Origin of the sequence: Myxococcus sp. AM010, assembly GCF_013372585.1 — a bacterium.
GTDB lineage: Bacteria > Myxococcota > Myxococcia > Myxococcales > Myxococcaceae > Myxococcus > Myxococcus vastator.
Window position 1 is genome coordinate 1 of sequence record NZ_JABXEO010000019.1, and the last position, 57,224, is coordinate 57,224.

A 57,224-nucleotide genomic window follows, 5' to 3' on the forward strand; every position below is an offset into this window, starting at 1 on the left:
GGACGAGGGGGCGGCGGTGCCGGGGGCGGAGGAGGTGCCGGCGCTGGAGGCGTCGGAATGGGCGGGGCAGGCGTCCATGCGGACACCGACGACACGGACGGCGGCCATCGCGTTTGAACCTGGGAGCATGCTTCCCCCCTATCGCTTCAGGTCGGAGCGCCAGCGGCAGGGTGTTCCTCGGAGCCTTGAATGCGTCGTCGAAGTCCGGTGGGTCCGCGCTCTGGGTGTGCTGCGGGAGGGTCTCAAGCTTGTCGAGCGCCTCCAAGGCCTGGGCTTCGGGTGACGCAGCCTGCTCGTACTCTTCCCAGAGGGGCAGGATGCGTTCGCGCAGGGGGGAGCCGAGCGTTTGCGTCGGGTGTACCAGGTCGGTCCGCTCCTGCTCGCTCTTGTTGGGGAACGTCCCCTGGCGGATGGCGGGGGTGGCCTCACCCAGGTCGTGAATCACGCACAACTGAAGAACCTTCAGCAGGGGTGTCGGTACTCATGTTGGATGCCCAGGTGGGCCGCAGTGAAGACTGCGCACCCCGCCGCTGTCCGGAGTCCACGCATGAAGTACGCGCTCCCGGAGCATGCGCGCTCAAGGCGTCTCCACCAACCGCGCCGCCGTACCCTCGGAGAGGGCCATCCGCGTCCAGCGGCGGACGCTGGGACGGATGGGGTTGATGGTGGAGTCGTTGGCGCCACTGTGGAACTTCAGCGCGGGCGGTTTGCTCGCACGGGCCTGGTGGATCTTGCCCGGGGGGACGCACTGTCCAACGTGGCTTGGAAGCACACACGACGCGGCGAAAGGGCCTTGGGTAGGCGCAGGTGTGCCGAGGACCCGTTGAACGAGGTCTTGCAAAAGAACGTGTCCACGGGCGCGTCAAGCCTGCTGCTGACGCGTCAAACACCCGGTGCGAGGCCTGGCATGCGTGCGTTCGCCTCGGGAAGTCGAGGCGCGCGGTGCTGGCACGTCTTCTGCTTTGGGTTTGTGACGGGGCTCGAAGCGGTAGCCGAATGCTCCGAGGCCGACAAGCGGCGGTGCGCTGCCGTACCACGACCAAGGAAAAGGATGAGTCATATGAAAGTCACAAATCCAATCTACGCCGGGGGGAGCTACGACATCATTCAAACGGTGTTCAAGCTCTCAAGGTTCTCGAGTCTGGGTGAAAGCCTGGAAGGCTCGGCCTCCGACATCCAGCAGCAACTTGGACCGGCCATAGACGACGCGCTGACGAAGCACAGCGACCAACTGGGCGTGTGGACGCGAGTGTGGGGGCCCTGCGTCTTCCAGGCTGACAAGGACTGTAGTGGTAAGTCCAGAGTGTCCAAGGTGGCCGACCAGGTCATGTACGTGGCCTACAATGCGTCGGCCAACTGCTATGTCGTGGCGGTCGCTGGCACCAACGGAAACAAGGATGTTGACCACAACTGGTATGGCACGGACTGCCTGGACAACAACGTCACGGTCACAGTCGGTTTTCCTCTGGGCATCAACCCAGCGAATGGTGAAAATCCAGATACGAGGACCGTGGGGTACATCTCGCAGGGGGCTGCGTGGGGAACCACGAATCTGCTGAACCTGCAGGACCCGAAGACGCAAAAAACGATTCAATCCTTCTTGAAGGACAATGAATCTTCCCAAGCGACGCTGATCTTCGCTGGGCACAGCCTGGGTGGCTCGCTCAGCCCGACCTTGGCCCTCTGGCTCTACCCGGACATCTTCGCGGCAAGTCGGTGGGGCGCGCTCTACGTGCTGCCGACGGCTGCTCCTTCGACCGGAGATCAAGGCTTCGTCAACGTCTTCAGCGCGATATTCCCGCCGACGGGAATCCGCGGCATTACAAAGTATGGGTTCTGGAATCAGGTCATTTGGAACCAGTACGATGTCGTGCCTCACGGCTGGACCAACCTGATGAACATCCAGCCCTTCAATGTGCCGAACGACGTCGTGTGGGATTATGTCAAGGACCAGTCCTGTCAGACGCTCTATGGTCCGCTCGGTGGTCTCTTCGGGCTCGACGCCAACCTCGTTTATGGTGCGATCAACGCGAAGTACGAATTGTTGCCGAACCCAAACCCCTACGTGAGATTGCCTTCGCAGATGTTCACGCCGTCGCCGCTGCCCGCGAAGCCGAGCACGTTCTTGGACTTCCTGAACACGGTGGGACAGCAGCACATCGACGCCTATGACTCCTTCTTCGGGGTGTCATCCACCGGGACGAAATTGAAGGTCAGCCTGATGACCCCCGCGCCCGGCGATGCCGCCACCACGCAGGCGCAGGCCGCGGCCTCGCGGAGCACGGTCTAACACTCCGGATTCGAGCGTGGCTGGAGACAGGCTCCAGGTGAGCCCCCGCTCGGCCGGAACGGGGAGCACCGCTCGGACCAACCTTGCTCACGAGTCATGGTTCTCGAACACGAACCATCCGGCTCCGAACGGGAGAAGACCGAGGAGCGAAGCTCACGCCTCCTCGGTCTGCTCTACGCCGACCGGGCTGGTGCGAGGAGGCGGCTGGTTGCGCGGCGTGAGGTCGGCGAGACGTGGACACCCATGCGGCAGCTCCGTGGGCGCGGTCAGAATCCAGAGCCGCGCCACCCCGTGGAGCAGGTCCTCGCCAGCGCGGATCCTGCGCGTGAGGGACTGGCGCATACCTCCTCATGCGGGCTTCAAATTTCCATCAGAGGCCAGGCCCCCATCCAGACAGGGACGAATGTTCCAGGCCATGGGTGAATGTCGCGTGTCGCGCGCCACTTCGCGTTGCTGCTTCCGCGCGCCGGACGCTAAAGCCCGCCGCGTTCGCCGAGCGCATCGACGTCAGGGCGAGGCCTGGCTCCGGCGACAGGGAGCGCACATGCGAGTCGCGGCAGTAGGGTGGACGAGTCTGTGGTGCATCGCGCTGTTCGCCTGTGGTGGTTCCTCCGGAAGGGCGGACAGCGCGGAGCGGAGCGAGGACACGGCGGGCCTCGCGGATGCTCGAACTTTGACGTGCGCAAGTCTCCAGGTCGCGAGCGGCGCCATCGGCTCGGGGCAGAGCGTCCAGGGGCTGCACACGCAGACATTGTCGGGCACGCAGGACCGCTGGACGGAGTACGTCGAGTTCTTCCCCGGCACCTCCGCCACGTGCACGTACGCGCTCCCCGCGGACGTGGGCGCCGCCGACGTCATCGCCGCCGAGGTGGGCATCAACTATCGCGGGCCCGCCAGGTCGCAGATGCGCTGGCTGTTCGAGGCGTGGGACTACGCGGCGGGCGCCTGGGTGCTGGTGGGCGACAACACCTTCGCGCAGTCCTGGAGGTGGACCGCCACGTCGCTCGCGCTGACATCTCCCCAGCGCTTCGTCAGCGGAGGCCCGGTGAAGCTGCGCTACCGCACGACGTCCACGGCGGATGCGTCGCTGCTGGACCTGCTCGTGGTGCGCATCCAGGTCGCCGCCTCGGACGCGGGCACGCCCGGCGATGCGGGGACTCCCACGGACGCGGGCACCCCTGGCGACGCGGGAACGGGGACCGACGCCGGTACGCCCGTGTCGTGGGAGGGCGTCCACAGCTTCACCTACCAACTCACGAACTATCCCCAGGGGAAGCTGGACACCATCGCCAACTCGAAGTTCGACCTGGCCATCGTCGACCTGTCGCGCGACGGCTATGACGACTGGTTCACCGCCGCCGAAATCACCGCGCTCAAGGCCAAGGGCAAGCAGGTGCTCGCGTACTTCGAGATTGGCGCCATCGAGGAGTACCGCCCCGAGTGGTCCCAGGTGCCCGAGGACCTGAAGCTCGGCCCCGTGGGCGGCTGGCCCGACGAGCAGTACGTGAAGTACTGGGACGAGCGCTGGTGGCCCATCGTCCAGGGCCGCCTCGACCAGGCGCTCGCCGCGGGCTTCACCGGGTGCTACCTGGACATGGTGGTGACGTATGAGGAGATTCCCGCGAACGCCGCGGGCACCAACCGCGCCGACCTCGCGCGGAAGATGGTGGCCCTCCTGGCGCGCATCAACCAGTACGCGAAGGCCCGCGACCCGGGCTTCAAGGTGATGCCCCAGAACTCCCCGGAGCTGGTGGATGACCCCGCCTACCTGCCCGCCATCGACGGGCTGGGCATGGAGGACCTGTACTGGTCCGACGACAACGCCTGCGACGAGGGTTGGTGCGAGGAGAACCGGGCCAACGCGGCCCGGGTCCGCGCGGCCGGCAAGCTGGTGCTCTCCACCGACTACGCCGTGCAGGCCGCGAACGTCGCGGACGCCTATACCCGCTCGCGCGCGGCGGGCTTCGTCCCCTACGTCTCCGTGCGCGCGTTGGACCGGATGACGGTGAACGCGGGGTGGGATCCGCAGTAGCGGCTCAGCCCGTCCGGCGCTCCTCCACGAGGGGAGGGGCGCCGGTGGCGGCCTCACCGCCTGCGTGAGGCGCCCGCCCGTGGTGTAGGCCACCCAGACCAGCACCGCGAAGTGGATGAGCATGTCCCCCCACTTCCGCGTGTGGACGGACCTCGACGAGGACGACGGAGCCTCTCTGGGGCTGCATGATTGTGCAGGGGCCCGAGCTTGACGTAGATATGCATGGGCGTGTATATACACGTCCATGCAACTGGACGTCTTTCAGGTGCTCTCTGATCCGACGCGCCGCCGCATCGTCGAGGCACTTCGGTATGGCGAGCAGCAGGTCAGCGACGTCGTCGAGAAGGCTGGAGTCCACCAGTCCGGTGTCTCGCGGCACCTGCGCATTCTTTCGGAATCGGGCTTCGTCTCGATGCGGCCGGATGGGCAACGTCGCCTCTACGCCTTGAAGCCGGAGCCGTTCAAGGACCTTGACGGGTGGCTCGCGCCGTATCGGCAACTGTGGGAGGCGCGAATCGATCGTTTCGGAGCCGCACTGGAGAAAAAGCAACAACAACAGACTCGGCGAGTCGAAGGAAAGAGGCAGCGAAAATGAGCAACGAGAAGGCGAAGGTCGTCATCGAGCGCACCTACCGGGCGGGAATCCAGGACATCTGGGCGCTCTGGACCACGAAAGAGGGCTTCGAGTCGTGGTGGGGGCCACACGGTTTCCGTGCCGAGGTTCAGGAACTCGATGCGCGCGTAGGCGGTGCCCTCCGGTACGACATGATTGCTGACGCACCGGAGATGATTGCCGCGATGAAGCAGATGGGCCAGCCGACCTCCCATGCGACCCGTTCCCACTTCACCGAGGTGGCGCCACATTCGCGACTTGTCCTCACGAACGTCATCGACTTTCTGCCCGGGGTCGCGACCTACGAGAGCAAGATCGCCGTGGACTTCCTCCCGAGCGGCGACCGCGTTCGCATGGTGGTCACGCTGGACGCGATGCACAGCGAGGAGTTCACGAAGATGCAGCAGGATGGTTTTACGAGCCAGTTGACGAAGCTGGACTCGCGCTTCGCGTGAACTGAAGTCCGAATTGAATCCATCACGGAGCGCGGTGTCTCGCGATTCAGGGGCTCGGCGGGAAGCCCCTCGGTGGGCCGAGGTTCCTGCTCGCAAGACGGGGTGAACCGATATTCCACCGGGCGTCGTTCACCTTCGTGACGCGCGGCCGGAGGTGGCTGGCGGCATGCCACGGCCGCGCGGAGTGGCCCCGTAGCAGTCGGAGTGCCATTGCGTGCCTCAAGGGGCCTGTTTGCGGGGGCGGGCTGGCGCACGGGCGCGACACGCCTCGCAGGGGAGGCCAGGGTTCGGGGTGTCCACCCGCGCAAATGCACGTCTCCCCGCGCGCCCGGAGCACCCCGAGGTCATGAACGGAGTCACCGCCCGCGGCAACAGCGCCAGCCCTGACGCGGACTGACGCTGTGCCTCCACGGATGTATCAGATTCCGCAGATATCCTGGGCCAGCGAGATGCACGCTTCGATGAACTGCGCGGTGGTGCAGTCTCCGTTCTGGGTGCAGACGATGTCGCCGGTACCCGGCTCGCTGCACCACTGCAGCGTCACCCAACACGCGGCCTCGGTGACGGTGCGTTCTCCTTCGATGGCTTGGGCGCTCACGTTGCTCTCGCCCGAGGCGTCCCGCACCGTCACGGCCGTCCCGTCGCTCAACGTGGCCTCGTAACGCGGCCCCTGCTCGCCAGCGACCGCCTCCGGCGAAGACGTCTCACCACAGCCCGTGAGCACACCCATGGCAAGACCCGCGACCATCACGAATGACAGTGCTTTCATACGCTTCTCCTGGTGATGGAACTCACCAACCTGAGCTCCGGAGAGCGATATGCAATATTTGTCTGCGCTGCTCTATCGTTGAATGCCACTATCTGAAATGTTTTCAGTCTGCCCCTGTGTCTTGGAACGCAGTTGCCTGCAGTCGCTGTGCATGGGTTGGGCGTGGCGACTGCTTTCGTGAAAGCTTCCGCTCTGCTTGGGCCGCGCAGGGTCCTGCGCTCGCGCGCGAACGTTGTCTGGGCGACTTGAGCGAACCATGAAGGCCCAGAAGTGCCGAGGGCCCACATGCGGTGCGGAGAGGCCGTGCGGCCTTCCCAGTGCACACACCGGCCCAGGCATCCTGCCCCGTCCCCCGGTGTCACATTCCGAGCCGCCGGACGAGCTCCGCCGTCACGGGGTAGACGGCCTCGGGGGGCAGCAGCCGTGAGGCCTGCTCCGCGCGTCCGGCGTCCAGGTGCTTGCGCGGCTTCTGCATGAGCGGCGTCAAGTCGGTGATGGAGACAATCCAGTCCTCCGCGAAGCGCTGGATGATGGCGCGGCGTCGAAGGCCTTGCGCCACGCCCCCGGCGAGCCGTGGGACTTCGGCGCGTCGGCGGTGAGGACTCCGAGTCCCAGGGCCACTTCAGGAGGGGGATGCACCGCGGCCCCCACCCACCTTGCGGCTGATGTTGCCGCGCTGGCCCCTGGGCTGGGGCCAGTGAAGCAGGGCGCCTGGGTGGGTAGGGATATCGCGGCGCGCGGAGGCTGCTGGGGCGACCTCGAGCGGACTACTGCTCGGTGATGAGCTCCACGTACTCGTCAGCGGAGATGGAGTTCTTCCACTTGGAAGCGAATCCCAGCGCGTGCTGCGGGTTCACCACGCGGGGCGCGGCCGTCTTCGCCACGTCCAAGCGGGTGATTTCGTTCTGGAACAGGTCCAGGACCAGGCCGAACTGCTTCGCGGTGAGGAAGGCGCGCTTCATCACCTTCTCCACCATGTCCTCCCGCGTCAGCTCGTTGTGGGTGCTCTTGAGGGACTGCATGAAGCCGCGGAAGGTCTCCGCGTCCATCGCGAAGTGGCCGTTGCGCTGCATGGTGCAGCCCGGGTCCTGGTTCGTTCCACAGTCGCGGAAGGCGGGCTCGGAGTCGTACCGCACATGCCGGACGGACTCCTCGCGCGGCGCGACTCGCTCACGACGCTCTCTGCGCTCATGTCGCTCCGGCGGCGGTGGAGTCCCGGTGCCCGACACGTTCACCTCCATGCGGGCGCCCCCACCGCGAATCTCCATGTTGACGCCCGCTGCCTCGCCATCCGGGGACATGCCCTCCACGGAGATGCGGGTCGACGGCATGTCAATGTCATCGGCATGGATGTTCATCTCGACGTCCTGCGCGAAGGCGGAGGACGCGGCGAACAGGGATGAGGCAAGCACTGCGCGAGCAATCGGGTTCATCGAGCTTTTTCTTTCTGTGGTGCGGTGAGTCAGTCTCCGACTGGCTCACCTTGACGCACTTCCGGGTAGAATATTCACGGCCCGGTTGTCGACGAAAGGCCTCGTTTGTTCGCGCGTTGGAAGGGACTCGGTACCGGTGGACCCAGCCCTTGCCCCAGGCGTCCTGGCGCTCCGCGGCTTGAGCATTATTACCAATAAGTAATAATGTGAGTCATTGGCGCGGATGAAGGGCTCGTGGCCCTTGGCTTCACGGAGATGGAGGCGCGGGTGTACTGCGAGTTGCTCAAGGGCGCGCCCGCCACCGGATATCGGCTCGCGCAGGCGCTGGGGAAGGCGCCTCCGGGCATCTACCAGGCGCTCGCCTCGCTCGAACACAAGGGGGCGGTGCTCGTCGAGGAGGGCGAGCCCCGCTCCTTCCGGCCCGTGCCTCCGGACGAAGTGCTCACGGCGCTCCAGCGAGGCTTCGAGGTGCGCAGGCGTGAGGCCGCGGACGCGCTGCGCAGGCTCCACGCCCCGGTGCAAGACGACCGCATCTACCACCTCAAGAGCACCGCACAGGTGATGGAGCGCGCGCGGGCGATGATTGCCGGCGCCACCGAGCGGTTGCTCTTCGACCTCTTCCCGCCGCCCTTCGGGGCACTCGCCCCGGCGCTCACGGAGGCGAGCGCCAGAGGCGTCTCCATCGCAGGGCTCGTCTACGACGCGTCCCCCAAGGTGTCCTTCGACTGCGTGCGGTCGTCCGACGCGGACTTTGTTCGGGAGCGTTGGCCGGGCGCGCAACTCACGCTCGTGGTGGACGCCCGCGAGTTCCTGGTGGCCCTGCTCACGCCGGATGGCACCGGCGTCAAGCAGGCCATCTGGAGCGACAGCGTCTATCTCTCCTGCCTGCAACACAGCGGGCTGTCGGCGGAGGTCCAGCAGAGCGCGCCGCGGTCCGCGCGCACGCGGCTGGCGCGGTCCTTCTCCCTCATCGCCTCGAGCCCACCCGGGCTGCGCCACCTCGTGGGGCAGCAGTCCCTCTCCTCTTTCAAGCGCGGAGACACTCCATGAGGTTCCTCATCGCGGTTCTGATGTCCCTGCCCCTCGTGCTCGGCTCCACCGAATCCAGGGCAGACGCGCTGCAGCCGCTCCTCGCGCGGCACCTGGCGTGGCGGGGCGGGGATGCCTTCACGCGCCTGGAGAGCATCCACGCGCGAGGGAAGTCCGTGGAGGGCGGACTCAATGGCCTGGTGGAGTCCTGGAGCCACCGGGACGGACGGGCCCGCGAGGATGCGGACTACGGAGTGCTGCGCCAGTCGATGAGCATCACTCCGGCAGGAGGCTGGAAGCTGAACGCCAGCGGACAGGTCGAAGACGCCTCGGCCACCGACGCGCGCGATGTACGGCACCAGGTGGCACTCGACTTCGGGACAGCGCTACAGGGGCGTGCCGGCGCCACGCTCGCACTGCGGCCCGACGCACGGCGCGACGGCCGCACCTGGAAGGTGGTGCGCGTCACCTTCGGCGATGAAGACCTCTACGACTTGTTCCTCAATGAGGCCGACGGAGCCCTCCATGGCCTGAGCATCCGCGAGAACAACGTCACCCGCTTCGTGCGGATGGGAGACTGGCGTCAGGTCCAGGGCGTGCGCATGCCCTTTCTGGAGGAGGTGCTCACCGACAACCCGGACTCCGACTCACGGCTGGTCGTGGAGGCGCTGGAGTTGAACGTGCCCATTCCTCCCGCCGTCTTCGAGCGCCCCCTGGACGTCCGCAAGGTGCGCTTCTCGAACGGCCACCACAGCACGGGCTTCATCCCCTTCGAGTTCTTCAACGAGAACCGCGTCTACATCCCGGCGCAGGTGAACGGCCAGGCAACGCAGGTGCTCCTCGACAGTGGCGCCGAGATGACGGTGGTCGACACGGCCTACGCGCGTGAGCTGGGGCTGGAGACCCAGGGGCAGCTCGCTGCGGTCGGCAGCGGCGGGCAGGCACAGGCCCAGCTCGCCGGCGGCGTGGACATCACCCTGGGCAACCTGACACTGACGGGGCTGACGGTCGCTGTCATCGACCTGTCCGAGGTCGCACGGTTGATAGGCCACCCGCTGCCCGTCGTCCTGGGCAAGGAGGCCTTCAACCAGCTCGTCGTGGACGTGGACTTCCCCAACCGGCGCGTCGCCTTCCATGAGGCGTCCCGCTTCAAGGCGCCGCCGCGAGCGGTGCGGCTCCCCCTGGTCGAGTCCGCGGGAGGGCAGCGCGCCGTCCAGCTCTCCATCGAGGGCCGTCCCCCCATTCCGGTGCTGTTCGACGTGGGCAACGGTGGAGCCCTCTCGCTCTTCCCCGCGTACTGGCAGCAGGCGGGGCTGCTCACGGGGAGGCGCAGCTCCAAGACGCTGTCCGGAGCCGTGGGCGGACTCCGGGAGCGCGATGTCGCGACGCTGAAGGACATCCAGCTGGCGGGCATCACCCTGAAGAACGTGCCCACGGTGTTCGACGACGCGGGCAAGAGTGTCTCCGGCTCGGACCGGCTCCTCGGCAACCTGGGGCTCGCCGTCCTCGGGCGCTTCCGGATGATAACGGACTATGCGGCGGACACGCTGATGCTGGTCCCCGATGCCCGCGCGCTGCGGCAGCCCTTCCTCAAGGACCGGTCCGGACTGATTGCCCTCCCTTCGGAGGGACGGCTCGTGGTGAAGCTGGTCGCCCCTGAGGGCCCCGCCGCCGCCGCGGGCTGGAAGGTGGGGGACGAAATCATTGCCATTGATGGACAGTCCATCGGCCCCGACTCCGCGGGCACGGAGCTCTCACGCTGGCGGTATCGCGCCACGGGCAAGACGGTGGTGCTCACGTTGAAGGACGGGAGCAAGCGCCGGCTCACCCTGCGCGACTATTACTAATCCAGCCGCGAAGCCCCGTGGCTCTTGGGTCAGATATCCAGCTGCCAGAGCTGGTTGTTCGCCGTCCCGTCGCGCTTCATGGGGAAGGTGATGAGCCGCCCCGAGCCGTCTGTCCTGGCGCCCTCGATGTCAAGCACGAGGCCGTTGAGCTGGCTCTGGATGTAGTAGGTGCCGCGGACGCGGCCGGGCACGAACTGCCACACCTGATTGGGCTGGCCATGGGCCTCCCAGGTGACGACGCGGGTCCCCTGGGCCTTGTTGGCTCCCTCCACGTCGAGCACGAGCCCGTTGAGCCGGCTGCGGATGGCCCTTCATGACGGGGGGGGCACCTGGATTTCATTCACGCCCCACTGCGTCCTATCTACTTGCAGCGCGAGGGAGCGCCCTCAGTCGACGGGCGCGTGCTGCTGGAGGAACCGCCCCACCCGCGCCCTGGCGAGCTGACGGCCGAAGCCGCCATCCCAGATGTCGAAGCCGTGCTCCGCGTAGGGCAGCGTGAAGAGGGCATGGGAGACGCCCGCCTGGGCCAGTCGAGCGGCCATCGCTTGCGAGGCGTCGAGCGGCACGACGCTGTCGGCCCCGCCATGGAGCAGGAGCGTGGGAGGGGCGCGTGGCCCGACATGATTGATGGGGGAGAGCAACTCGTACAGCTCGCGGTGGCCTTCCAGCGACACACCCGTGAAGCCCTCGAGCGGAGCAGGGGCGCTCGCGGCGTAGGCCACCAGGTCGCTGGGCGCGTAGAAGCTGATGATGGCCGCCACCGACGTGTCCCCGGGGGCGCAGGAGGACGGCAGGCGAGCAGCTCCCTCGGTGTACCCCGCCAGGGTCGCGAGGTGGCCGCCCGCGGACTCACCGAAGAGGACGAGCCGGTCCGGGTCGATACCGTAGGTGGCCGTGTGCTCCTTGGCCCAGCGGATGCCACATTTGACGTCTCCCGGAGCCTTCAAGCCGGTGGCGGGAGGAAAGAGCCGGTAGTCGAAGGAGATGAGCGCATAGCCCCGCGCGGTGAGGAAGTCGGCCCAGGCGCGGGCATAGCCGCGCTCTCCACCACGCCAGCCACCTCCGTGGAAGTAGAGCACGGCGGGGCGGGCCGTGGAGGCGGAGGGCTCGGGGAGGAAGACGTCGGCGTACAGCTCGCGTCCCTCGACCACGGCGAAGCGAACGGTGTGGCTCGGGAGGGGGCGGGCTCCGACGAGTGGGCGGAGATACTCACGGAGGCTGAGTGGAATGTCGGCCGCCCTGGCCAGCCGCCACGCGGAGGCGGCGGGCCACACCGCGAGGATGCCGACGAGCAGCGCGGATGCCGCCGTCCCCCCGCGCAGCCACCTCCACACGTCCACGTGGGAAATCCAGACGGCCACCAGCGCAGTGAGGAGCGCCGGCAACAGCATCACCAGGCTGTATTCCCGCAGGATGCCCTTGAGCAGGTGGACGAGCGTGGGCACCCCAGCGGGAGCGAAGAAGAGGGCCGCGAGCAGCACGCAGCCCACGATGTGCAGTATCGCCAGGAGGGTCGGCATGGAGAGAAGGGGGCGGGGCGGTGACGACATCCGGCAAGAGGAGCAGACCGCCGCATCGTAGTGCCTGGCGACCGGCGTCTGGTGCCTGGCGCGCCAGGCACGGTACCGTTTATTGACGCGGGTGCTGCTCACGTCACGCGCCTGCCCGCCCGGCGCGGCGCAGCGCCGGTGCACCGGCTCAGTCGAGGCCCGGCGACGACACGAGCGCGTCAAGCTGCTCCATCGTTTCGCGGATGCCGTGCTCCATGCCGGACGCGAGGACGGCCTCCCGCACTTCCTTTGACGGATACAGCTCTCGCGAGACCATGTGTGTCTTTCCGTCGCGCTCGTCGAAGGTGACGGTGATGGTGACCGAACCCGCGTCCGCCATCGGCTCGAAGACCTGCGTGTACACGAGCCGCGAGGGCGGAGTGATTTCCGTGTACTGCCCGGAGAAGGCCACCTCCCCGCCGTCCGGATTGCGCAGCACGTAGCGGTAACCACCGCCAACGCGCACGTCCGCCTCGCAGCTCGCCATGGTGACGCAGAGGGCCTTCGGCGCCCACCAGCGCTTCACCAGGTCCGCGCGAGTCCACGCGTCGAACACGATGCGCGCGGGCGCATTGAACTTGCGAGAAATGACGATGGTGCGGTCCGACTCCAACTCCACTGACGTAAGGCTCATCACTTCATCCCTTCTTCTTTCGAGCATGTCGCTGCGCTATTGCCAGGTCCTGCGTCTTGAGTTCTTCGAGGAGCGAGTCGAGCTGTCCCAGCCGCGCGTCCCAGACGTCGCGGTAGCGCTCCAGCCACGCGTTCAGCTCGCGCAGCGGCTCGGGCCGCAGGCCGTAGAGACGCTGCTGGGCGCGCGCCTCCACATCCACCAGCCGGGCCTGCTTCAGCACGCGCAGGTGCTTCGACACTTGCGGCTGGTTCAGGTGTAGCGCTTCTCCAATGGCACCCACCGAGCGAGCGCCCCCCAACAGGTATTCCACGATGCGAAAGCGGTTCGGGTCGGCGAGCGCCGTGAAGGTCTCAATCACGAGGATGTATATTCCTCATGGGGAATATTCCCGTCAAGGAATATGTGCGGCGAGCCGAGTCGAGAGCGCGAACCGCGGGCCTTTGCGGCGGCGGGCCGGCCGAAGGTCATCAGGCGTGGATTCAGCGGGGAGCCCCCTGGGCGGGGTGCTGACCGTTTCCGGCGGCGCTCGAACGCGGAGGCCACCAGGTCCACACGCCCCTGCGCGCCATGGCGGCGGAGTCCGCCGCGTACGGAAGGCCCTGGGCGTGCTGCCCACGCACCAGGGCCTCCTCGCTCGCGTTCTCCCCGTGTCCTCGTTCAGCCCCCGCCGCGGCACCTGCGATGTTCCGTCTTCGCCGCTGCCTCAGTCGCCACCCTGGCCGTCTCCTTCCCCTCCTGGGGACGTGCTTTGCCGCCACCGCGCCGAGTGCCGAGGCCGATGTGGACAGCATCCAGGCCCCAGGGATGAGCACGGGTGCGGGGCGTGATGCCCCCCTCGCGTTGGCGGTGCCTCGAATCTCCTTCTCGCTCGCGAACGCGAGAGGGCAAAGAGGCCGCCGGCCACCGCGAGAAACAGCTGACCGGTACCCGCGCCCTCACATCCCCCACAACCACCGCTCGCGCCGTCCACCTGCCCGTCACCCAGGGCCTCCTCGGGTGGCGGCTCCCCAGGAGGCTGCTCCGCGGGGGGCGTCTCTCCGGGTGGCGTCTCCACGATGCCTGGCTGCGTGGCTTCGGCCAGGATGCGGAAGGGCGGGCTCACGCCTGACACCGCCCCGTCCGCGGTGCTGGCGACGCGCAGCACCGCCTCCCGGCTCGGCACGTCGGGCACGCGCCAGATGAGCTGCCCCGTGTTCTCCACCGAGGTGGCTACCGGCATCCAGGTGGCGCTCGCCTCCGTGGAGTACGCCACGTCCAGCGTCCGCACGTCGCCGAGCGTGGACCACCTCACCTCCACCTCCTGTCCCACGACGAAGTCCTCTCCGCCGGCTGGTGCGTCCAGCACCAGCCTCGCCGCGGGCGCCTCCGCCTCCGCCAGCCCGAAGTCGTCCACCAGCGCCCATCCGACCCCTTCCAGGGCGACGCCCACGCTCAGTCCGAACGCGTCGGCCGGCAGCGCGATGGGCAGCTCCCACGACGCCTCCGTCCAGGCCTCCGCGGGCGGCAGGCTCGGGCCGCGGTCCCACACCTTCCACGTCCCATCCGCCCCCTTCACGGCCGCTTCCAGGTGCAGCGGGGCGCTGGCGCGGTACCAGACGCTCACCCGCGAACCGCGCCCCGGCGTGACGGCTGGTGCGCAGGTGCCGTCGTCGCGCAGCACCTGGATGGATGCTGCGCCCCCGGACGCCTCCACGCGCTCGAGCCGGTAGGACCAGGCGCCGCTGTGCGCCTCGGCCGAGCGCTCGGCGCGCGCGGCGCCACCGTGGATGGGGCCCAGTTGCCAGCAGTCGGGCACGCCGTCGCCGTTCGCGTCGTCCTCGAGCGAGGGGTTCTTCAGTGCGGCCGTGGGCGCCTGGGGCAAGGGGTGCACCGCGGGCTGCGCCGCACCGCCCAGGACGTCCTGCATCGTGCGCACCTCTGTCCCCAGCGGTGCCCGCTGCGCGAGCCAGCCCATGAACGCCTGGAGGACGTCGGGCTGCACGCAATAGGTGTGTCTGGTGCAGTCCGGCTCCACGAAGTGGAAGACGACGACCACCCAGCCGCCCCCCGCGGCCTCCGTCGTGGTGACCCACGCCTGCAATTGCTCCAGTCCGTCGTCGCGCGTCACCGTGGCGGGCGTGCGGATTTCGTAGGGGTCGAAGGGAGGGATTGTCTCGGCCGCGGGGCAGGAACCACAGGTGTCCACCAGGCCTCGCACGTCGCGCGCGGCGTTGTAGCCGCACGTCGCGGCCATCTGGTTCACCGCCGCATCGTTCGAGCCGAAGGGGAAGGCGAGGGCGGTGGGCGAGAAGCCCCAGCTGAGCAGCCGCAGGCGGTCCTCGCAAATCTCCTGTCGTTGGTTCTCGGGCGTCAGCGTCGCCAGCTCCGCGTGCTGCAGCGTGTGCCCCCCAATGTCGTGTCCGGCCGCGGCCAGGCGGCGCAGGTCATCGACGTTCATGAAGCCCGACTGGCCCACCCGCCCGCTGATGATGAAGAAGGTCGCCTTCAGCCCCGAGGCCGAAAGCATGTCCAGCACCTGTCGCTGCTCCTCGAGTCCGTCGTCGAAGGCCAGCGTGACGACCGTCCGCGCCCCTGGCGTCCCGGCCCACGCCCCTCCGCCCCACACTCCCAGCGCCATTGCGAGGAGGCAGGTGCCCGCCCGCGCGTTGAGCCTTGCTCGCATGTATCCCCCTGTCTCAGGCCACGATGCTCCCCTTCGCGATGGGCCCCCCAGCACTCCGTCTCCTCACGTTTTGAGTCCGGGCGGAGCGAGGCGCAACCGGAGCGCTCCCTTGAGGACGAGGGCCATGGCGACGGCGGAGCTGCCACACGCCCTCCCGTCGCAGTTGAAGGCAGGCAGGGGGAGGTGGGCTTGGGCCCTGCTCGGGGAGGGGCGGGCTGCCGCACCCTCCGCGTCAGGCGACCGCGGAGGGCGCTGCCGGTGCCCGGCGGGAGTGCCGCGTCGGAACGGCCGTATGGGATTCCTGTCGAATCAGAAGCGGGCGAGGAAGGCGTCGTAGCCGCCGGCGCTGGTGTTGCCCCCCAGGCTTCCGAAGGTCTGCCCGGCGACGTAGGCGTTGCCGGCGGCGTCCACGGCCACGCCGCGCGCGATGTCCTGGAACGGGGTGCCCAGGGTGCGGGTGCCCAGCTTGGTGCCGAGCGCGTCGTAGCGGGTGAGGAAGGCGTCGAAGGAGCCAGCAGGCGGGTTGCCGTCGAGCGCGTCGGAGGTGTAGCCGACGAGCTGCACGACGTTGTTCGCGGTGACGGAGACGCCGAACGCGTAGTCGGTCTGCGAGCCGCCGAGCATGCGGCTCCACTGGCGGTTGCCCGCGCTGTCGTAGCGGGCGAGCAGCACGTCGACGGTGCCGTTGTTGACGTTGCCGTCGAGGCTGCCGAACGTCTCGCCAGCGAGGTAGACGCCGCCGTCGGGGCCCACGGCGACGCTCTTGGCGTCATCGAGCTCGCCCGCGTCGATTTGCCGGACCCACTGCTGGACGCCGAGGAGGTTGAGCTTGAGCAGGAAGATGTCGGTGCTCACCGGCGTGGTGGTGCCGTCGAGGCTGCCGTAGGTGTTGCCGACGACGTAGACCTCATGGGTGGGCGTGATGGCGATGCCGCGCGCCAGGTCACTCACGGAAGTGCCGTACTGCTGGAGCCAGTACGGGTTGCCCGCGGTGTCGTAGAGCGCGACGACGATGTCGTAGTTGCTGGGGTTGCCGCCGTTGGCGAAGCTGCCGCCGGTGTAGCCGGTGAAGAAGAGCTTGTCGGGCGCGCCGACGGCGAGGCCCGTGGCGAAGTCGTCCATCTGCGTGCCGTTCTGGCTCAGCCATTCGCGGTTGCCGGCGGCGTCGTACTTGGCGATGAAGTAATCGATGCCGCCCGCGTTGGTGTAGAAGTCGAGGCTGCCGAAGGTGGTGCCGGCCACGTACACGTTGCCGTCCGCGTCGGCGGCCACGGCGGTGGCGCGGTCCATCTGCGCGGTGCCGAACTGGCGGACCCACTGGAGGTTGCCGGCGGTGTCGTACCGGGCGATGAAGGCGTCCTGACCGCCAGCCTGCGGGTCGGCACCGAGCTGGCTGGTCGTCTGGCCCGCCACGTAGACGCTCGTGCCCGAGACGGCCACGGCGTGGGCCTGCTCGTCATGGTGGGCGCCGAGCTGGCGCACCCAGGACGGGGGCGGGACCTGGGCCTCGGCGACGGAGGGGGCACCCGTGGCGCAGACGACGCCGACGAGCCCGAATATGCTCAAGAGGGGGTGTTTCATCACGAACTCCATTTCTCAGTGGGGGAACCGAGCCGTGGCGCTGGGAGGATGCCTGGCGTCGCGGCCCCCCTTGCAAGACCACGAGCCACGGGTGCGCGGAAGATGGGTAGCGAAAGACACGCAAGATTTGATGTCTGACCCGGGGCTGAGTTGTCACGGACCCCGATGCAGATGATGCGCTGTGGCAGCTTCAGCGTGGCTGCGGATGTAACATGCGTGTATCATTCAGGATGCGCTCCAGGCGAAGGCGCCGCGGAGCTCCGCGGCGTGCTGGCGGAGAAATTCCCGCGGCGGTGCTTGTGACCCGCTACCGGACGCGCGACACTCTCTAACGGCCGGACTTCCACCACGCGCGAGGAGGCCCAGGCGCCGGCGGCCTGCGGAAGAGCTGCCATGTACATTCCTTGCAGGGATCCTTTCGGCCACCGGGACGAGTTCGACGCCTGCTTCCAATGTGGCGTCAATATCTGCACCGTCTGCAATGACGAGGGCCAGTGTGATGGAGGGTGCGAGGCGGACTCGGTGATGGAGGTGTCCGATGACGACTCGCACGAGGTCCAGGTCTTCGAGGTGAACCACCAGGGGGACCTCGATGCGCTGGTGGTCTACGACGAGTACCTGTACGCCTACATTCGCGACATCGAACGAGAGGACTCGAAGGGCGTTCCCTTCTTTCACGTCATCTTCGAGTGCATCGACCAGCAGTGGTTCGGCCAGCTCCAGGACGACCTCAGCGACATGCCGCGCTGGAACACGGCGGGGCAGGTCAGCAAGTTCTGCGTCGTGGATTTGACTGTCCCCATCAACGTGCTGCAGGACATCGTCACCGCGGTCGACGGCGACGAGCCCTACTTTCTTTCAGGCAACTGGGTGGAGATGGTCGTCAACCGCAATGACGACCCTCGCGACAATCGACCCCTGGTGGCAATCGACATCCATTTCGTGCCCCAAGGCGCCACCAACCCGGCCCTGGCTGGGTTGTCCGGCGAAATCGACTCCCGGTGGTTCATGCGCGGCATCGCCCGGGTCCCGGACACGCCCTGGGCGCTGCGGAAGCTGAAGCGCATGAGCCAGATCTGGGTGGAGGACTGACCCGTGCCAATCATCAATCTCAATCAAGGGACCGCCGACCTCCTGCTCCAGAACTGGTTTCCTGTCGGGGCGGCGAGCAGGCCACGCTTCGTGGTGGTCGTCGACGTGGGCCAGGGGAACTGCAACGTCGTCTTCAACGACAACTGGCGCCCGTTCATCTACTACGACCTGGGGGGCGGGATGAGCGGCAGTCAATTCACCTATCCCCACCCAGCGCCCACGTACTGCATCGACGCCGCCTACTCCCGCGTGATTCAGTCGCACTGGGACGAGGACCACTACCGCGCGCTGCTCCAGATGACCAACGCGCATGCCGTCAACAACCTGCACGTCCTGGCGCCAGCGCAAGACCGGTCGAACATCGCCTGGCGCGCCTCCATCCAGAAGAGCAACAGCGCGGTGGCGTTGGAGCAGTCGCTCGACGGTGAGGGGTGTACGATCCACAAGTGGCCCGACGAGGACTGGCACAATGCCCCGGTCATGCGCCGGTCCACGCACTCACACTTCCGGGTCATCAAGTGCTCGGGCAACGGCACGAACAACTCGGGGCTCGCGCTGCGGATTGAAAACCCCGGGGTGGCGGGGCAGTACATGTTGCTCACGGGCGATGCCACGTTCGAGCAGTTGCCCCACTTGGCCAATCAGCAGGTCTTCCGTCACGGGGTGGACCAGCAGTGCGTGGGGCTCGTCGCCGGACACCACGGGGCGCCGGTGGGCCACGCTCCGTATGTGCCGCGCCCCAATCGCGCGGCGGAGTACCTGATTGCCTATTCGTTTGGCTGGGGCAATGCGTTCGGTCACCCGAACATCGACCAGGGGGTGGCGGCGTACGAGAGCCGCGAGTGGGACGACGACCACCGGATGGATACCGGGGGCGCGGAGTTCGCCGCGAAGTACGCGGGGCCGCGGGGCAACGTGGGCATCCTGTGGCCGGGCGCGGCCCGTGGGCCGTGCTACGCGGACGCCACCCATACCCCGCAGGCGATAAACGGCGCGGCGGTGGCGCTCCTGGCCACGGCCGCGGCGGAGATTGATGTCTACCAGAACGTGCTGGGTACGCGGGCCCAGGTGGCGGTGGGCGCGGCCTACCAGGCGGCAATCGAGGGCAAGATTCAGCTCGTGGCCAACGCCATGCTCGTCCCCGCTGTCCAGGTCCCTCCGCGCACGCTCCCGCAGCGGGCGGCGGACATGGCGGGATTGGCCGGCACGCATGTCTCGCTCACGGGGGCCCTGGGGACCGTCGTGGCGACGGCGACCGTCGCGTCGCATGCCAATCTCCAGGCCCTGGCCGCCGCGGTCGTCGATTGCGTGATGCTCGCCGCCGCGAAGTGCGCCCAGGAGGTCACGAACTTCGTCGAAATCGTCGTCGCGGACCTGCTGAGCGACCCGTTGAACGCTCCGACGCTGCCAGACCAGGCGAAGGAGGCGGCGGCGCAGGCGTTTGGCTGTGCGGCGCACGCCGACACCCTGGAGGCGGTCCATGACGCCATCCCCACCGGCTTCGCGGCGCGCATCGTGCTCGCGGCCCACGCGCGCAATGGGGCCAACGTACCGAACGACGCGCAAATCAAGACGGCGGTGACCGCGGCCGTGTGCGCCGCGTCCCAGGCGCGAATCGGACAGCCGGGTGGCCACTACTCGCAAGGGCCGGCGGAGGCAGCCGCGACCGCGGTGGCTGCGATGGCGGCCATCCGCGAGGATGTCCGCGTGGCAATCGCGGCGGCTGCCGCGCTGGTGCCCGCGATTCCCATCAATCCGCGGGCGTTCGCACCCGCGATGCTCACCGACAACGTGAACGCCAAGCTCCTGCCGCGCATCGCCGCGGTGGCCGCCATTTGTGGCACGCCCAGCCTCGCGCTGGCGGAGGTCGCGCGCGCCGCGGTGGCGGCCGCCCGCGTCGCGTTCGCCGGTGCCTGCGGTGCCCCGCAGGTTGGGTGCCACCGTCACCCGCGCGTCTGTCCGAACGGGCCTTGTTCGCTCTCCATCCACCACTTCTTCGGCATGTTTCCGGCGTCCGTTTCGACCTTCGCGGGCACGGGCGCGAACGGCAACCTGGGAGACGCGGGGCAGGCGACCGCCGCGCAATTCAATACGCCAACGCACCTGGAGTACGACGCGGATTGGAACGTCTATGTCTCCGACCCCGGGCATCACCGCGTGCGCGTCATTGACGCCGCGGGGGTCATCCGCCCGTTCGCCGGAGACGGCAACCCGGGGTACGCGGGTGACGCTGACGCGCTGGCCACGAACGCCCGGCTCCGCACGCCGGCGGGCCTCGTGGTGGACACCTCACGCAACCGCCTCTTCATCGCGGATTCGGCGTCGCACCGGGTCCGCGAGGTCAACCTGTCCACGGGAATCATCACCACCATCGCGGGGACTGGCGCCCAGGGCTTCGGGGGTGACCGGGGGCTCGCCACTGCGGCCCTGCTCAACGCCCCCGGCGGTCTGGCGCTCGCGGTGGCGGACAACCTGCTCTACATCGCGGATACCGGCAACAACCGCATCCGCTGCGTGAACCTGACGACGGGGAGGATTCAGACCTTCGCGGGCACGGGGGGCGCGGGCCACGCGGGCGACGACGGCCCGCCTGCCGCCGCGACCCTGAACGCGCCGACCGCGGTGGCGTTGGACATGGGCGGCGGGCTCTACATCGCGGATACGGGAAACCACTGCGTGCGTCAGGTCTCGGAGGGGCTCATCACGGCCTTCGCGGGCGATGGGACGCAAGGCTTCGGGGGGGACGGCGCGGCCGCGGACGCAGCCCAGCTCAACGCCCCCTGTGGCGTAGCGGTCGACTCCGCGGGCCACGTGTACATCGCCGACCGCGGCAATCGCCGCGTGCGATGCGTGAACGCGGCGAACGGCACCATCCGCACGTTCGCGGGCACGGGCGCCAACGGGAATGGGGGGGACGGCGGGCTCGCGACCGGGGCGACCTTCAACGCCGTCTGTGCCGTCGCGGTCGACGCCACGGACGATGTCTACATCGTCGACCGGGCGCACCACCGGGTTCGCAAGGTCATCGTGGCGGATGGCTCCATTGACGGGTTCGCGGGGAGCGGCACGCCAGGGTTCGATGGCGACAACTTTGATGCCATCGCGGCCGAGCTCGACACGCCGTTGGCGGTGGCCTGTGGGCGTGAGGAGGTCTTCATCGCCGACTCCGGCAACCACCGCGTCCGGCGGGTGGACAGCACCATCGAAATCTATCCGTGCGCGGGCAATGGCCACAACGGCCACGCGGGGGATGCGAATCACCCCGCGGCGGCGGCGCGGTTGGACACCCCGGCGGGGCTGGCCTACGACCGCGACCACCATGCGCTCTACGTCGCGGACAGTGGGAACCACCGCGTGCGCCGCGTGGACCTCAGGTCTCGCAACATCTCACTCGTCGCGGGCGATGGGACGCAGGGGTTCTTCGGTGACGACGGTGATGCCCTGCTAGCGCAGCTCGATACCCCCACCGACGTCGCCTATGACTTCAAGGGCGACGTGCTGTACATCTGCGACCAGGGAAACCACTGCATCCGCGCGCTCTCCATCGCCACTGGGAGCATCACCACCTTCGCGGGTGACGGCAACGCGGCGTTCGCGGGGGATGGTGGAGCGCCCGGCGCGGCGTCGCTCCACACGCCGGTCGCTGTCGCCGTGGACAACTCGCGCAACGTCTACGTGGCGACCGTCGGCGACCACCGTGTCCGCATGATTGCGTATGACGACACCACGGACACCTTCACGATGGGCACGCTGGCGGGCACGGGCGTGCAGGGGAACACCGGGGACGGTGCCGCGGCGAACGCGGCGCAGCTCGACACCCCGCAGGGGCTCGCCGTGGACGGCGCAGGTGTCGTCTACATCACCTGCACGCCGCAAGCGCGGGTGCGCAAGGTGGAGGAAGGCGTCATCACCACGCTGGCGGGCACGGGCGCGGCAGGTTTCGCGGGCGACGGTGGCCTGCCGGGGGCGGCTCAACTGAATGGGCCTCGCGGCCTGGCGGTCGACCAGGCCGGGCGCAGCCTATTCATCGCGGACACCGGGAACCGGCGCATTCGCCGTGCGATCCTTTGAGCGCTTGAAGCGTTTGCCGGGTTTGGGACGCCAGACGCCCTCCAGTGGGGGCGCCTCCTGGCGCGACCGGTAGACCTCGTCAAGGCGGGACCGGGTACCGTCGTCAAGCTCGCCACTGGGCTCGAGGCCAAAGTCCGCTTGGAAGGCCATGAGCGCCTTCCGCGTGTCGGAGCCCGCGTCGCCGTCAACAGGGCCCTGTCCGAAGCCGAGGTTGCTCAAGCGCGCCTGTACGCCTTGGACGGTGGACGGGGGCTTGAGCTTGCCCAGCTCCAGGTTCCAGGTCCGCGGCGGAAGCCCTTCGGCGAGCCACACCTTGAGGACCGCCTGGCGTGCCGCCTTGGGGACCAACTGGTCGACCAGGCCACTGTCGCCCGTGTTCCCGTCGACGGATGCCGAGTCGATGGTCAGCCGGTACTTCTTGTGGGTGTACACGCCAAAGTCGTGATTCCGCACCACCAGCCGGATGCGCACCTTCTGTTGGAGCGGGCAGGGCTCCACCGCCGAGTCCACGGGGCGGTCCGGGAAGGACTGTGTGTCGGCTTGGAGGTGGGCGAAGTTCTCTTGAGTGCTCATCGCAGGGCCCCGGCGGTGAGCTCGCAGAGCTGGTCGACGCGGGTGGACGCGGGGACGCCAGAGGCCTTGAGCACATCTGCGGCCCAGGCATGGCGGGGATCTGCGTCGAACTCGGCGCCGAGCGCGAACTGGACGTTGACGAAGCGCGCGAGGTCTCTCTCAGAGGTGAGGCCGTAGCGCCGGCCCCGCGCGATGCCGTCCTCTACGAACTTGTGGAGGTCGGACGGCGACATCGCCTCGCATGACTCCCGCCAGTGCTGGCGCACAAGGTCGCAGAGCCGCGACTCGAACCGATGGCGAGAAGCCTCCCCGAAGGTCTCCAACTGCGCCTGGCGGATTACGAGCGTCATGGAAGAGAGGATACCCATGCGCCGCCTGGAGTATCCATAGGCCGGTTGGATGAGCCGCCCCAGAGGCGGGCAGGTGCTGCGCGGTGCGACGCGCGCAGACCACGGTCTGACCCATCTACGCAGCGGTTGAGTCGGGCAATAGCCACGGCGTCGTGACTCATAGCGCGATGTCCACCTCTGAGCCCACGGGATACCAGGTGATGCCCGTGACGCCGTCCTTCTCGAGCTGTTCCTTGAGGTCCTTGCGGACAATCATCAGCCGGGGGGGCGGCCGCGGTGCGGAAGAGCTTTGCTCCAGGAGGCACCTTGTCCTCCTGCAACAGCAGGCGGCGCAGGTACATGAAGCGGTCCGGTTTCAGCGGATCCGGGTCGCCTTCTGTCTTCTCCATGTCCACGCAGTCCTGCATGCCGACGACGTTCGCGATGTAGCAGTCCTCGTTCGCGACCCGCCCACGGTGATTCAACAGCACGAAGCGGAGGAACTCGATTTCCGCACCGGAATGCTGCATGAGGAGTTCCTTCATGCGCTTCGACACCATGAAGTAATTCACGGCATTGGGGATGACGTCGGCAATCTTCAGTCCCGGTTCTTGCTTGGTCATGTTGAACCGCAGCCCGTCGGGATATTCGGCGCCCATGCGGATGCCGCGTGCGGGCTTGTGAATCTTGGGCATTCCTTCCGGGACACTGAAAATGGCGCAATACCCGTCGAGCACCAGCCATTCCAGGATGTAGAAGTCGCTTGTTCCAGTCGCCTGCGGGTCGGACGTGGTGAGCGCGCCCGGCGTCCCCGCCCCCCCCTCGCGTGACGGTGGCCACCCCGGTGTCCGGCTTCGAGTCGTCCCGGGCTTGGAGTCGGTGGCCTCCATCGCCTTCAACCAGAACTTCGCCATGGCGCTCACCGCCGGCGGAGAGGTGTGGACGTGGGGAGAGAACGGGGACAGCCAGCTCGGCCTGGGCACTCCGCCCGTGGACGGCGAGACGCGGCCGCCGGACGTCACCCCTCGCTACGCCGCCACGCGCGTGCCGGGGCTGTCGGGCGCGGTCGCGGTGGGCCCAGGCCTCCGCCACTCGATGGTGTTGATGGAGGACGGCACGGTGCGCGCCTTCGGCAACAACCAGAACGGTCAGATGGGCGACGGCACCACCTCCTCGCGGTGCACGCGGACGGCACGGTGCCCGCGTGGGGCCTGGACGCCAGCGGCCAGCTCGGCACGGGCGCCCTCACCCCGGGCGGCGAGAGCGCCGCGCCGGTGAAGGTGAAGAACGTCACCCAGGCGCGCGCCGCGTTCGCCAGCGGCAACTACAGCTTCGTGCGGCTCGCGGACGATTCGCTGCTGGCGTGGGGACAGAACGTCAACGGCCAGCTCGCCATGGGCTTCACGGTGCAGTCGCATCCGGAGCCCACGGCCTCCTCGGCGGAGGTCGCGCCGCTGTCCTCCATGGGCATGGGCGCCACCCACGTCATCGCCGTGCGCGGGGATGGCTCCGTCTTCGCCTGAGGTTGGAACACCAACGGCTCGCACGGCCCTGATGGCGTCATCGACCGTTGGTCCTACTCGGGGCCCATCCCGATGCCGCTGCCCTGAGACACCGGGGGGCGGAGGGCCGTGTCCGGCGCCTCCGCCCGCCGGGTCAGTCCTTCGTGCAGACGACGTCGTCGACCTGGAGGTGGTCGCGGTCGGCCTCGCTGCGGCTCGGATAGAAGAACAGCCGCCAGTCACGCACGTTGCCCGTGATGCGGAAGAACACCGGCTGCCACGCGTCGCTGTCGACGGTGAGGAAGTCGGTGGCCGGGCTCCATCCGGCGCTCGAGTAGCTGCGATGCCGGAGGGTGCCGTGGCCCCGCACCCGGTACGAGCAGGAGTAGTTGCCGCTGGGGACGTTGAACTTCTCCGACGTGAAGCGCTCGGCGACCTGGATGGGGACCACGAACTGCAGCGCCGACGAACCGCCGTGCACCGCCGCCGTGTAGCGCACGAGGCGCGAGGGCTTGATTTCCGTGCCCGGGTCGGCGACGCCGTTGTCGAGCCCGTACCAGTAGTCCGGGATGAGATGGTCCCCGTGGTAGGGGATGTTGTAGGTGTTCCAGCTCTCGAAGCCACCATTGCGGATGATGTTCGCGGGGTGGTCGGCGGACACGCAGCGCCCGGTGGCCGTGTCGCAGGCGGGCAGCTCACCCACGCAGTCGTACGTGGTGAAGCAGGCCCCCGCGGACAGCTCGCACACACCGCTCGTGGGGTTGCAGCTCGTCGCCGGGTGGTCGCACACGACGCCAGCGCAAAGGTCACCCTCGACGCAGAGGTGGCTGGCCGTATCGCAGACCGGCGTCTCCGGCGTCCCCGCGCAGTCCGCGTGGCGCGTGCAGCGGCCGGCGGCGACCACGCACGTGTTCGTCTCGTCACAGGCCTGCCACTCGCTGCAGTCCGCGGCATCGTTGCACCGGCCGGCGAGCGGCTCGCAGGTCGCCGTGGCGTTCTCACAGCGCTCCCAGGCCTCGCAGGTGACCGCGTCACAGGGCTCGGCGGCCCGCGCGCAGCGCACGTCGTCGATGAGCAGATGCTCGCCCTGGGTGTTGCGGATGCTGAAGATGAGCTCGAAGGTGTCGAAGACGTCGTTGGCGAGGTTGAAGCTGTACGCCACCTGCGTCCACGTCTCGCTGTCGATGGCCGTGTAGGACGAGTAGCTGGAGTAGTCGTCGTCGAAGAAGGCGTTTCGAACGTCGCCGGTGCCTTGCGCCTGGAAGGTGCAGTCGTAGCGGCCCGCGGGCATCGACTTCGCTCCGGTGGTGAAGCGCCGGTGCGTCCCCGAGGTGTTGGTCAGCCGGACCGCGTTCACGCCCTCGAAGGCGTTCGTCGTCACCTTCTGCACGCTGTCCGACGTGATGTTCGACTTGCTCCCGAACCACCGCTCCGGAAGCGCACCGGGCCACTCTTCAAAGCCCCAGTTGTCGATGACGCTCACCTCGGGCTCCACGCCCGCGTCCGGCGTCTCACTGCCCGCGTCCGGCGTCTCACCGCCCGCGTCTGGCGTCTCGCTGCCGGCGTCCGGCGTCTCACTGCCCGCGTCCGGGATTTCCTCGCCGGCGTCTGGCGTCTCGCTGCCGGCGTCCGGGATTTCCTCGCCGGCGTCCGGCGTCTCGTTGCCGGCGTCCGGGATTTCCTCGCCGGCGTCCGGCGTCTCGCTGCCCGCGTCCGGCCGCGTCTGGCCGGCATCAGGAGCCACTGCGGGAGCCGAATCACCACCACAGGCGGCAACGAAGACCAGCAGCGAAGTCAGACATACTCGAAACAACGTCAAAGCAATCCTCCGGTTCGCGGGAACGGGCTTTTCGTACCATACTTCCCTCGGGCGGGACGGAGCCGGCGCCCCAGAGGCCCTCAACGTCTTCCCCAGGGTCTGGAGGAATTCTGAGAGTCCTCAGCTTCCGTGATTCCTCGTCGCCACCGCGCGCGAGCCGCTCATGGCGCGAGGCGCTGGCCGTCGCCAGCTGCTCCCAACGCCGCACCTGGTCACAAGGCCCGCGCTGCGGGCGCGGCGCCCCGGGACGGGAGTCAGGGCGCGATACCGCCCAGGCCGGAACATGCCCGGCCTGGGACGTGTCCACCGAGACCTCAGTGACCGCGTTGCGTGCTGACGGTGCGGCCGTTCAGCGGCTGCAGCGGGCGGTTGTTCGGGTTGAGGTAGGGCAGACGCTGGAATGCGGCAATCTGCGAGTCCGACAGCTCGATGGGGTTCTTCATCACATACCACTGGAGCCCCTCTGTGCACGGGGGCGTGGTGAGCGAGCCGGCGTACTTGTAGAACGCCTTGTTGAACGGCAGCAGTGAGCTGGCGTTGATGAGCGCGCCCGGGGGCTGGCTGTGCTCACCGGCGTGTTTGGGCAGGTTCCGGAAGGCGGTGAACAGCCCCGGGTGCACGAGGCCCTCCTTGATGAGCACGCCCACGACCGGGGCCGGGGTCCCGCGGAGGTCCTGGGCGAAGGCGCCTGAAGCAAGGCAAACGGATGACACCAGCGCGCCCCGAAGAGCGCGCACTGAGACAGTGCGAAAACGCGACATGTGTATGAGTCCTTTGGGGTGAGACGACGGACACGCGCCGGGCTTCGAGCCAGCGGCCTGACAAGTCCTGTCGACCCCGGCGGACGGTTTGTCGGTCTGTCATGACGGGTCTTGAGTGACACCGTTTCTTGTTCACCGAGCGGCGCCCCCCTTGAGTCGCGCAGCTGTCACGGAGATACGTCCGGTCCTGGAATGTCTGGTTGTTCCGGGGGGAGGCGTTCCTAGAATGTTGCTGCCTGGAGCTGACAGGGCGGGGGACTCACATGGCCGACGAGGTGCGCACCACGCAGTGCTGTGTCGTGGGAGGAGGGCCGGCGGGGATGATGCTGGGCCTGTTGCTGGCGCGGGCGGGCGTGGAGGTGACGGTGCTGGAGAAGCACGCCGACTTCCTGCGTGACTTCCGAGGCGACACCATCCACCCCTCCACCCTGGAGTTGATGCACGAGCTGGGGTGGCTGGACGAACTGCTCGCCTTGCCGCATCAGAAGGCGCCGGTGTTGCGCTTCCAGCGCGGTGCCCATGACGTGGTCGTCGGAGACTTCTCTCACCTGCCCACGCGCGCGCGTTACATCGCGTTCATGCCGCAGTGGGACCTGCTCGACTTCCTCGCGCGGAAGGCCGCCGCGTACCCGGGGTTCCACCTGCGCCGGTGTGCGGAGGTGACGGACGTGTTGCGTGAGGAGGGGTGCGTCGTCGGCGTCCAGGCCCGGACGCCAGAGGGCTCACTGGAGGTCCGTGCGTCGCTGGTGGTGGCGGCGGATGGCCGGACCTCCGTGGTGCGTCAGCGCGCCGGCCTGGAGGTGGAGGTCCTGGGCGCGCCCATGGACGTCCTCTGGTTCCGTGCCTCGCGCAAGCCCGGAGACCCCGAGGACCCCATGGGCCGCTTCGAGCAGGGCCAGATTTTCATCCTCATCAACCGGGGCGACTCGTGGCAGTGCGGGCGCGTCATCGCGAAGGGCAGCTTCGACGCCTTGCGCGAGGCCGGGCTGGCGTCCTTCCGCGAGGACTTCGCCCGGCTGGCGCCCTTCCTGGCGGACCGGACCCACGAGCTGGCGACGTGGGATGACGTGAAGCTGCTCACCGTGCGGGTGGAGCGGCTGCGCACCTGGTACCAGGCGGGCCTGCTCTGCATTGGCGACGCGGCGCACGCCATGTCGCCCGTGGGCGGCGTGGGCATCAACCTGGCGGTGCAGGACGCGGTGGCCGCCGCCAACATCCTCGCGGGGCCGTTGCTCGCCCGGCGCGTGACGCCCATGGACTTGCGGCGCGTCCAGGAGCGTCGGGAGTGGCCCACGCGTGTCACCCAGCGGGCCCAGGTCCTCATCCAGAATCGCGTGCTCGGGCCCGCGCTGCGAAGTCCGGCGGCGTCCACCGCGCTTCCCTTGCCGCTGTGGCTGGTCCAGCACGTCCCCTTCCTGCGGCGCATTCCGGCGCGCCTGGTGGGCATGGGCGTGCGGCCCGAACACGTGCGCACGCCGGCGGCGCCTCCCAGGGGCTGAGCCATTCAGGCGGGCGTCAAGCCCTGCCCGCCACCTTCGCGGCCCACCAACGCAGGCCCACGAAGAGGAAGCGCCAGTCCTTGAGGAACTCCGGGGGCTTTCGCTCGAAGGCGTGGCCCACGAACTGGACGCTCCACCCGACGACGAAGAGGGCGGCGGGCACTCTCCAGAGGCGGGGGACGAATGGGGATGCGGCGGCCAGGGGGATTGAGGCCGCGATCATCGGGATGCCCACCGTATGGCACAGACGGTTGACAGCATGGGTGTGGCTTTTCGAGTACTCCGAAATCCACTCCCCCCAGGAACGGTCGCCGAGCATGCCGCCACGGTATGCACCGTGCGGCCCAGGCGGAAGGCCCGCGACCGAGGCCTCCCGCCGCGTAGCGGCTACGACTGCGCGGGCTGCTCCCACGGGAAGTGGGTGGCGCCCAGCGCGGGCTTGAGGTCGAACAGCCAGGAGGCCTTCTCGTCGTACTTCGCGAAGAAGGGCCGGCCGACGAGCTCCGGGTCGCGCGCCTGGATGAAGTGGAGGACGAAGACCTTCTCGCCGGCAATCTCCGCCACGCCGTCCACGCACACCTTGCCGGGCGTGGCGGACATCGACGGGCCGCGCACCGTGCGCGCCAGTCCGGACACGCGCTGGTAGGCGTCGCGGAAGATGCCGTAGGCCTCCGCGAGCGGCACCGCGAAGTAGTCCTGCGGCCCCGTGTCTCGCTCGACGAACATGTAATACGGCACCATGCCGTGGCGCAGGTGCGTGCGCCACATGCGCTCCCAGGTGTCCGGCGTGTCGTTGATGGTGCGGATGAGCGGCGCCTGGGTGCGGATGACCGCGCCGGTGCCGCGGATGCGGCGCACCGCCTCCTGGACGATGTCAGGGGCCATCTCGTTGGGATGAGAGAAGTGCGCCATGAAGGCCAGGCTCTTGCCGGAGGCGACCACCTTCTCGAACAGGCGCAGGATGTCGTCCGCGTCCGAGTCCGTGACGAAGCGCTGCGGCCAGTAGGCCAGCGCCTTGGTGCCGATGCGGATGGCCTCCAGGTGCTCGATGTCCAGCAGCGGCTCGATGTATTTGGCCAGCACGGACTCGGTCATGATCATCGGGTCGCCACCGGTGAACAGCACGTTGGTGACCTCGGGGTGCGCGCGGATGTAGCTCACCAGGGGCTCGATTTCCCGCGAGGCGAACTTCAGGTCCGCGTCCCCGACGAACTGCGCCCAGCGGAAGCAGTACGTGCAGTAGGCGTGGCACGTCTGGCCCTGCTTGGGGAAGATGAGCACCGTCTCCTTGTACTTGTGCTGGAGGCCCGGGACGGGCTCTTCGTTGGCCAGCTTGGGGACGTTGAGCTCCATCTGCCCGGCGGGGTGCGGATTGAGCCGCGCGCGAATCTGGTTGGCGGCCGCGTTCAGCTCCAAAGTGGATGCACCGGAGCGCAGCAGGTCCGCCATGCGCGCCACGTCATCCGCGGGCAGCATGTCCGCCTGCGGGAAGACGAGCCGGTAGATGGGGTCGGCGGGTGCGGCGTCCCAGTCAATCAGCTCGTCCACGACGTAGCTGTTGGTCCGGAAGGGCAGCACGTGCGCCACCGCCTGCACCGCGAGCCGTTCGTCCGCGGAGAGCCCGGCCCGAGTCGTCAGCTCGTCCAGGTGTCGCGTGGTGTAGGCACGGTACCGGCGACCTGTGGACAGCGCCAGTGCTGCGTTTGACATGACGCTCATGTCTCGTTCTCCTGCGGTAGTCAGGGCGGCCACGAGGTGCACAGCGACCACCCTGGCTGGTGGCCGGGCGTGAGCGCACACCGTTTGACCACCAACGAGGGGAGAGTCCGGTTACCACGCCGAGGTAGGAAGTGTCATCTTTCAGCGGCGAGCGGGCAGGCTGGATTCCACCTTGAGTTGCGACTGCCAGTGACTCTGCGTCTGCGGGGGCGTGACGCAAGAGGTCGAAGCGCGGGGATTCACGGAGGAGAGGCGGCCGGCGGATACCTGACATACCCCTGTCATTCGAGCGGATTAGTCCTGGGGGCGTTGGTTCACCCGTTCGGGGAGGTTCCGTCATGACGAAGGACAGCAAGCTGCAGCACTACACCGGGGGATGTCTTTGTGGCGCCGTGCGCTTCGAGGCCGAGATGGACCTGTCGGAGCCCGTGAGCCGCTGCAACTGCACCATCTGCACCAAGGTGGGCGGCGCGCAGGCCTACCCGAAGCCGAGCGACTTCCGCGTCACCGCGGGCGCCGAACACCTGGGGGAGTTCCGGAGGGGCTCGAGCCCGAACTACCGCTCGTTCTGCAAGCACTGCGGCATCCATTGCTTCGCCGCCGGGTTCGTCGAGGAGCTCGGTGGGGAGTTCCGGTCCGTCAACATCCAGTGCCTGGACGACGTGGACCCCGGTGCGCTCAAGGTCATGTACTGGGACGGCCGTCACGACAACTGGGAGGCCGGGATGCGCGACAGGCCCTGGCCCATCCGGAGCTGAGCCCGCGCTCACGTCCCGCGCGGCTTGCGCCGGCGAGCGAGCCGCTCCGCCTGCTCCGGGTTGAGCATCTTCACGTAGGCCAGGAGGCCGTCGAGGTGCGCGCGGCGTGCCTCGCCGTCCCCCGCGCGTCCCTCCTGGTGCAGCATCGCCCGGAGCCGCCGCCGCTCCTCGCGTGACAGGCCCAGCGTCGTATTCACGGTGACGCCCGTGACGCGCTGGGCACCGCCCCGGCGCTGCACGCGGGTCTTCTCGCGGTTGACCTCGAAGCCCTCCTCCTGCACGTACCGCGCGGCCAGCGCGCGGACTCGCTCCAGCGCCGCGACGTCGTCGCCGGAGAAGGTGAGGTCATCCGCGTAGCGCGTGTACGTGTAGCCGTACCGACGCGCCAGTCCCGCCAGCCGCCGGTCCAGCCGCAGCAGCACCGCGTTGCACAGGGCGGGGCTCGTGGGGGCGCCCTGCACGCAGACGCGCGGGCCCACCGGGACGTGGAAGAGGGTGCCCTCCAGCTCCACCGGCTGGCGCTCGGACTCCGTCATCAGCACCGCCAGCGTGGCCGCCACGGGAAAGCCGTAGCCCAGGGCGATGAGCAGCCCTCGCACCCGCGCGAAGGTGACGGAGGGGAAGAAGTCCTTCAGGTCCAGCTTCAGCACCACGCGCCGGCCCACGTGCGGCATGGCGCCCGTCTTGATGGAGCGGCCGGGCACGAAGCCATGGGCCTGAGGGCTCACGGGCAGCTTCGATGCGAGGAGCGCCAGCAGCCGGCGTTGCAGGGCCTTCAGTCGCCGCTTGGGCGCGTGCAGCAGCCGGACGCCTCCGGAGCGCTTGGGCACCGCGAAGGTCACATAGTGCCGCACCCGCTCGCGCGGGCGGTGGATGCTGTAGTGACGGAGCACGCCCACCGAGACGCCCAACGCCGCGGCCACGTCCTCCTCCGTGCGCCAGACCGGCAGTCCGTAGCGCGCCAGCTGGGCCTCGTCGGGCAGCAAGTCCCGCAGGTTCCGGTTGCGCGTGCGCAGCGTGGCGGAGAACAGCCGCCGGGCCTCGGCGGCCTCCATCCACTTCTTCCGGCCTGGGGTGTAGCGGCGGCTGCCCTTGGGGAGCAGCCGCGCATCCCGGCGAAGCTGTCTGAGGTGCCCCGGCTTCAGGGGGCCCGACGTGGACACCGTCTCCCTCACCACGTCCTGGGGACGGCCGTGGGCATCCAGCGGCACGTCCAGCCCGGTGGTGCTTCGCGTCACGGGGCGCCTGAACAACCCCTTGAGCCGGGAGAGGGTGGTGTCGAACCAGCTCATGGTGCTCCGGGAGAGGCCAGGGGACGACCTGCGAGGCGTTGGACCCGGGGCTCCCTGCGTTGCGTACGCTGGGACCCTGGCGAAGAGATGGGGACAGAACACCCCCGCGGCGAAGCACCGCGGTACTCATGGCTCATCTGCGAGCCCTGGCCTCTCCCGAGAGCACCTGCCGTTATCGTCATTCGTCGTCTCCCGGGTCAAGCGCGTCCGCCTGCTGCCGTCGCGCGTCCGCCTCCGCCGCCCGGGCCGCGAGCGCGTCCGCCGAGGCGGGCTCGGAGCTGCTGCGCTCCCGGCGCCGCGCTCGCGCCAGGCGGCTGAGCGCGAGCAGGTGTGCGCAGGGGCCCTGGTTCAGCAGGTGCTCGCTGAAGTACTCGCAGCCGCACCGGCCGAAGAGGAGGCGGTCCTCGTCGTTCATCACCAGCTCGAGGCCTGACTGAGCGCCCGCGCGGCCATGCACCACCCAGTCCCGGTGGACCACCTCGCGCGTGACGGGCCCCTCCGGCGTGGGCAGCGTGCGCACCTTGCGAGTCTCTCGTGGCGCCGCGGACATCAGCTCCACCTCGCCCGCGGCCTCCAGGCGCGCCGCTTCCTCGCGGCGGGCGTCAGGGGGGTATAGGCGGCCCAGGTCCACCGGCGTGGCGAACAGCTCGCGGTGGCGCCAGCGCCGCGCCTCCACGTCGAAGAGGGCGCGTCCCGCCGCGCACTGCGCCGCCAGGGCCCCCGCGGCCTGCGCTGTCTCCACGCCCAGGGCGGCGGCGACGTCCTCGGTCGAGGCATGAAAGCGCTCGCGCAGCACCCCGAGCACGCGCTCCGCCAGCGCGGCGTCGCGCGTCGGCTCCAGCAGCAGGTCCATGCCCGCCGTGTTCGTCCAGTGGTTCGCCGTCCACCCGGACAGGCCCAGCAGGAAGCGCACGCCGCCGGGCAGGTGCGCGACGTAGAAGTGCGGCAGCGCGCGGCCCTTCAGGTAGATGTCCACCCGCTCCGCGTAGGGCAGCAGCGGCTCCAGCAGCCGCAGCCGCCTGCGGCCCCAGGCCCGGATGATGCGAGGCGCCGTGTAGCCGTGGGCCGCGCCCTTCAAGGGCACGGGGTGCTCCCATGGCTCCAGCATCAGCCGCGCGTCCTCGCCCGGGTGCAGCTCGTAGCGCAGCGCGCGCGGTGACACCTTGGCCTTGGTGTGGCAGAGGAAGCGCACCGCGGCGAGCAGGTCCACCGGCCGCGCCGTCAGGCGGGTGCCGGGCATGGCCATGCCGCCCTGGAGCTGGAGCAGGCCACGCACCCAGGGCTCCGGGACGTCCACCTTCTGCTCGAAGCGTCCGCCCGCGCCGGTGGTGCGCACGTCGAGCCCCTCCGGACCGATGCGCAGGTGCGTCTCCCGGGTGGAGCGCAGCTCCGCCAGCGCCGCCCACAGCCAGGCGGTGAAGTCCACGTTGGTGGTGCCGCAGCGCACCTCGCCCTCGGGCTCGAAGAGGCCGCGGTCCACGATGACGAGCCCGTAGGCGCTCTGGTCCTGGCTGAAGGCCTCGAAGAAGACGCGGTCGGGATGCACGGTGATGAGCGGGTCCAGCAGCCCCCCGCCCCAGGCCTCGTTCCACGCGTCCGACTGCCAGATGAGCCCGCCGAGCGCCTGGAGCGCGAGCCGCAAGGACAGGACGTCCCGGGCCACGCGGGCGTGGAAGCGCACGGGGCGGTTCGCGTCCGCGGACAGGCTGAGCCGCGCGCGCTCCCGCGTGGACTCGAACACGGAGGGCGTGGCGTAGAGGAAGCTGGAGGCCGTCACGCGCCGTCTCCTTTCGCGGGCGGGCCGAAGACGTGGGGGACCTCCGCGGGGCTTCGCAGCTCCGGCCAGCGCGTCAGCATGTGGGCCAGCAGCGCCATCAGCGACTCCTTGGGATAGCGCGAGTCCGGCAGCGCGAAGGCGGCTCGCACGCGCGGCACCAGCACGCGGGCGGCCTCCACGCCGTGGGCGGCGGCGTTGGCCAGCGCGCCGAAGGCGGCGTGACGCGTGCGCCGGTGCAGGGGCCTCAGCAGGGTGGCCTGGAGCAGGTCCAGGTTCCGCGCGGCCACCTCGCGGGCCTTCGCGCAGTCGCGGCCGAGCAGGCGGAAGGCCAGCGCCTGGACGTGAATCTGCGGCGCCTCCAGCAGGTCGCGCACGGCGCGGGGCTCGGCCAGGTAGAAGTCATCCGAGCGGAGGAAGAACAGCCGCGCCAGCCGGTTCTTCTCCAGCAGCGCGTCGAAGTTCCAGATGGAATAGGCGGGCAGGGCGCCCAGCGCGTTGGCGGCGCGACGGGCGAAGACGCCGCCCTCCTTCGGCAAGGCCTCATAGTGCGCGGCCAGCGCGTCGAGCACCTGCTCCCACTCCTTCGCGCTCCCCGCCGCCGGGGTGTGCATGGCGGCGCGGCTGGCGAGGAAGTCCAGCAGGTCCTCGTCGTTCGCCTCCAGCGCGCGCATCACCAGCTTGGGGTACGCGGCGCGCCAGCCCGAGGCGACGTGCATCCGGAAGGGGCCTCGCACCAGCTCCGGAAAGCGCGCGTACAGGGCGGTGGCGGTGGCGTCCGTCAGCGGCAGCACCCGGGCCAGGCCCAGGCCAGGGAGATTCCAATCACCCCCCGCGCCCGCGAGTTGGAGCAGCCGGCGTTGTGTCCGGGCCGGAGGCGACGCGCTGTCCCGCGCCAGCCGCCGCACCTCCGCGTCATACGTCTCACTGGTGGCGGAGGTGCGCAGGAGCGCGCCCCACACGTCGTCCCAATCGCGCGCCCGCGCGAGCGCCAGCAGGTCCGGGAAGCCCTTCGCGTTCTTCCGTCCGAGCACGCCCCAGCGGGGAAACACCGCCTGCAGGTGACCGAGCAGGTAAGGCGCCACATCGCGCCCGCGCGCTTCCGCCAGCTCCACGAAGAGCTGCGCCGCGCCCGGCATGGGGGTCTCCGGGTGGTGCTCCTTCAGCGCGGTGACCAGCGCGGCTGGCGCCTGCACGGTGCGCGCGAGCGCCAGGGCATCGCGGCGCCACGTGGGCTCATCCACCAGCCGCCGGTAGAGGGCGGAGGCCAGGCCCGCGTCCCCCCGGGCCTGGGCGCGCTCGCGCAGCGTGTTCCATGGCGACGAGCGCTCATGGGGCCTGTTCCAGGGCAGGTGCGCCAGGATGAAGGGCCGGGCGGCCTCCGCGTCCCGTTCATCCAGCGCCAGGGCGGTGGGCTCGTCCAGCCGCCCCCAGCCGAGGTCCATCTTGGCGAGCTCGGTGTGCCGCGCCGCGCGCGTGGGTGCTTCCCGGACACGCCGCACCACCTCCGCCCGCCAGGCTTCGGTCTGCTGGGGGCCGCGCAGGCCCGCGAGCTTCCAGGCCTGGAGGCGGCGGAACAGCTCCACGTCGTCGGCGCGGTCCGCGTCGGAGCGCCAGGCCTCCAGCGCGGCGGCGTTCTCCCCCGTCCAGGGGTTCACCCACTTCCCCGCGGCGGTGATGCTGCTGGGCGAGAAGCAGGACAGCATGAGGGGGCGGAAGCGGACGCGGTCCCTGGCGTTGAGGGCAGGCCCCCACAGCCAGGTGAAGGACGAGAAGGCGGGGCGGCGCGCCAGCTCCTCGAGGGCGGCACGGAGTTCTTCGTCGGACTGTCTCCGGGACAGGACGCCGCGCAGGGCGGCGTCCAGCTCCTTCACCTCTCGGCGGAACCGCCGCTCCCAGCGCTCGCTCACGCGCTCCCGTTTACACCGCCCGCTCCGGGAGGCACAGGGGCGAAGGCGTCAGCCCATGTAGGAAGGCGGGTCGCTGGCGGGAAAGGAGGACATGGAGCCTTCGGCGACGATGTCTCGATTGCCGGCCGCGTCGCGTGACTCGCCAGGGAGGATGTTCCACCGTCCATGCTCGCCCGCGCCGTACCGTGACGGGTCGCGAAGGCCACCGGCGCGTGCGTCGATGACCACCGGCATGCGGCTGCACGCGTACCACTGCGCCGCGAGCAGCGCGGCCTGGACGGCCGCGTCGGCCAGGAAGACGGCGGAGCGCCGCCTCCGGTGCGTGGCATACGTGGAGACGTCGACCACCAGGAGCGTGAGCGCGCTCCAGATGCCCAGCTTCCGAAGCTCCGGCGTGACGCGGCCATGGCGGTGCGCGGACAGGAGCGTCGCGCCCACCGTGCCGGCGAGCCCGCCCACCGTCTTCATCAACCAGCCCTCGCGGATGGGGCCGGTGAGCCGCGTGACTCGCTTCGGCTGGAGCCAGGGCAACAGGCCCTTCAGCAGGAAATACGCGCCCTGGACTTCGGCCGGGTCTCTTCGGACAAGCGCACTGAGTCGTCGGTTCATCCGCCCTCTCTCTCCCGCGCTCAAGGTGCTTCCTGGCGTCGGGAAGGGCACCTGCGCCTGACGGGCGGGCAGGCGCCAACTCGGCCGGCAGGCTGGCGGGCCGCGGCGTTCAGGCGTCTCGTGGCAGGTGGACCCGGAAGGTGGTGCCCGCTTCCGCGGTGGACACCACCTCCACCTGGCCCCCATGCGCGCGTGCAACCTGCTCCACGATGAACAGGCCCAGACCCACGCTGCGGCGCTCCGTGACGGTGGTGGTTCCTCGCGTCATCGGCTTGAAGAGGGTGGGCAGCAGCCCCACCGGAATGGGCTCGCCCACGTTGCTCACGCTCAGGACGACTTTTTGCGCCTCGCCGCGCGCCTCCACGCGGATGGGGGAGTCGGACGGGCTGTACTGCATGGCATTTGCCAACAAGTTGGTGAGCACCTGGGCGATGCGGTCCGGGTCCCACGTCCCGCGCGCGTCGCCGGCGTGCACCACGTCCAGCTCGCGCTCCGGGGCCGTGAGCTGCACTTCATCCACCACCTGCCGGATGAGCTGGTGCAGGTCCGCGGCCTGGGGGTTGATGGGAAGCGGCATTCCCGTGCGGACGTGGGTGAAGTCCAGCAGGTCTCGGATGAGCCGGTGGGCGCGGTCCGAGGCGTCGAGGATGCGGCGGAGCCCTCGCCGGCTCCGCTCATCCAGCTCCTCGAGCCGCATCATCGTCGCGGCGGCCAGTGAGATGGCATTGAGCGGATTGCGCAGGTCGTGGCTGACGATGCCAATCAGTTGCTCGCGCAGCAGGGACGCCTCGTGGGCGCCGAGCAGGCGGGCGTCACGCTCGTTCAGCGCATCCTCCTGTTCGAGCTGATGGCCCACCAGGTCACCCAGGTGACGGAAGATCTCCAGCTTGTCCTCGGACAGGGCGGCGGGGTTCGCATCCAGCGCGCACATCACGCCGAAGTACGTCCCGTCCTTCCGGTATAGCGGCACCGCGATGTAGCTCTCCACCCCGTACATCCTGGGGGCGGGGTGGTCCCTGAAGCGTGGGTCCTGGCTCGCGTGGGTGACGAGCAGCGGCGCCAGCGTGCTGCGCACGGTGTTGCAGAAGGTGGTGGTGATTTCCAGCGTGTCGCCCGCCTTCAGGCCGAAGTTCATCTCGTCCAGCACGGCGCAGCAGGTCCAGGCCTCCGCGGTGACGCGAGCGACGACGGCCAGCCGCAGGCCTGTCGTCTGCGTCAGCACCCGGAGGACCGACTTGATGGCCTCGATGCGACCGACCGCCGCGACGTCGGGGCCGATGCTCACGTCGGAGAGGATTTGGGGGGGCGGTGGCGGTGCGCTGGTCATGGGCCTGACACAACCGTACACAGCGCCACCTGCGCGCGCTCCTCGGATTCAGGGAGCAGGCGCCAAGCGGACGTCAGCGCACGGTGGGTCGGCGCCCGGCCCGCCAGGGGGTGGACGCTCGGTCGCCCTTTCCCGCCGACGACACGCCCAGGCCGAAGCTGCACACGTCGTAGCCCGTGAGGGGCGCCTGAAGTCAGGCGGCCGCGACGTCAGTCCAACTGGGTGGAGACGATGGGGTCCTGCACCGCCGTGTTCCACGGCAGGGAAGGCCACCAGCGCTCAAGGGAGCGCGGCGCACCGGGCTCGACGCGCTCACCCGGCCTCGGGACGATGACACTCACCCCCGCGGCCTCACCCGCCGCGAGCACGCGTTCAATGGGCTCCGTCCATCCGTGGAGCGCGAGGGTGAACAGGCCCCAGTGCACCGGCAGCAGCACGCGGCCCCGGACCCACTGGTGCGCGGTGACGGCCTGCTCGGGGCCGATGTGCCAGTCGGGCCACGCGCTGTGGTACTGGCCCACCTCAATCATCGTCAGGTCGAAGGGCCCCAGCCGCTCGCCAATGTCCTTCATGGCGGGGAACAGGCCCGTGTCGCCCGAGTAGTACACGCGGTGCGTGGGGCCCAGGAACGCGAAGCCCGCCCACAGCGTCGCGTCCTTGTCGATGCCCGTCCGGCCCGAGGCATGGCGGGCGGGGGTGCAGACGACCTCCAGCGCCCCCACGCGTGCGCGCTCCCACCAGTCGAGCTCGATGATGCGCGACTCGGGGATGCCCCAGCCCACCAGGTGCGCGCCGACGCCGAGCGGCACGATGAAGGATGTGTCCCAGTCCTTCATCGCCAGCAGCGTTTGATGGTCCAGGTGGTCGTAGTGGTCATGGGAGATGGCGACCGCGTCAACGGCGGGCAGCGCCGTCAGCGCAAGGGGCGGGGCGTACCAGCGGCGCGGTCCTATCCAGCTCAAGGGGGACACGCGCTCGCTCCACACCGGGTCGATGAGGATGCGCTGACCGTCCAGCTCCACGAGCGACGTCGAGTGTCCGAACCACGTGACGCGAAGGCCGGTGGCGGGCGGCGCGCCGAACGCGCTCCCGTCCAGCGCCACCGCCGGCAGCGCGCCCTGGGCGGGGCTCACGTCGGGGCTGGCGCTGAACATGCTCGCGATGGAACCCCAGGCGTCATTACGCAGGGGCTGCGGGTTGTCGAAGTGGCCGTCCCGCCACTGGGGCGAGCGCTCCATGCGTGCCCGCCGCGCGCCGTCCGCGGCCTGACCCAGCGCCGGCCAGGCCTCGATGGCGACCACCGTCAGCAGCACGGCCAGCGGCGCCGCCGTCCCCAGTGCCGCATACGCCAGCCTTCTGCGCCACGTCATGCCGTCCACCCACGCTCGCCGTTGTGCGGTGATGAATTGACGATATAGGTCATTTTTGTCAATTTGTTCCGCATGGCGGGAACCAGGAGCGATGAGCGTGATGCGTTGCGCCGGGCGGCGATTGTCGATGCCGCCCTGGAGTGCTTCCTGCGCTTCGGCTACGCGAAGACGTCCCTGGATGACATCGCGAAGCGGGCGAACCTGTCGCGGCCGCTCCTGTATCTGAAGTTCAAGAACAAGGAGGACATCTTCGCGGCCGTCTTCGACGCGCTGTTCGAGGCGCGCTACCCCCGCGTGGAGCAGGTGCTGGCGGGTCCGGGCTCCGCGCGCGACAAGCTGCTCCAGGTGTACGAAATCATCCTCCTGGAGCCGTGGGCGCTGATGGTGGGGGCGCCCATGGCGTCCGAGTTCTACGCCGCCTGCGAGCGGCTGTTGCCGGAGGTCGAGGCGAGACGCCGCCGACGCTGGCTCAAGTACACGCAGGCTGTCCTGACGTCACGGCCGCTCGCCGAGGTGTTCATGCTGGCCGTCGACGGGCTCCTGGCCGACGTGCCCACGGCGCGCGTGCTGCGTCAGCGCCTGGCGTTGCTCGTCGAGCGCTTCACGGCCTGATGGCGCCGTGCCGGCCTTCATGCCGGCACGGTGCCAGGTTTCTTGCTACGCCCTGGCGGGGGCCTGCGCCGAGTGCTGGCTGTAGGTGTCGCAGAGCTCCAGGTACTCGTCGCTGTCGATGTCGAGCGCCGCCACGCGCATCTTCTTGACCTTGGGCTTCTCCAGCGTGGTCTTGATTTGAATCAGCTTGATCGTGGGAATGCCCATATAAGACTGGCTGATATAGGTATTCTCGGTCATGTCGGCCCATTCAATCAGCAGGCCGTCCTCGAAGCGGATGCCATCCCGGCCGATAATCAGCGCGGGCTTGTCCAGGTTGCCCAGCGATTTGATGCAGCCGTAGAGCATCCAGAGCATGCAAAGGGTAATCGCCCCGCAGAGGGCCATGATGCCCAGGCTGTCCGTCAGCCGGGAGGTGAGCGCGCCAAAAAAGGCCGTGGCCAGCGTCCAGATCACCGCGCCGATGATGAGCTTCGTGCGCGAGTAGTAGACCTCGCGCGGCTTCTGCGTCTTCTGCGTCTTCTGCTTGTTCTGCGAGGAGCTGTAGATTTCCATGACGTGTAACCTGTGAGGGGAAAGGGGAGTCAGGCGGCCAGCCGTTGCGACAGGTAGGCCAGGAGGACGGGGGCGTTGACGATGCGGGCCTCGTCAATCTTGAGCGGCTTGCCCTGGGCGGCGATGATCAGCTCGCGCGTGGACACGCCTTGGTCGAACTCGTCCTGGAAGCGGATGCTCTCGATGTCATCCCAGCGCATCAGCCGCTTCTTGTGCGTCAGCCCGGCGCCACTGAGCGTGAGCGGCCCGAACTGCACCGACTTGCCGGCGTCGACCTGCCGGTGCACGCCCTGCAGCAGCACCTCCACGACGTGGTCCGTCACGTGGCCGTAAAGCTCGTCCGCGTCGCTCCACAGGTTCAGCCGCAGCCGGTAGGTGCCCCCGCGGTGGCGCAGGATGAGCCGGTCGTGGTTCTGCACCGTGATGATGGCGCTCACGTTCCGCCACGCGATGCGCGTGTCGCCCGAGCGCAGGCACTCCTCGTCCACCACCAGCTTGGGCGGCGCGGACACCCAGGCGAACAAGTCGCTGGCGCGCCAGAAGATGAAGTAGATGCCGCAGGGGATGCCCGCCAGCAGGACGATGGGCGCGGCCTGGTAGCGGAAGAGCTCTTTGATGAAGTCCTGCGGGAGCAGGTAAATCTTGCCGAACGAGAGAAATGCCGCGGCCACCAGGTAAATCAGGGCGAAGCCAGCGGCGAGCCAGTACAGGACGTGCGTGGGAAATACCCGGGTGTGCGAGCGCTTCAGCGAAGCCTCCAGGACTGCATCAAAAGTGCATGCACGTATAAACAATCGCCTGTGTCTTTTCGATGAGATTCGCCACCGCGCTCAGAGTGGAATCGGAGGGGTGGATTTTGCCGGCGTCTCATACTCCGTGTGGTGGTCTGGGGACGCTCAGGTGTGGTGAATCCGAGAAACAATCGTCGTTCTCAGTTCATGAGAGGTCATTGAGTGGGAGCGCGCGAAACACAGTTTTTTCGTGGCTGTCGTGCCTGAGGCCATGTGCGGCCCGCCGGGCGCGAGGGCTGATGCGTAGGATTGCGCCCAAGAACGTCACGCACCGAGCCCGTCAGCCGGCCTGCGCTCCCGGTGAGCGTCAACAGGCGCAAGAAGCGGGCTGCCTTCATGGGGGCGCGCCTCTATTCCTGGCAGGGCGATGGGGAGCACGGCCCATCACGACGAATGGAGAGCACCACCATGTCGACGCGGACGATTGAGTCCTTGGCGAAGTACCACCTGCTCGGTCAAACGGGCCTGCGGGTGAGCCCGCTGGCGCTGGGCACCATGAACTTCGGCACCGATTGGGGCTGGGGCATGCGCGGCGAGGACGCGCACCGCCTGCTGACGCGCTATCTGGAGGCGGGTGGCAACTTCCTCGACACGGCGGATGCGTACACCTCCGGCTCCAGCGAGCGCATCATCGGCGACTACTTCGCGGAGCACGGCGGGAGGGCGCGGGCGGTCATCGCCACCAAGTTCTCCGCCAACGTGTCGCCGGGGGATCCGAACGCCGGCGGAAACAGTCGCAAACACATCTTGTCCGCGCTCGAAGGCTCGCTGCGCCGCCTCAAGACGGACTACGTGGACGTGTACTGGCTGCACGTCTGGGATGGACTGACGCCCGTGGAGGAGGTGATGGGGACGCTGACCGGCCTCGTGCGCGAGGGCAAGGTGCGTTACATCGGATTCTCCGACGTGCCGGCCTGGTACTTCGCGCGCGCGCAAACCCTGGCGGAGCGCAACGGCTGGGAGAAGGTCGCCGCCTTGCAACTGGAGTACTCGCTCGCGGAGCGCAATGTCGAGCGCGAGCACCTCCCCGCCGCGCTCGCGCTGGGCGCCGCCCTGACCCCCTGGAGCCCCCTGGCCGGGGGACTCCTCACAGGACGGTACACCCGCGAGGGAGCCCAGCCGAAGGGCGAGGGGCGCGCCCATGCGCTGCTGGCCAGCGGAAACCCCGTGGCGGACAAGTTCCTGCAGGAGCGCCCCTGGCCCATCGTCGAGGCGCTTGTCTCGGTGGCGAAAGAGGTGGAGCGCTCGCCCGCCCAGGTGGCGCTCAACTGGGTGGCGACGCGTCCCTGCGTCGTGTCCACCATCATCGGCGCGAGCAGGCTGGAGCAGTTGGAGGACAACCTGCACGCGCTGGACTTCACGCTGCCGCCCGAGCTCTCCGCGAGGCTGGAGGTCGCGAGTCGCCCCGAACTCTTCAGCCCCTACGTGTTCTTCGAGTCCCCCTTCTTCACGAGGGGAATGCTCGCGGGAAACACCGCGGTGAGCGCGGAGCCGAGCGGGTTCCGGGGGCCGCTCCGGGCCGAGTAGGCTGGGATGGGCTTCCGCAACGGCTTCCGGCCCCGGTCGTCACCCGACGGGGAGCGCGTTGGCCTCGTACTGCTTCGCGAAGTCCTCGCTCGGCGCAATGGGCTTGATGACGTCGATGAGCACCCCGTTCGGGTCGGCGGTGATGAAGTGCCGCTGGCCGAAGGCCTCGTCCCGCAGCGGCAGGTGGATGGGCAGGCCGGCCGCCTGCACGTCCCGGTAGACGGCGTCCGGGTCTTCGACCTCGAAGTTGAGAATCGTCCCCGCCACCGTGCCCCGGGCCACCGTCGGCACCGTCTCGTGCCGTCCGTCGAGGATGGCCAGCGCGACATGTTCGGCATCGTCCGACTGGAGGTGGACGTACCAGTCGCTGGTGAAGCGCGGGCTGAAGCCGAAGTGCGCCGTGTAGAACGCCGCCGTCCCCGCGACGTCGTTCGTCATGATGACCGGGTAGTAACTGGTGATTTTCACGGGCTCCCTCTCTCCTTCGGGCTTGGCTTTCGATGAATCAGCATACAGGCTGCATGTATGCACGCGAGGGCGCGAAGAAGCAACGATGAGCGCAGCGCGACGACGCGGCAGGCGCTCGTGGGCGCGAGCCGGGCGCTGTTCGTGGAAAAGGGGTACGCGCAGACGTCGACGCCGGAGGTGGTGGCCGGCGCCGCCGTGACGCGGGGGGCGCTCTACCACCACTTCGAGGACAAGCAGGCGCTGCTGCGGGCGGTGCTCGAGCGGGAATTCGCCGAGCTGCGCCGTGCCATTGACCGGGCGACGCCGCCGGCCCTGGGCGCGCGTGAGGCGCTCATCGCTGGAAGCCTGGCCTATCTCGACGCGATGGCCGTCCCCGGCCGCACGCGCTTGCTGCTCGTGGAGGGGCCGGCGGTGTTCGGCCATGCGGAGATGATGGCACTCGATGAGGCCTCCGCCGCGGGCTCGCTGCGGGAGGGGCTCGCCGCCGTGCTGGGCGATGGGCCCTTGGTGCCCGCGCTCACCAGCCTGCTGTCCGCCGCCTTCGACCGCGCCGCGTTGGCCATCAGCACCGGCGGGGACGCCAAGGCCTACCGCGCCGCGATGCTGGCGCTCATCGAGCGCGTCATCACGGACGCCGGTCGCTGAGCGGCATGGGCTCCAGCGTGTTCGACGCCTGCTCGCTGGACAGGGCCGTGGTCAGGTGGACCAGGTTGGCTCCGCTCAAGTAGGCGGCGATGACGGCGGCGACGCGCAGCACGAGCGGCGTGGGCTCGAATGGGAGGAGGTCACGTTCCAGAAGCCAGGCGAGCGTCCGCGGCGCGTAGGCGGCACTGCAGGCCACCACCACGCCCAGGAGAACCATCATCTGGACCACGCTCAGCAGGGTGTTGGCCCGGGAGTGGACCACGCTGGCCAGCCCACCCATCCGCGCCAGGAGCCGCGGCTTGACGAACTTCAGCACCAGGATGCCCTGGAGGATGCCCACGGCCAGCGGAGCGCCGATTTCCACCACGGCGAGGATGCTCTGAACGGAGTCCTTCGTGCTCATGGCGCGGACAATGTTCCGTCACGCGAAGTGAATCAACCCGGTCCGCTCGTTGACGGACGCGGAGGCAACAGCCGCCTGGAGCGCGAGCCCCTCCAGGCGGCTGACGGCGGTTGCGGCGTCACTCCACCCAGTGGACCTTGCCCAGGCCAACGGCCACCATGTCGCAAAGGTAGACGGAGTGGTCATACGGGTTGTTGTCGTAGACGCCGCGGGCGCTGATGCAGCGGGCGTTTTCGGGATAGGGCGCGTTGTACTCCTCCGCGAGCTCACGGCAGTACGTGTCGCCAGGGCCACCGCACTCCTCCGTGCAGCTGTCCGCGCGAATCCAATACGGGTTGTAGGTGGGGTACGAGTCGGCCTCCGTCCAGCACAGCCCGCTGGCGCATTCCGAGTCGGCGCTGCAACCCGTGCCCGTGGCCTTCAAGCTCTGTTGCTGCTCGGCGGTCGGCTGCGTCTGTTCGGGCGTGCCGCTGCCACAGGCCACCGGGCCCATCAGCATGAGGGAGGCGAGGGCGGCCGTCGTGGCGAAGATGTTCCGCATGGATGAGAACCTCTCAGGGGTGAAGGGGAGCGCGGAACCAATCACGCCTTCACGGCTCATCCAAGTCACGTCCACGCCAAACCGAGCGGAGACGGTGTCTTTACATGTTTCAGTATTGGAATTCTTCAGTCCCGCCGGACTGAGATGCGCTGCATGCGAATGTTTCAAGCGACACAGCGAGTCCAGGCAGCGCGCCCGGACCCGCCGTGTCAGCTTCTGAAACATCAGCCTCCGAGCTCCACGTTCTCCAGCACACCCAGCGCATCGGGGATGAGCAGCGCCGCGGAGAAGTAGGTGCTGACCAGGTAGTTCGTGATGGCCTTGTCCGTGACGTCCATGCGGCGCACGGAGAGGCCGGGCTCGACCTCGTCCGGCAGGCCGGTGCGGCGCAGACCGATGACGCCCTGGTCCTCCTGGCCGGTGCGCAGCACGAGGATGGAGCTGGTGCGCTGCTCGGTGATGGGGAGCTTGTCACACGGCAGCAGGGGGACTCCGCGCCAGGCCATGCACGGCGTGCCCTGGACCTCGACGGGCGTCGGATAGACGCCTCGGCGGGTGCACTCCCGGCCGAACGCCGCGATGGTGCGCGGGTGCGCCAGGAAGAAGCGCGACTTGCGGCGCCGGCTGAGCAGCTCGTCCAGGTCATCGGGCGTGGGCGGCCCGCTGCGGGTGTGGAGGCGCTGCTTGAGGTCGGCGTTGTGGAGCAGGCCGAAGTCCCGGTTGTTGATGAGCTCGTGCTCCTGCCGCTCCCGCAGCGCTTCGATGGTCAGCCGCAGCTGCTGCTCCGTCTGGTCCATGGGGTCGCCGAACACGTCGGAGACGCGCGTGTGGACCCGGAGCACCGTCTGCGCCACGCTCAGCTCGTACTCGCGGGGCGCGAGCTCGTAGTCCACGTAGCCGCCCTGGATGTCCGGCTCACCGGAGTGGCCGGCGGCCAGGGGGATGGCGGCCTGTCCCAGCTTGTCCTGGGGCTTCTTCAGGCGCTCCCGGTACTGCTCCACCTGGGCGCGCAGCGCGGCGGACCGGGCAATCAACTCTTCGAACGCCTGCTGCGGCAGGGACAGCACCGTGCACGGCGTGGTGGCCTTGACGGTGTAGCTCCAGACGTCATCCGACGTCGCCACGGCCTGGTCGCCGAAGTGGTCGCCGTCCGCCAGCACGTCCAGGGTGACGGGCGCGCCATACGGGCCTTCGCGGAGCTTGCGCGCCTTGCCGTGGGCCAGCAGGAAGACGTGCTCGGCGGGCTTGCCTTCCTCCACGATGACGTCGCCCGCCTTGTACTCCGCCTGGGTGAACCGGCTGGCCAGGGCGGCAATCACCTCGTCGTCGCCGCTCAGGCCCCGCAGCAGCGGCAGCTTGAGCAGCTCCTGCGGGATGATCTGCACCTTCGCGCCAAGGTTGCTGAACACGAGGCGGTCATCCGCCACCGCGTAGCTCAGCCGCCGGTTGACCCGGTACGTGCCGCCCGTCACCTCCACCCAGGGCAGCATGCGCAGCAGCCACCGCGGGGTGATGCCCTGCATCTGCGGGGCCGTCTTGGTCGTCGTCGCGAGCTGGCGCGCCGCGGCCGTGCCCAGGCTCAGGCGCGGGGTGTCGTCGCCGCCCGTCTTCACGAAATTCGCCATGTGGATTCCCTCACGTCCTCCGAGCGGGAGGAGGCCTATTCGCCACGGCCGATTTCGACGCTCTCCAGGATGCCCAGCGCGTCGGGCACGAGGACGGCCGCGGAGAAGTAGCTGGTGACCAGGTAGTTGATGATGGCCTTCTCGTTGATGCCCATGTACCGGACGTTGAGGCCGGGCTCGATTTCGTCGGGGATGGTGCCGGGGTGCAGGCCGACGACACCCTGGTTCTTCTCACCCGCGCGCATCAGCATGATGGACGTGGTGCGCGAATCGCTGACGGGAATCTTGCTGCACGGGAAGATGGGGACGCCGCGCCAGGCGGGCACCATGTTGCCGTTGAAGTCCACGCTGGTGGGGTAGATGCCCTTGCGGCTGCACTCCTGGCCGAAGGCGGCGATGGCGCGCGGGTGGGCCAGGAAGAATGACGGCTCCTTCCACACGGTGGCCAGCAGCTCGTCCATGTCGTCGGGCGTGGGCGGCCCGCTGCGGGTGTGGATGCGCTGCTTGAGGTCGGCGTTGTGGAGCAGGCCGAACTCGCGGTTGTTGACGAGCTCGTGCTCCTTGCGCTCCTTCAGCGCCTCCACCGTCAGCCGGAGCTGCTGCTCCGTCTGGTTCATGGGCTCGTTGAAGAGGTCCGCCACGCGGGTGTGAATCTGGAGCACCGTCTGCGCCACGCTCAGCTCGTACTCGCGGGGCGACGTCTCGTAGTCCACGTAGGTGCCCGGCAGCACCGGCTCGCCGGTGTGGCCCGCGGCCAGCTCGATTTCGGCCTGGCCCGTGGTGTCCTGCTTCTTCTTCGCGCGGGCCTTGAACCGCTCGATGTGCTTGCTCAGCGAGGGCGACTGAGCCACCACGGCCTCGAAGTCGGACTGCTGCAGCACCAGCACGGTGGACGCCGTGACGGCCTTGGCCGTGAACTTCCAGTAGTCCTGCGACTCCAGCAGCGCCTCGTAGCTGTAGTGGTCGCCGTCCGCCAGCACGCCGAGCACGGTGGTGTCGCCGTACTTGCCGGCGCCAATCATGTTCACCTTGCCGTGGGCGATGAGGACGATGCAGTCCGCCTCCTTGCCCACCTCGGTGATGACCTCACCGGCCTTGTACGTCTTCTGCTCGAAGCGGTTGGCCAGCGCCGCCAGCACCTCGACGTCGTCGTAGCTGCGCAGCAGGGGCAGCTCGCACAGCTCCTGCGGGATGACCTGCACCTTGGCGCCGGTGGTGGTGAACGTCACGCGGCCATCCCCCACCGCGTAGCTCAGTCGGCGGTTGACGCGGTACACGCCACCGGACACCTGCACCCAGGGCAGCAGCTTGAGCAGCCACCGCGAGGAGATGCCCTGCATCTGCGGAACGGACTTGGTCGTCGTCGCCAGCTGGCGCGCCGCGGCCGTACCCAGGCTCAACTGGGACTTCTCGGCGTCACCGCCCGGCTTGATGATGTTCGACATGATTGGCCTTTCGAGTGGGATGGAAGATCAGGCGCCGGAGCGCAGGTTGGAGAACAGCGAGGCGATGCGTGCGGCGGAGGTGCCCAGGCCGGTGGGGCCCGAGGAGACGCGCAGGCCCAGCTTGCGGGACGCGCGCAGCTCGAACTCCTTGTAGCGGTCCACCGTCTGGTGCCAGATGAGCACGCCGCTCATCCACCACTGCAGCTTCTGGACGTACTGCTTCAGCTTGTCCTGGGCCTTGCCGTCCAGGTTGAAGCTGCGCGCCAGCGGCTCCAGCTCGTTGGCGATGATGTATTCGAACTGCCGCATCCGCGCGGTCATCAAGTCGTTGACGACCAGGACGGCCCGCGCCGGGTCCAGGTCGAGGAAGCGCTGCACGACGAGCACGCCGTTGTTGAGCTCACCTTCGAACTCAATCTCCTTCTGGTAGGAGAAGACGTCGTTGATGAGGCAGGCGTAATCCGCCGCGGCGTTCTCCAGGCTGCGGATGGGCCGGGTGTGGAAGATTTCAGGCGCGAGCGCATCCCCATGCGCCAGGCGGGACAGGCTCATGGTGAGGTCCGAGCCGAACGTCTGGCGCCGCATCTCCACGTAGTCGATGGGGTCCGGGATGCGGTTCTGGATTTGGTTGGCCAGCTCCCAAAGCCAGCTCTCCGTCATGTCCAGGATGGCCTTGCGGAACAGGCGCCGTGAGTCGGGCGTCACCCCTTCGGTGGTGCGGGCCCACAGGTCCGCGAGCCCCCGCTCCACCGGATTGGTGGGGGGCGGAACCGCCGTGCCGGCGTCCTCCGGCACGAACATCGCCAGCCGGGCGTTGAACACCTTGGCGCCGGCCATGTCCTTGGTGTGGCCGTAGAAGGCCGGGAAGTAGTCGTCCGCGTAGGTGCCCCAGACGAGCCAGCAGGCGGACAGGTTGAGCTGCGCCTCGGTGGCGTGGGGATGAATCAACGCGCCGCAGAGCGCCACGTCGGCCACGTCGAACTTGTGGTCATCCCAGATGTAGCCGCCGGGGACCCCGGGGAGGACATCCAACATGCCCATCCGCCGCGCCCACGCCTTGGACTCTCGCCGCGAGGTGTCCAGGTGAGGGCTGGGCTTCGTGGAGTACGGCATGTAGAACTTCGGCAGGTTCACCGGGCCCACGGGCTGGTACGGCACGTGGGAGAAGCTCTTGAGGCGGGTGAGCCCCAGGGCGGTGGGCGACTGCGGAAGCCGCGCCGCGGAGGTGCCCAGGCCGTTGGGGCCCAGGAAGAAGCCGCCCGCGCCGCCGGAGCCCTTGTTCATGTAGCGGCTGGAGCGCATGTGCCACTCGTGCCCGCCGGACTGCCAGTCCTGGAGCCCCCGGACGTAGGTGAGCACCTGGGCCTGCTCGACTGGATTCAGGCCGAACTCGACGAACAGGGACGGCAGCTCCGTGAAGACGGTGTTCTCGAACTGCTGGAGCCGGGAGGTGAGCACCTCGTTGACGAGCTGCGCGGCGCTGGGCGGGGAGATGTCCAGGAACTTCTCCATCACCAGGACGCCGTTGGAGAGCTCGCCCTCCTCCAGAATCTCCCGCTCGTAGGAGAACAAGTCGTTGCGCAGGTGGACCGCGTCGGAGAACGTGTCCTTCAGCACCCGCATCGGGCGGCTGGCGGCGACGCGGTCCGGGACCTCCGCGAAGACGGCGTGCTCCACCAGGTTCGCGGACCACGGGGCGCCGCCCACCTTGCGGCGCATCTCGATGTATTCAACGGGGTTGGAGACGCGGCCGTCGCTGATGTTGTTCAGCTCCCAGCTCGACTCGTCCAGCAGGTGCTTGGTGTGCTCGAAGAACCGGCGCCGCCACGCCATGGTGCGACTGGGGACGGTCCGGTTCCACAGGTCCAGCAGCCCGGCCTCGACGGGGTTGGTGGGCGGCGGTGGCGTGGCCGCCGGGTCCAGCGGCATGAACAACGGCAGCCGGTCCAGGTAGGCCTTCGCGCCCACCATGTCCTGGGAGCGCTTGAAGAGCTCCAGGAAGTGGTCGTCGAAGTAGAAGACCCAGACGTACCAGTCCGTGATGAGGTCCAGCTCCGGGCCCGGTGTCTCCGGGTGGGTGTAGGCACAGAGCAGGGCGTAGTCCATGGCATCGAACTTCGCCTCGCTCCAGATTTCCGGAGCGCTGCCATCCTTCGGGCGGCCAATGATGCCCAGCTCGCGCGCCCAGGCCTTCGAATGCACCCGGGCGCCTTCGAGGTTGGGATTCAAGCGCGCCGGCCAGGGAACGTAGAAGTCTGGCAGTTCAAATGGCTGCTTGTTTTTCGCCGTACCCATGCACGCCCCTCGTTGAACTCAGGGGGGCGTTATAGTTTCAGACTGAACGGTCTTCCAGGCATTTTTGGTTTTTGGGAATTTCCAAGAAACCGTTGTTTTCACCCTGGGAATTTGTTTGACCGACTCGCCGTGACGGAGCGGGTGAGCACGAGCTCGCGCAGCGCGGAGGGTGGGACGTCGTTGTGCTTGCGGAACGTCCTCGTGAAGTGGGCCTGGTCGGAGAACCCGGTGCAGAAGGCGACGTCCGTGAGCGTCAGGCGTGCGTCTGCCAGCAGCGCGTGTGCCGCGCCGACGCGGACGCGTTGAAGGGTTTGCGAGAAGGTGGTCCCTTCCTGCTGCAAGGCGCGCTGGAGGCCGCGGCGGGACAGGGCGAGCCGCTGCGCGGTCTCCTTGAGCGTCCAGGGGTGCAGCAGGTCGCCCCGCATCACCTGTTCGAGCCGCTCGCGGACCTCGCGGGGGGCTCCCTCGCGCGGCGCGGCAGGCTCGTGGAGACGGAGGGGCTCCCCAGACCTCCAGCGGAACGTCGCGACGTTCGTCGTGGCGGGCAGGCGCTGTGTTTCGTCCACCAGGGCGGGGCCATGAATGGCCATGGGCGCTTCGCCTCCGGGCTCGAGCGTGACGGAGAGCGCCGTGAGCCCCGCGGTCTCCAGGAGCGCGACGAGCACCCCCCAGATGAACAGGTCGTTGACGGTGAGAATCGCCCCGCCGTCGATGGCGGCATGCCGCAACGTCATCTGGGCGCGGGCCAGGTCGTGGGAGAGCAGTTGCGTGCGGTGGCGCGAGTGAAGGAAGCGCTCCAGGGTGGTCCAGCGCTCCACGGCGTGCCGGGGCGTGGGTCCCGCGACGAGCGCCCGGAGGACGGGATGGGACGCGAGGGCCCGCAGCTCGCGGCCGAGCTCCAGCACGGGCCGCCAGCCATGGGCCTCCATGACGGCCTGGAGGACGGTGACCTTGTCGCGCCCCTCGGTTGGAATCTCCGGGTAGGTCCGCGCGACGGCCGCCTTCAGCAGGGCGTTCAAGGATGGGCTCGTCATGGTGCCTTGGTCCACGCCCATGTCCGGCTGCTCCTGGTCAGCGCGAGGCGCGCGGTGGCTCGCCGGTGTCCACGGCGCACCGGCCCGCGTTGCGCCAGTCGCTCAGCGCGGCGAGGAAGTGCACGTTGAAGTCGGCACCCGAGAATGGATTCTGGCTGGTCACCAGGTTGCAATCCCGCACGGCGCGGGAGCGGCCCGGGAACGCCGTCTCATGGCGGTAGCCGGCGTCGTCGAGCTGGTCTCCAATCCCACGAACCAGGGCGCGTGCGTCCATGACGAAGGTTTCAATGTACCACTCCTCGAAGCCGGAGACCGAGGTGACGCGCCGGCCCACGAAGGGGCTCTGCGGCTTGGGCAGCCGCGAGAGGAGCGCCGGGGCATGACAGACGAGCCCCACGGGACGGTCCGTGGCGCCGAAGTGGATGAGCAAGCCGTGCAGGTCCGCGTCATCGAGCAGGTCCACCATGACGCCCTGTCCTCCGGGGATGAGCAGCGCCTGGAAGTCGTCCGCGCGCGCGCGGACCTCGGACAGGTTCAGCGGCGCGTGCAGCTGAGGGAGCCGCGTGACGAGCGCCTGGGCTTCGGCGAGCGCCTCGGGGTGCTCCTTCCAATACGAAGGGTTCATGCCCTCGGGGTCGAACGCCGGTGCGCGGCCCTCGGGTGTCGCGACCACCACGTCGTAGCCTGCGTCGATGAGCGCGCGGTAGGGCTCATAGAACTCGTTCAGGAAGACGCCCGTCTGGCGCGTGCTTCCATTCGCGAGCTTCTGCTCCGACGCGGCCGAGAGGACCATGAGGACGCTCCCGGGGGGATGAACCTCCGCGGGTTGTCGCTCCGCGGAGGGAAAGATGACTTGCTGCGTCGGGGCGGTGGCGCAGCCCAGCGCACCCGCGAAGCATGCGAGTGCGAGCTGGGCGAGGCGCCGCGTCATTGTCATTCCAGCGCGAAACGCTGGCGCCTGCTTTGAAGTGGTTGCTCCCATGCGGCTCCTCCTGGTGACAGCTTCATCACCAGGGTAGGAGCGCGGGGGAGGGCGGGCTTGAACGAACGCGCCAAACCCTGGCCGCGAGCCTGGCGCGGAGGCTCAGCGCGCCGGTGACGCGCCTCCGGACTCGGTGACGAACTCCACGCGGCGGTTCGTGCCGCGGCCCTCGGGCGTGTCGTTGGTGGTGAGGGGGCGGTCGGGCCCGTAGCCCTTCGCCGTCAGCCGCGAGGACGCGACACCGCGCTGAATGAGGTGCGTGCGCACCGCGTCCGCGCGCTCCTGGCTCAGCGTGCGGTTGAGCTCGTCGGGGCCGGTGCTGTCCGTGTGCCCTTCGATGCGCAGGGACACGCCCGGGTTGGCCTTCAGGTAGTCCGCGACGGCGTCCAGGTTCCGCAGCTCCTCGTCGGAGAGCGTCGACTGGCCCACCGGGAACTGGACGTGGTGCTCGGTGGGCAGCCGCGTCGGCGCTTCGGTGGCGGGCTCCTGGGGCGCGGGCTCCGGCTTGGGCTCGGGGCAGCCACGGTGGGCGGCGACGCCGGCCTCGTTCGGGCATGCGTCCTCGCGGTCCACGACGCCGTCACCATCCGAGTCGGTGTCAGGGCAGCCCTTGTTCTCGGCGGAGCCGGCCTCGTTCGGGCACGCGTCCTCGCGGTCCACGACGCCGTCGCCATCCGAGTCGGTGTCCGGGCAGCCGTCATTCTCAGGCGGGCCGGCTTCGAGCGGGCAGCGGTCCTGCCCGTTGGGAACCGTGTCGCCGTCGTCATCCAGCGCGGGGCACTGCTCCGGCGTGTGACTCCGGCCGCTCCGGCACACGTCCTCTTGAGCGGGCGGCTGATGGGCCCAGGCGATGCCCGCCGCCGCGCGGATGGACGGCGTGCCCGGGATGTCCGTGAAGCCATGGCCGGCGATGGCGAAGGCCTCGAAGCCGCCACCCACGGGCATCCGCACGCCGCCCAGCAGCTCCAGCGCGAAGTCCGACTCCACCAGCGACTCCGCGGCTTGCAGCGCGATTTCGCCGCGCAGGCCCTTGCCGCGCGTGGACACGACGACGCCTTGCTCCAGCTCAGTGCCGAAGTCTCGGCCGGGTTCGTTCTCCGTGGAGCGGATGCGCACGCCCGCGCTGGCGCCGAGCACGACGGGGCCCAGCTCCCGGCTCACCGCCACCCGGGGCGCGACCTGGAGGCCCGCCCAGCCTTGTTGCCGGCCAAAGGCATCCGCGGTGCCACCGGGCGTCCCCACGTCCAGGCCCAGGCTGAGGAAGACGGGGTCGCCGGCCTCGCGCCGCAGCAGCGCGTAGCGGGCGCCCAGCTCCGGCGTGCCGAGCCCGAAGGCGTCCGGCGCGGAGACGCCCACCAGCGAGTCCGCGCCATTGCCGCCCTGATGGATGATGACGGGCAGCCGCGCGGACAGCTCCAGGTTGTCGACGGGCGACCAGGCGCCCGCGAGCCAGCCGGAGACGCGGTAGTCGATGATGGAGCGCTCCTGCCCATCGCTGCCCTTGAGCAGGAGGATGCCGCGCTCGTAGCCGGCCATGAGCATCAGCCGGTAGGCGCCCTTGGGGAGCACGTGTCCCGTGTCCACGAGCATCGAGTCCGTGGCCGCGGGGGTGAAGCGCAGCCGCTCCAGGTCGATGGGGATGAGCGCGCCCGTGGTGCTCTGTGCCAGGGCATTGGGCGCGATGGAGGCGATGAGCGCTGCCAGCGCCCAGCTCCGAGCCTGTGTACGCAAGGTGAAGTCCATTCTCGAAAGAGGGTGACGTGCGGGTCAGTGCGAGGCGTGACGCGAGCGGCGACGCAGCCCGCTCCACGTTGCCAGGACCACCAGGAGGGCCAGCGACGAGGCCGCGCCGCCGCCAGAGGCCTGGCAGCCGCCTCCGGCGATGGAGATGACCGTTGCCTGGACGGTGACCTGGAACGTGCAGCGGGCTTCATTGCCCGCGGCGTCCGTGGCGGTGACGGTGACGGTGTTGTTGCCGTGCCGGAAGGTGCTCCCCGACGCCGGCGAGGACGTCACGGAGGGCGTCGAGACAGCATCCGTGGCCTCGGGCAGCTCGAAGGTCACCGCCGTGCCGGACGCATCATCGGAGGTCGTCCGGAGGTCGGCGGGGCACGTCAGCGCGGGCGGGGTGGTGTCCCGCACCTCGACCTGGAACGTGCAGGTGGCCCGCGCGCCCGAGGCGTCCTCCGCGGTGGCCGTGACGGTGGTGGTCCCCAGCGGCAGCGTGCTGCCCTCCTCGGGGTCATAGGTGATGGTGGCCGGCCCTCCGTCCCCGGGAGTCGCGGTGGCGGGCGGCCAGCTGCCCGGGGCGCCCTCCGGTCCCGTTGCTTCCAGGACGGTGTCCTCGGGGCAGGTGATGGCCAGGACCGCTGCTGACTCCACCTCGACGTCCACCGCGGCCTCGTTGCTGTCCAGGCCGCAGTCGCTGACGCGGTAGGTGAAGCTGTCTGCGCCCACGTAGCCCGCGTTGGGCGTGTACCGGAGGTTCGGCGGCGTGCCGGTCAGCGTCCCATGCTGGGGCGGCGTGACGATGGTCCACGTCAACGTCTGGTCCGCGTCCGGGTCGGTCGCGGTGAGCGTGACGTCTTGAGGGAGGCCGGAAATCGTGGCGATGCGCACGGCCTCCGCGGTGGGCGCGGTGTTGGCGCGCACCATCACCATGCGTCCGCCCGGAATGGCGTTGGCGAAGAGGGACAGGGCATACGGACCCGGAAGCACCTCCGCGGGCACCCGCACCGTCGCGCGCGTGGCGGACATGTCCGTGGCGGGGAGCGTCCAGAGGCGCCCTCCCTCGGCGGCGCCCAGGCGCACCAGGGGGAAGTCCGTCGGCGAGTCCAGGTAGCTGCCGCTGGACGCGCCCGAGATGCCCCGGAAGCCCTGGCCTTCGATGATGGCGGGGCAGGCCTGGTAGAGCGTCTCCGGCGCCGTGACGACAGGCCGCCAGGCGGGGAGGGCGAGGACGTCGTCGTAGCGCTGGGCCGTGGTGACGGCCGTGCCTCCCGCGAGCAGGACCTCCCCCGAGGGCAACGCGACGGCGGTGGCTCCGCCGCGCACGTCTGGCGCGCTGACGAGGGTCCAGGTCCGCGAGGGGGCGCCGTAGGCCTCGGCCGAGGCCACGTAGGTGTCGGGCGCGCTCAGGCCGCCCGCGACCAGGAGCGTACCGGAGGGCATCAGGGTGGCGGTGTGGCGCCAGCGCGCTTGCGTCAGCGGGCTGTCTGGCGTCCAGGAGTTCGTGGCGGCCGAGTACCGCTCCGTGGTGGCGAGCGCCACGCCTCCCGCGGCGCCGCCCGCCGCCAGGAGTTCACCGGAGGGCAGCAGCGTCAGCGTGAAGTCCCCACGCCCCTGGGCGAGCCCGCCGGCGGGGGTCCAGGTGTTGGTGGCGGGGTCGTACACCTCCGCCGCCGCGAGGGCCGCTCCGCCTGTGCCGCGTCCTCCCGCGATGAGCACCCGTCCATCGGGCAGCAGGGCGGCGGCGTGCGCGGTGCGCGCCACGGCCACGGACGCCGCGGCGGTCCACGCCTGGGTGGCCGGGTCATACAGCTCCGCGGAGGCGAGCACGTCCGCGCCGTCCTGCCCGCCGACGACGAGCACCCGGCCATCCGGCAGGCGCGTCGCGGTGTGCAGGTGCCTCGCGCGAGCGAGTGGCGCAGTGGGGACCCAGATGTCCGTGGCGGGCGTGTAGCGCTCCGCCGAGTTCAGCGCGCCGCCTGCGTTCGTGCCGCCCACGACGAGCACCTCGCCCGAGGCCAGCGTCGTCGCCGTGGCATCCGCTCGCGCGGTGGAGAGGCCCGACGCCGCGGACCATGCGTTCGTCGTCCCGTCATACAGCGAGGCGGACGCCAGCGCGGTGCCTGTTCCGTCATGGCCACCCGCCACGAGGACGCGGCCGGTGGGCAGCAGCGCCATCAGCGGGTCAACCCGGGGGCCGCCCAGGGTCCCCGCAGCGGACCAGGCCTGGACGCCAGGGTCATAGGTCTCCGTGTCCGCGTAGAACGTGAGTGACGGATTGGAGCTGAAGCCCCCGGCGGTGAGCACCTTGCCGGAGGGGAGCAGGGTCGCCGTGCTGTTCTCCCGGCCAATCGCCATGGAGGTCGTGGCGGTCCACGTGCCGGTGGCGGGGTCGTAGAGCTCGGAGATGGGTTGGGCATCCCGCGCGGCGTTGGAGCCGCCCATGACGAGCACCCGGCCGTCGGGCAGCAGTGAGGCGGTGTGGCTGTTGCGCGCGAAGTTCAGGGCGCCCGTGGCCGTCCACGTGTTGGCCACCGGGTCGTAGAGCTCGGCATGCGTGGTGATGCCGATTTCAGTGAAGCCACCCACGAGCAGGACGCGGCCATCGGGGAGCAGGGTGGCGGTGGCGTAGTGCCTGGGGACCAGGGGGGGCGCGGCGGCGGTCCACGTCCCCGCCACCGGGTCGTAGAGGTCGGCGCCGGGGACCTCGCCGTCCACATTATTGAAGCCGCTCACCGCGAGCACCTGCCCGCTCCGCAGCAACGTGGCGGTGTGAGAGCGCCGGACCACGGGCAGGCTCCCGGTTGGCAGGAACGTGTTGCTCACGGGGTCGTACAGTTCAGCGGTCGCGAGATTGCTGCCGCCCGCGATGAGGAGCTGACCGGAGTCGAGCCGCGTGAGGGTGGGCAGGGAGCGGGGCGCGGCCATGGGGCCCGTGGCCGACCAGGTGTCCGTCGCGGGGTCGTAGAGGCGCCCCGACGTGGAGCCGTCCGTCATCACGAGTGCCCTTCCATCGGAGAGGCGCGCGGAAATGGTGACGTTGCCTGTAATTCCGGCGGCGGCCGCCGCGCTCCAGGTGTCGGTGTCGGAGTCGTAGCGTTCGGACGAAGTCACGAAGCCCGTGCGGTTGACGCCGCCGACGACCAGCAGCTCTCCGGTGCCCAGCAGGATGCCGGTGTGCTGCGCGCGGGCGGTCGCCATGGTGGCGGTGGAGGACCAGCCTGGGTCGACGACGAGCGGCGCGGTGAGCCCGGCGAGGGAGACCTCGGTCGT

Annotated in this window: 51 protein-coding genes (1 of these 51 running past the window's edge); 15 read left to right on the plus strand and 36 right to left on the minus strand. The window is 69.1% G+C overall.

Annotated features, from left to right (window positions below):
• Positions 1–469: HD domain-containing protein (locus HV826_RS12120; RefSeq protein ID WP_176417259.1), on the minus strand; the 469-nt coding region annotated here is incomplete at its 3' end.
• A 591-nt stretch (positions 470–1,060) separates the two neighbouring features.
• On the opposite strand from HV826_RS12120, the gene HV826_RS12125 reads away from it, so the two are divergent.
• Entirely contained in the window at positions 1,061–2,290 is a 1,230-nt protein-coding gene (locus tag HV826_RS12125; protein ID WP_176417174.1) for a lipase family protein, read from the plus strand.
• 153 nt (positions 2,291–2,443) lie between these two features.
• Here the strand turns inward: HV826_RS12125 and HV826_RS12130 are convergent, their stop codons facing one another.
• Positions 2,444–2,632, minus strand: coding sequence for a hypothetical protein (locus HV826_RS12130; RefSeq protein WP_176417175.1), 189 nt, complete (start codon positions 2,630–2,632; stop codon positions 2,444–2,446).
• Positions 2,633–2,834: 202 nt separating this feature from the next.
• On the opposite strand from HV826_RS12130, the gene HV826_RS12135 reads away from it, so the two are divergent.
• From HV826_RS12135 to HV826_RS12145, 3 genes are all read left to right on the plus strand, one after another.
• A complete protein-coding gene (locus HV826_RS12135) occupies positions 2,835–4,322 on the plus strand; it encodes an endo alpha-1,4 polygalactosaminidase (RefSeq protein ID WP_176417176.1) in 1,488 nt (495 codons plus the stop codon).
• A 244-nt stretch (positions 4,323–4,566) separates the two neighbouring features.
• Positions 4,567–4,917: a helix-turn-helix transcriptional regulator gene (locus tag HV826_RS12140; RefSeq protein ID WP_176417177.1), complete on the plus strand. Its 351-nt coding sequence runs from the start codon at positions 4,567–4,569 to the stop codon at positions 4,915–4,917.
• On the plus strand, positions 4,914–5,390 hold the full coding sequence (locus HV826_RS12145) for an SRPBCC domain-containing protein (protein ID WP_176417178.1): 477 nt from the start codon (positions 4,914–4,916) through the stop codon (positions 5,388–5,390). Before HV826_RS12140 ends, HV826_RS12145 begins: the two co-directional genes overlap by 4 nt.
• 418 nt (positions 5,391–5,808) lie before the next feature.
• Here HV826_RS12145 and HV826_RS12150 read toward each other — a convergent pair whose 3' ends face one another.
• The 3 genes from HV826_RS12150 to HV826_RS12160 all read right to left on the minus strand — a co-directional run bounded on the left by HV826_RS12150 (position 5,809) and on the right by HV826_RS12160 (position 7,592).
• Positions 5,809–6,159, minus strand: a complete 351-nt coding sequence (locus tag HV826_RS12150; RefSeq protein WP_176417179.1) for a hypothetical protein — start codon at positions 6,157–6,159, stop codon at positions 5,809–5,811.
• Positions 6,160–6,517: 358 nt separating this feature from the next.
• Entirely contained in the window at positions 6,518–6,718 is a 201-nt protein-coding gene (locus tag HV826_RS37100) for a DUF4291 family protein (RefSeq protein ID WP_368670896.1), read from the minus strand.
• Positions 6,719–6,926: 208 nt separating this feature from the next.
• Complete coding sequence (locus HV826_RS12160) at positions 6,927–7,592, minus strand: DUF4476 domain-containing protein (protein ID WP_176417180.1); 666 nt, start codon at positions 7,590–7,592, stop codon at positions 6,927–6,929.
• 234 nt (positions 7,593–7,826) lie between these two features.
• Here HV826_RS12160 and HV826_RS12165 point away from each other — a divergent pair, with 234 nt between their 5' ends.
• Positions 7,827–8,642 (plus strand): TrmB family transcriptional regulator, encoded by an 816-nt coding sequence (locus tag HV826_RS12165; RefSeq protein WP_368670897.1) that lies wholly within the window; start codon positions 7,827–7,829, stop codon positions 8,640–8,642.
• Positions 8,639–10,468, plus strand: coding sequence for an aspartyl protease family protein (locus HV826_RS12170; RefSeq protein WP_176417181.1), 1,830 nt, complete (start codon positions 8,639–8,641; stop codon positions 10,466–10,468). Before HV826_RS12165 ends, HV826_RS12170 begins: the two co-directional genes overlap by 4 nt.
• 29 nt (positions 10,469–10,497) lie before the next feature.
• On the opposite strand, the gene HV826_RS12175 is transcribed toward HV826_RS12170, so the two are convergent.
• The 6 genes from HV826_RS12175 to HV826_RS12200 form a co-directional block, all read right to left on the minus strand.
• Entirely contained in the window at positions 10,498–10,773 is a 276-nt protein-coding gene (locus HV826_RS12175; RefSeq protein WP_368670902.1) for an RICIN domain-containing protein, read from the minus strand.
• Positions 10,774–10,854: 81 nt separating this feature from the next.
• Entirely contained in the window at positions 10,855–11,988 is a 1,134-nt protein-coding gene (locus HV826_RS12180) for an alpha/beta hydrolase (protein WP_255217174.1), read from the minus strand.
• Positions 11,989–12,166: 178 nt separating this feature from the next.
• Entirely contained in the window at positions 12,167–12,652 is a 486-nt protein-coding gene (locus HV826_RS12185; protein ID WP_303623453.1) for an SRPBCC family protein, read from the minus strand.
• Between the two features lie 4 nt (positions 12,653–12,656).
• A complete protein-coding gene (locus HV826_RS12190; RefSeq protein WP_176417185.1) occupies positions 12,657–13,010 on the minus strand; it encodes a metalloregulator ArsR/SmtB family transcription factor in 354 nt (117 codons plus the stop codon).
• Between the two features lie 345 nt (positions 13,011–13,355).
• Positions 13,356–15,314, minus strand: coding sequence for a polysaccharide deacetylase family protein (locus tag HV826_RS12195; RefSeq protein WP_176417186.1), 1,959 nt, complete (start codon positions 15,312–15,314; stop codon positions 13,356–13,358).
• Positions 15,315–15,623: 309 nt separating this feature from the next.
• Positions 15,624–16,895 carry an SBBP repeat-containing protein gene (locus HV826_RS12200; RefSeq protein ID WP_217918596.1) on the minus strand — a complete coding sequence of 424 codons (1,272 nt, stop codon included), beginning with the start codon at positions 16,893–16,895 and terminating at the stop codon, positions 15,624–15,626.
• 393 nt (positions 16,896–17,288) lie between these two features.
• Between HV826_RS12200 and HV826_RS12205 the strand changes: the two genes are divergently transcribed.
• Both HV826_RS12205 and HV826_RS38070 read left to right on the plus strand, forming a co-directional pair.
• The gene (locus HV826_RS12205; RefSeq protein WP_176417187.1) at positions 17,289–17,987 is read left to right on the plus strand and encodes a hypothetical protein; all 699 of its coding nucleotides are present in this window, start codon (positions 17,289–17,291) and stop codon (positions 17,985–17,987) included.
• 3 nt (positions 17,988–17,990) lie between these two features.
• Complete coding sequence (locus tag HV826_RS38070) at positions 17,991–22,058, plus strand: hypothetical protein (RefSeq protein WP_176417188.1); 4,068 nt, start codon at positions 17,991–17,993, stop codon at positions 22,056–22,058.
• On the opposite strand, the gene HV826_RS12215 is transcribed toward HV826_RS38070, so the two are convergent.
• The 3 genes from HV826_RS12215 to HV826_RS12225 all read right to left on the minus strand — a co-directional run bounded on the left by HV826_RS12215 (position 22,008) and on the right by HV826_RS12225 (position 23,874).
• The gene (locus HV826_RS12215) at positions 22,008–22,631 is read right to left on the minus strand and encodes a peptidoglycan-binding protein (RefSeq protein WP_176417189.1); all 624 of its coding nucleotides are present in this window, start codon (positions 22,629–22,631) and stop codon (positions 22,008–22,010) included. The two genes, HV826_RS38070 and HV826_RS12215, sit on opposite strands and share 51 nt — an antisense overlap.
• Complete coding sequence (locus HV826_RS12220; RefSeq protein WP_176417190.1) at positions 22,628–22,864, minus strand: hypothetical protein; 237 nt, start codon at positions 22,862–22,864, stop codon at positions 22,628–22,630. The genes HV826_RS12215 and HV826_RS12220 overlap by 4 nt, the downstream gene beginning before the upstream one ends.
• Before the next feature lie 113 nt (positions 22,865–22,977).
• Positions 22,978–23,874 (minus strand): imm11 family protein, encoded by an 897-nt coding sequence (locus HV826_RS12225; RefSeq protein ID WP_176417173.1) that lies wholly within the window; start codon positions 23,872–23,874, stop codon positions 22,978–22,980.
• Here HV826_RS12225 and HV826_RS37115 point away from each other — a divergent pair.
• Together HV826_RS37115 and HV826_RS37120 are read left to right on the plus strand one after the other, a co-directional pair.
• On the plus strand, positions 23,840–24,238 hold the full coding sequence (locus HV826_RS37115) for a hypothetical protein (protein ID WP_368670898.1): 399 nt from the start codon (positions 23,840–23,842) through the stop codon (positions 24,236–24,238). The two genes, HV826_RS12225 and HV826_RS37115, sit on opposite strands and share 35 nt — an antisense overlap.
• Entirely contained in the window at positions 24,235–24,483 is a 249-nt protein-coding gene (locus tag HV826_RS37120) for a hypothetical protein (RefSeq protein ID WP_255217175.1), read from the plus strand. The genes HV826_RS37115 and HV826_RS37120 overlap by 4 nt, the downstream gene beginning before the upstream one ends.
• A 133-nt stretch (positions 24,484–24,616) precedes the next feature.
• Here the strand turns inward: HV826_RS37120 and HV826_RS12235 are convergent, their stop codons facing one another.
• Both HV826_RS12235 and HV826_RS12240 read right to left on the minus strand, forming a co-directional pair.
• Positions 24,617–26,206, minus strand: coding sequence for an invertase recombinase-like protein (locus HV826_RS12235; RefSeq protein ID WP_368670899.1), 1,590 nt, complete (start codon positions 26,204–26,206; stop codon positions 24,617–24,619).
• Between the two features lie 389 nt (positions 26,207–26,595).
• The gene (locus HV826_RS12240; RefSeq protein ID WP_176417192.1) at positions 26,596–27,042 is read right to left on the minus strand and encodes a carbonic anhydrase family protein; all 447 of its coding nucleotides are present in this window, start codon (positions 27,040–27,042) and stop codon (positions 26,596–26,598) included.
• Positions 27,043–27,305: 263 nt separating this feature from the next.
• Between HV826_RS12240 and HV826_RS12245 the strand changes: the two genes are divergently transcribed.
• Entirely contained in the window at positions 27,306–28,541 is a 1,236-nt protein-coding gene (locus HV826_RS12245) for an FAD-dependent oxidoreductase (protein WP_176417193.1), read from the plus strand.
• Positions 28,542–28,557: 16 nt separating this feature from the next.
• Here the strand turns inward: HV826_RS12245 and HV826_RS12250 are convergent, their stop codons facing one another.
• A complete protein-coding gene (locus HV826_RS12250) occupies positions 28,558–28,860 on the minus strand; it encodes an Mpo1-like protein (protein ID WP_176417194.1) in 303 nt (100 codons plus the stop codon).
• Positions 28,861–28,928: 68 nt separating this feature from the next.
• Positions 28,929–30,260: a KamA family radical SAM protein gene (locus HV826_RS12255; protein ID WP_176417195.1), complete on the minus strand. Its 1,332-nt coding sequence runs from the start codon at positions 30,258–30,260 to the stop codon at positions 28,929–28,931.
• 338 nt (positions 30,261–30,598) lie between these two features.
• On the opposite strand from HV826_RS12255, the gene HV826_RS12260 reads away from it, so the two are divergent.
• On the plus strand, positions 30,599–31,018 hold the full coding sequence (locus HV826_RS12260) for a GFA family protein (RefSeq protein ID WP_176417196.1): 420 nt from the start codon (positions 30,599–30,601) through the stop codon (positions 31,016–31,018).
• Positions 31,019–31,026: 8 nt separating this feature from the next.
• On the opposite strand, the gene HV826_RS12265 is transcribed toward HV826_RS12260, so the two are convergent.
• From HV826_RS12265 to HV826_RS12290, 6 genes are all read right to left on the minus strand, one after another.
• Positions 31,027–32,310 carry a reverse transcriptase family protein gene (locus tag HV826_RS12265; RefSeq protein ID WP_176417197.1) on the minus strand — a complete coding sequence of 428 codons (1,284 nt, stop codon included), beginning with the start codon at positions 32,308–32,310 and terminating at the stop codon, positions 31,027–31,029.
• Positions 32,311–32,488: 178 nt separating this feature from the next.
• The gene (locus HV826_RS12270) at positions 32,489–34,087 is read right to left on the minus strand and encodes a hypothetical protein (protein ID WP_176417198.1); all 1,599 of its coding nucleotides are present in this window, start codon (positions 34,085–34,087) and stop codon (positions 32,489–32,491) included.
• Positions 34,084–35,994 carry a gliding motility protein gene (locus HV826_RS12275; protein WP_176417199.1) on the minus strand — a complete coding sequence of 637 codons (1,911 nt, stop codon included), beginning with the start codon at positions 35,992–35,994 and terminating at the stop codon, positions 34,084–34,086. Before HV826_RS12275 ends, HV826_RS12270 begins: the two co-directional genes overlap by 4 nt.
• Before the next feature lie 48 nt (positions 35,995–36,042).
• Positions 36,043–36,603 (minus strand): hypothetical protein, encoded by a 561-nt coding sequence (locus tag HV826_RS12280; RefSeq protein WP_176417200.1) that lies wholly within the window; start codon positions 36,601–36,603, stop codon positions 36,043–36,045.
• Between the two features lie 109 nt (positions 36,604–36,712).
• The gene (locus HV826_RS12285) at positions 36,713–37,930 is read right to left on the minus strand and encodes a GAF domain-containing sensor histidine kinase (protein WP_176417201.1); all 1,218 of its coding nucleotides are present in this window, start codon (positions 37,928–37,930) and stop codon (positions 36,713–36,715) included.
• A gap of 209 nt (positions 37,931–38,139) precedes the next feature.
• On the minus strand, positions 38,140–39,300 hold the full coding sequence (locus HV826_RS12290; RefSeq protein ID WP_176417202.1) for an MBL fold metallo-hydrolase: 1,161 nt from the start codon (positions 39,298–39,300) through the stop codon (positions 38,140–38,142).
• Positions 39,301–39,372: 72 nt separating this feature from the next.
• On the opposite strand from HV826_RS12290, the gene HV826_RS12295 reads away from it, so the two are divergent.
• Positions 39,373–39,912 carry a TetR/AcrR family transcriptional regulator gene (locus tag HV826_RS12295; RefSeq protein WP_176417203.1) on the plus strand — a complete coding sequence of 180 codons (540 nt, stop codon included), beginning with the start codon at positions 39,373–39,375 and terminating at the stop codon, positions 39,910–39,912.
• Positions 39,913–39,957: 45 nt separating this feature from the next.
• Here HV826_RS12295 and HV826_RS12300 read toward each other — a convergent pair whose 3' ends face one another.
• Both HV826_RS12300 and HV826_RS12305 read right to left on the minus strand, forming a co-directional pair.
• A complete protein-coding gene (locus HV826_RS12300) occupies positions 39,958–40,467 on the minus strand; it encodes a hypothetical protein (RefSeq protein ID WP_176417204.1) in 510 nt (169 codons plus the stop codon).
• Between the two features lie 29 nt (positions 40,468–40,496).
• Positions 40,497–41,261, minus strand: a complete 765-nt coding sequence (locus HV826_RS12305) for a DUF6585 family protein (protein ID WP_217917526.1) — start codon at positions 41,259–41,261, stop codon at positions 40,497–40,499.
• Between the two features lie 405 nt (positions 41,262–41,666).
• Here HV826_RS12305 and HV826_RS12310 point away from each other — a divergent pair, with 405 nt between their 5' ends.
• Positions 41,667–42,785 (plus strand): aldo/keto reductase, encoded by a 1,119-nt coding sequence (locus HV826_RS12310; RefSeq protein WP_176417205.1) that lies wholly within the window; start codon positions 41,667–41,669, stop codon positions 42,783–42,785.
• Between the two features lie 39 nt (positions 42,786–42,824).
• Here HV826_RS12310 and HV826_RS12315 read toward each other — a convergent pair whose 3' ends face one another.
• The gene (locus HV826_RS12315; RefSeq protein WP_176417206.1) at positions 42,825–43,253 is read right to left on the minus strand and encodes a VOC family protein; all 429 of its coding nucleotides are present in this window, start codon (positions 43,251–43,253) and stop codon (positions 42,825–42,827) included.
• A 57-nt stretch (positions 43,254–43,310) separates the two neighbouring features.
• Between HV826_RS12315 and HV826_RS12320 the strand changes: the two genes are divergently transcribed.
• Entirely contained in the window at positions 43,311–43,898 is a 588-nt protein-coding gene (locus HV826_RS12320) for a TetR family transcriptional regulator (RefSeq protein WP_176417207.1), read from the plus strand.
• On the opposite strand, the gene HV826_RS12325 is transcribed toward HV826_RS12320, so the two are convergent.
• The 9 genes from HV826_RS12325 to HV826_RS12360 form a co-directional block, all read right to left on the minus strand.
• Positions 43,879–44,301, minus strand: a complete 423-nt coding sequence (locus tag HV826_RS12325) for a hypothetical protein (RefSeq protein ID WP_176417208.1) — start codon at positions 44,299–44,301, stop codon at positions 43,879–43,881. The two genes, HV826_RS12320 and HV826_RS12325, sit on opposite strands and share 20 nt — an antisense overlap.
• A 118-nt stretch (positions 44,302–44,419) precedes the next feature.
• Positions 44,420–44,842 carry a hypothetical protein gene (locus tag HV826_RS12330; RefSeq protein WP_176417209.1) on the minus strand — a complete coding sequence of 141 codons (423 nt, stop codon included), beginning with the start codon at positions 44,840–44,842 and terminating at the stop codon, positions 44,420–44,422.
• A 224-nt stretch (positions 44,843–45,066) separates the two neighbouring features.
• The gene (locus HV826_RS12335; RefSeq protein WP_176417210.1) at positions 45,067–46,467 is read right to left on the minus strand and encodes a family 2B encapsulin nanocompartment shell protein; all 1,401 of its coding nucleotides are present in this window, start codon (positions 46,465–46,467) and stop codon (positions 45,067–45,069) included.
• 35 nt (positions 46,468–46,502) lie between these two features.
• Positions 46,503–47,912: a family 2B encapsulin nanocompartment shell protein gene (locus tag HV826_RS12340; RefSeq protein ID WP_176417211.1), complete on the minus strand. Its 1,410-nt coding sequence runs from the start codon at positions 47,910–47,912 to the stop codon at positions 46,503–46,505.
• Positions 47,913–47,939: 27 nt separating this feature from the next.
• Entirely contained in the window at positions 47,940–50,207 is a 2,268-nt protein-coding gene (locus tag HV826_RS12345) for a family 2 encapsulin nanocompartment cargo protein terpene cyclase (RefSeq protein WP_176417212.1), read from the minus strand.
• A 98-nt stretch (positions 50,208–50,305) separates the two neighbouring features.
• Entirely contained in the window at positions 50,306–51,241 is a 936-nt protein-coding gene (locus HV826_RS12350; RefSeq protein ID WP_255217176.1) for an AraC family transcriptional regulator, read from the minus strand.
• A 37-nt stretch (positions 51,242–51,278) separates the two neighbouring features.
• Positions 51,279–52,034: a type 1 glutamine amidotransferase domain-containing protein gene (locus tag HV826_RS12355; protein WP_176417214.1), complete on the minus strand. Its 756-nt coding sequence runs from the start codon at positions 52,032–52,034 to the stop codon at positions 51,279–51,281.
• Between the two features lie 291 nt (positions 52,035–52,325).
• Entirely contained in the window at positions 52,326–53,954 is a 1,629-nt protein-coding gene (locus HV826_RS37125) for an OmpA family protein (protein WP_255208154.1), read from the minus strand.
• A gap of 36 nt (positions 53,955–53,990) precedes the next feature.
• A protein-coding gene (locus HV826_RS12360) for a kelch repeat-containing protein (RefSeq protein ID WP_255217177.1) crosses the window boundary here: on the minus strand, positions 53,991–57,224 show its 3' portion. Its footprint extends 717 nt past the window's final position; 3,234 of the gene's 3,951 nt are visible here — the last part of the coding sequence; the start codon falls outside the window, past its right edge; it ends in the stop codon at positions 53,991–53,993.

Coding starts and splice junctions, on each gene's coding strand:
- HV826_RS12125 (WP_176417174.1), top strand. CDS start 1,061: ATGAAAGTCACAAATCCAATCTACGCCGGGGGGAGCTACGACATCATT.
- HV826_RS12130 (WP_176417175.1), bottom strand. CDS start 2,632: ATGCGCCAGTCCCTCACGCGCAGGATCCGCGCTGGCGAGGACCTGCTC.
- HV826_RS12135 (WP_176417176.1), top strand. CDS start 2,835: ATGCGAGTCGCGGCAGTAGGGTGGACGAGTCTGTGGTGCATCGCGCTG.
- HV826_RS12140 (WP_176417177.1), top strand. CDS start 4,567: ATGCAACTGGACGTCTTTCAGGTGCTCTCTGATCCGACGCGCCGCCGC.
- HV826_RS12145 (WP_176417178.1), top strand. CDS start 4,914: ATGAGCAACGAGAAGGCGAAGGTCGTCATCGAGCGCACCTACCGGGCG.
- HV826_RS12150 (WP_176417179.1), bottom strand. CDS start 6,159: ATGAAAGCACTGTCATTCGTGATGGTCGCGGGTCTTGCCATGGGTGTG.
- HV826_RS12160 (WP_176417180.1), bottom strand. CDS start 7,592: ATGAACCCGATTGCTCGCGCAGTGCTTGCCTCATCCCTGTTCGCCGCG.
- HV826_RS12170 (WP_176417181.1), top strand. CDS start 8,639: ATGAGGTTCCTCATCGCGGTTCTGATGTCCCTGCCCCTCGTGCTCGGC.
- HV826_RS12180 (WP_255217174.1), bottom strand. CDS start 11,988: ATGCCGACCCTCCTGGCGATACTGCACATCGTGGGCTGCGTGCTGCTC.
- HV826_RS12185 (WP_303623453.1), bottom strand. CDS start 12,652: ATGAGCCTTACGTCAGTGGAGTTGGAGTCGGACCGCACCATCGTCATT.
- HV826_RS12195 (WP_176417186.1), bottom strand. CDS start 15,314: ATGCGAGCAAGGCTCAACGCGCGGGCGGGCACCTGCCTCCTCGCAATG.
- HV826_RS12200 (WP_217918596.1), bottom strand. CDS start 16,895: ATGAAACACCCCCTCTTGAGCATATTCGGGCTCGTCGGCGTCGTCTGC.
- HV826_RS12205 (WP_176417187.1), top strand. CDS start 17,289: ATGTACATTCCTTGCAGGGATCCTTTCGGCCACCGGGACGAGTTCGAC.
- HV826_RS12215 (WP_176417189.1), bottom strand. CDS start 22,631: ATGAGCACTCAAGAGAACTTCGCCCACCTCCAAGCCGACACACAGTCC.
- HV826_RS12220 (WP_176417190.1), bottom strand. CDS start 22,864: ATGTCGCCGTCCGACCTCCACAAGTTCGTAGAGGACGGCATCGCGCGG.
- HV826_RS12225 (WP_176417173.1), bottom strand. CDS start 23,874: ATGGCGAAGTTCTGGTTGAAGGCGATGGAGGCCACCGACTCCAAGCCC.
- HV826_RS12240 (WP_176417192.1), bottom strand. CDS start 27,042: ATGTCGCGTTTTCGCACTGTCTCAGTGCGCGCTCTTCGGGGCGCGCTG.
- HV826_RS12245 (WP_176417193.1), top strand. CDS start 27,306: ATGGCCGACGAGGTGCGCACCACGCAGTGCTGTGTCGTGGGAGGAGGG.
- HV826_RS12250 (WP_176417194.1), bottom strand. CDS start 28,860: ATGCTCGGCGACCGTTCCTGGGGGGAGTGGATTTCGGAGTACTCGAAA.
- HV826_RS12255 (WP_176417195.1), bottom strand. CDS start 30,260: ATGAGCGTCATGTCAAACGCAGCACTGGCGCTGTCCACAGGTCGCCGG.
- HV826_RS12260 (WP_176417196.1), top strand. CDS start 30,599: ATGACGAAGGACAGCAAGCTGCAGCACTACACCGGGGGATGTCTTTGT.
- HV826_RS12265 (WP_176417197.1), bottom strand. CDS start 32,310: ATGAGCTGGTTCGACACCACCCTCTCCCGGCTCAAGGGGTTGTTCAGG.
- HV826_RS12280 (WP_176417200.1), bottom strand. CDS start 36,603: ATGAACCGACGACTCAGTGCGCTTGTCCGAAGAGACCCGGCCGAAGTC.
- HV826_RS12285 (WP_176417201.1), bottom strand. CDS start 37,930: ATGACCAGCGCACCGCCACCGCCCCCCCAAATCCTCTCCGACGTGAGC.
- HV826_RS12290 (WP_176417202.1), bottom strand. CDS start 39,300: ATGACGTGGCGCAGAAGGCTGGCGTATGCGGCACTGGGGACGGCGGCG.
- HV826_RS12295 (WP_176417203.1), top strand. CDS start 39,373: ATGGCGGGAACCAGGAGCGATGAGCGTGATGCGTTGCGCCGGGCGGCG.
- HV826_RS12300 (WP_176417204.1), bottom strand. CDS start 40,467: ATGGAAATCTACAGCTCCTCGCAGAACAAGCAGAAGACGCAGAAGACG.
- HV826_RS12310 (WP_176417205.1), top strand. CDS start 41,667: ATGTCGACGCGGACGATTGAGTCCTTGGCGAAGTACCACCTGCTCGGT.
- HV826_RS12320 (WP_176417207.1), top strand. CDS start 43,311: ATGCACGCGAGGGCGCGAAGAAGCAACGATGAGCGCAGCGCGACGACG.
- HV826_RS12325 (WP_176417208.1), bottom strand. CDS start 44,301: ATGAGCACGAAGGACTCCGTTCAGAGCATCCTCGCCGTGGTGGAAATC.
- HV826_RS12330 (WP_176417209.1), bottom strand. CDS start 44,842: ATGCGGAACATCTTCGCCACGACGGCCGCCCTCGCCTCCCTCATGCTG.
- HV826_RS12335 (WP_176417210.1), bottom strand. CDS start 46,467: ATGGCGAATTTCGTGAAGACGGGCGGCGACGACACCCCGCGCCTGAGC.
- HV826_RS12340 (WP_176417211.1), bottom strand. CDS start 47,912: ATGTCGAACATCATCAAGCCGGGCGGTGACGCCGAGAAGTCCCAGTTG.
- HV826_RS12345 (WP_176417212.1), bottom strand. CDS start 50,207: ATGGGTACGGCGAAAAACAAGCAGCCATTTGAACTGCCAGACTTCTAC.
- HV826_RS12350 (WP_255217176.1), bottom strand. CDS start 51,241: ATGACGAGCCCATCCTTGAACGCCCTGCTGAAGGCGGCCGTCGCGCGG.
- HV826_RS12355 (WP_176417214.1), bottom strand. CDS start 52,034: ATGGTCCTCTCGGCCGCGTCGGAGCAGAAGCTCGCGAATGGAAGCACG.